Source organism: Abiotrophia defectiva ATCC 49176, from assembly GCF_037041345.1.
In the GTDB taxonomy this organism is placed as follows: domain Bacteria; phylum Bacillota; class Bacilli; order Lactobacillales; family Aerococcaceae; genus Abiotrophia.
Genome location: NZ_CP146287.1, coordinates 1,993,218 through 2,045,142, shown reverse-complemented (window position 1 = coordinate 2,045,142; position 51,925 = coordinate 1,993,218). Strand labels below are relative to the sequence as shown.

Annotated in this window: 50 protein-coding genes, 3 tRNA genes, 1 other RNA gene and 1 other annotated feature (1 of these 55 running past the window's edge); of the genes, 44 read left to right on the top strand and 10 right to left on the bottom strand. The window is 45.3% G+C overall.

The features are described 5' to 3' along the window. Nucleotides 1-489 precede the first annotated feature (489 nt). The 3 genes from rpmH (at nt 490) to V7R82_RS09595 (ending at nt 1,921) form a co-directional block, all read left to right on the top strand. A complete protein-coding gene (gene rpmH, locus V7R82_RS09605) occupies nt 490-624 on the top strand; it encodes a 50S ribosomal protein L34 (protein WP_023392574.1) in 135 nt (44 codons plus the stop codon). Nucleotides 625-709: 85 nt separating this feature from the next. Beyond that, a complete protein-coding gene (locus V7R82_RS09600) occupies nt 710-1,372 on the top strand; it encodes an NAD(P)H-dependent oxidoreductase (protein WP_070756467.1) in 663 nt (220 codons plus the stop codon). A 27-nt stretch (nt 1,373-1,399) separates the two neighbouring features. Continuing rightward, nucleotides 1,400-1,921 carry a methyltransferase family protein gene (locus V7R82_RS09595; RefSeq protein ID WP_291430478.1) on the top strand — a complete coding sequence of 174 codons (522 nt, stop codon included), beginning with the start codon at nt 1,400-1,402 and terminating at the stop codon, nt 1,919-1,921. 154 nt (nt 1,922-2,075) lie between these two features. On the opposite strand, the gene V7R82_RS09590 is transcribed toward V7R82_RS09595, so the two are convergent. Further along, nucleotides 2,076-2,936, bottom strand: coding sequence for a helix-turn-helix domain-containing protein (locus V7R82_RS09590; protein WP_338542714.1), 861 nt, complete (start codon nt 2,934-2,936; stop codon nt 2,076-2,078). A gap of 126 nt (nt 2,937-3,062) precedes the next feature. Here V7R82_RS09590 and V7R82_RS09585 point away from each other — a divergent pair, with 126 nt between their 5' ends. After that, on the top strand, nt 3,063-4,649 hold the full coding sequence (locus tag V7R82_RS09585; RefSeq protein ID WP_338542712.1) for an ABC transporter ATP-binding protein: 1,587 nt from the start codon (nt 3,063-3,065) through the stop codon (nt 4,647-4,649). Nucleotides 4,650-4,890: 241 nt separating this feature from the next. Here the strand turns inward: V7R82_RS09585 and V7R82_RS09580 are convergent, their stop codons facing one another. Then, the gene (locus V7R82_RS09580) at nt 4,891-5,538 is read right to left on the bottom strand and encodes a metal-binding protein ZinT (RefSeq protein WP_338542710.1); all 648 of its coding nucleotides are present in this window, start codon (nt 5,536-5,538) and stop codon (nt 4,891-4,893) included. A gap of 220 nt (nt 5,539-5,758) precedes the next feature. On the opposite strand from V7R82_RS09580, the gene rnpA reads away from it, so the two are divergent. The 7 genes from rnpA to treR all read left to right on the top strand — a co-directional run bounded on the left by rnpA (nt 5,759) and on the right by treR (nt 13,285). Further along, complete coding sequence (gene rnpA, locus V7R82_RS09575; protein WP_023392569.1) at nt 5,759-6,106, top strand: ribonuclease P protein component; 348 nt, start codon at nt 5,759-5,761, stop codon at nt 6,104-6,106. Nucleotides 6,107-6,115: 9 nt separating this feature from the next. Further along, on the top strand, nt 6,116-6,937 hold the full coding sequence (locus tag V7R82_RS09570) for a YidC/Oxa1 family membrane protein insertase (RefSeq protein ID WP_070756461.1): 822 nt from the start codon (nt 6,116-6,118) through the stop codon (nt 6,935-6,937). Between the two features lie 27 nt (nt 6,938-6,964). Next, nucleotides 6,965-7,780, top strand: a complete 816-nt coding sequence (gene jag / locus V7R82_RS09565; protein WP_070756460.1) for an RNA-binding cell elongation regulator Jag/EloR — start codon at nt 6,965-6,967, stop codon at nt 7,778-7,780. Nucleotides 7,781-7,958: 178 nt separating this feature from the next. Next, on the top strand, nt 7,959-9,470 hold the full coding sequence (gene treP, locus V7R82_RS09560; protein WP_311466469.1) for a PTS system trehalose-specific EIIBC component: 1,512 nt from the start codon (nt 7,959-7,961) through the stop codon (nt 9,468-9,470). A 50-nt stretch (nt 9,471-9,520) separates the two neighbouring features. Further along, on the top strand, nt 9,521-11,182 hold the full coding sequence (gene treC, locus V7R82_RS09555) for an alpha,alpha-phosphotrehalase (RefSeq protein ID WP_338542704.1): 1,662 nt from the start codon (nt 9,521-9,523) through the stop codon (nt 11,180-11,182). A 149-nt stretch (nt 11,183-11,331) separates the two neighbouring features. Continuing rightward, a complete protein-coding gene (locus V7R82_RS09550; protein ID WP_311467843.1) occupies nt 11,332-12,489 on the top strand; it encodes a GerMN domain-containing protein in 1,158 nt (385 codons plus the stop codon). 76 nt (nt 12,490-12,565) lie between these two features. Continuing rightward, nucleotides 12,566-13,285 carry a trehalose operon repressor gene (treR, locus tag V7R82_RS09545; protein ID WP_070756456.1) on the top strand — a complete coding sequence of 240 codons (720 nt, stop codon included), beginning with the start codon at nt 12,566-12,568 and terminating at the stop codon, nt 13,283-13,285. Between the two features lie 82 nt (nt 13,286-13,367). Here the strand turns inward: treR and mnmG are convergent, their stop codons facing one another. From mnmG to mnmE, 3 genes are read right to left on the bottom strand one after another with little or no spacing between them, the layout of a single operon-like run. Continuing rightward, complete coding sequence (gene mnmG / locus V7R82_RS09540; RefSeq protein ID WP_338542701.1) at nt 13,368-15,284, bottom strand: tRNA uridine-5-carboxymethylaminomethyl(34) synthesis enzyme MnmG; 1,917 nt, start codon at nt 15,282-15,284, stop codon at nt 13,368-13,370. 20 nt (nt 15,285-15,304) lie between these two features. Then, entirely contained in the window at nt 15,305-15,781 is a 477-nt protein-coding gene (locus V7R82_RS09535) for an 8-oxo-dGTP diphosphatase (RefSeq protein WP_338542699.1), read from the bottom strand. A gap of 12 nt (nt 15,782-15,793) precedes the next feature. Continuing rightward, complete coding sequence (gene mnmE / locus V7R82_RS09530; RefSeq protein ID WP_311467835.1) at nt 15,794-17,176, bottom strand: tRNA uridine-5-carboxymethylaminomethyl(34) synthesis GTPase MnmE; 1,383 nt, start codon at nt 17,174-17,176, stop codon at nt 15,794-15,796. A gap of 239 nt (nt 17,177-17,415) precedes the next feature. Between mnmE and dnaB the strand changes: the two genes are divergently transcribed. After that, complete coding sequence (gene dnaB, locus V7R82_RS09525) at nt 17,416-18,774, top strand: replicative DNA helicase (protein WP_338543780.1); 1,359 nt, start codon at nt 17,416-17,418, stop codon at nt 18,772-18,774. Nucleotides 18,775-18,862: 88 nt separating this feature from the next. Here dnaB and V7R82_RS09520 read toward each other — a convergent pair whose 3' ends face one another. Both V7R82_RS09520 and V7R82_RS09515 read right to left on the bottom strand, forming a co-directional pair. Continuing rightward, nucleotides 18,863-20,320, bottom strand: coding sequence for an alpha-amylase (locus V7R82_RS09520; protein ID WP_311466476.1), 1,458 nt, complete (start codon nt 20,318-20,320; stop codon nt 18,863-18,865). Nucleotides 20,321-20,507: 187 nt separating this feature from the next. Beyond that, complete coding sequence (locus tag V7R82_RS09515; protein ID WP_338542696.1) at nt 20,508-21,620, bottom strand: sn-glycerol-3-phosphate ABC transporter ATP-binding protein UgpC; 1,113 nt, start codon at nt 21,618-21,620, stop codon at nt 20,508-20,510. 234 nt (nt 21,621-21,854) lie between these two features. Between V7R82_RS09515 and V7R82_RS09510 the strand changes: the two genes are divergently transcribed. The 20 genes from V7R82_RS09510 (at nt 21,855) to V7R82_RS09415 (ending at nt 38,774) form a co-directional block, all read left to right on the top strand. Then, nucleotides 21,855-22,421 (top strand): dUTP diphosphatase, encoded by a 567-nt coding sequence (locus tag V7R82_RS09510; protein ID WP_338542694.1) that lies wholly within the window; start codon nt 21,855-21,857, stop codon nt 22,419-22,421. Nucleotides 22,422-22,457: 36 nt separating this feature from the next. Beyond that, nucleotides 22,458-23,846 (top strand): DNA repair protein RadA, encoded by a 1,389-nt coding sequence (gene radA / locus V7R82_RS09505; protein WP_338542693.1) that lies wholly within the window; start codon nt 22,458-22,460, stop codon nt 23,844-23,846. 43 nt (nt 23,847-23,889) lie between these two features. Continuing rightward, entirely contained in the window at nt 23,890-25,008 is a 1,119-nt protein-coding gene (locus tag V7R82_RS09500) for a PIN/TRAM domain-containing protein (RefSeq protein WP_291427630.1), read from the top strand. Nucleotides 25,009-25,024: 16 nt separating this feature from the next. Further along, the gene (gltX, locus tag V7R82_RS09495; protein WP_338542690.1) at nt 25,025-26,497 is read left to right on the top strand and encodes a glutamate--tRNA ligase; all 1,473 of its coding nucleotides are present in this window, start codon (nt 25,025-25,027) and stop codon (nt 26,495-26,497) included. Between the two features lie 84 nt (nt 26,498-26,581). Next, nucleotides 26,582-27,235: a uracil-DNA glycosylase gene (locus tag V7R82_RS09490; protein ID WP_338542689.1), complete on the top strand. Its 654-nt coding sequence runs from the start codon at nt 26,582-26,584 to the stop codon at nt 27,233-27,235. Between the two features lie 36 nt (nt 27,236-27,271). Then, the gene (gene cysS / locus V7R82_RS09485; RefSeq protein ID WP_338542688.1) at nt 27,272-28,696 is read left to right on the top strand and encodes a cysteine--tRNA ligase; all 1,425 of its coding nucleotides are present in this window, start codon (nt 27,272-27,274) and stop codon (nt 28,694-28,696) included. Further along, complete coding sequence (locus V7R82_RS09480; protein ID WP_070756442.1) at nt 28,693-29,088, top strand: Mini-ribonuclease 3; 396 nt, start codon at nt 28,693-28,695, stop codon at nt 29,086-29,088. The genes cysS and V7R82_RS09480 overlap by 4 nt, the downstream gene beginning before the upstream one ends. Nucleotide 29,089: 1 nt before the next feature. Next, complete coding sequence (gene rlmB / locus V7R82_RS09475; RefSeq protein ID WP_083316325.1) at nt 29,090-29,935, top strand: 23S rRNA (guanosine(2251)-2'-O)-methyltransferase RlmB; 846 nt, start codon at nt 29,090-29,092, stop codon at nt 29,933-29,935. An 11-nt stretch (nt 29,936-29,946) separates the two neighbouring features. Then, nucleotides 29,947-30,462 carry an NYN domain-containing protein gene (locus V7R82_RS09470; protein ID WP_070756441.1) on the top strand — a complete coding sequence of 172 codons (516 nt, stop codon included), beginning with the start codon at nt 29,947-29,949 and terminating at the stop codon, nt 30,460-30,462. A 61-nt stretch (nt 30,463-30,523) separates the two neighbouring features. After that, a complete protein-coding gene (locus tag V7R82_RS09465) occupies nt 30,524-31,150 on the top strand; it encodes an RNA polymerase sigma factor (RefSeq protein ID WP_070756440.1) in 627 nt (208 codons plus the stop codon). A 54-nt stretch (nt 31,151-31,204) separates the two neighbouring features. Next, entirely contained in the window at nt 31,205-31,357 is a 153-nt protein-coding gene (gene rpmG / locus V7R82_RS09460) for a 50S ribosomal protein L33 (RefSeq protein WP_070756439.1), read from the top strand. A gap of 14 nt (nt 31,358-31,371) precedes the next feature. Then, a complete protein-coding gene (gene secE / locus V7R82_RS09455) occupies nt 31,372-31,545 on the top strand; it encodes a preprotein translocase subunit SecE (protein ID WP_023392543.1) in 174 nt (57 codons plus the stop codon). Between the two features lie 97 nt (nt 31,546-31,642). Beyond that, complete coding sequence (locus tag V7R82_RS09450) at nt 31,643-32,140, top strand: phosphatidylglycerophosphatase A family protein (RefSeq protein ID WP_291427634.1); 498 nt, start codon at nt 31,643-31,645, stop codon at nt 32,138-32,140. Nucleotides 32,141-32,281: 141 nt separating this feature from the next. After that, nucleotides 32,282-32,821: a transcription termination/antitermination protein NusG gene (nusG, locus tag V7R82_RS09445; protein WP_023392541.1), complete on the top strand. Its 540-nt coding sequence runs from the start codon at nt 32,282-32,284 to the stop codon at nt 32,819-32,821. A 246-nt stretch (nt 32,822-33,067) separates the two neighbouring features. After that, nucleotides 33,068-34,390: a uracil-xanthine permease family protein gene (locus V7R82_RS09440; protein ID WP_338542686.1), complete on the top strand. Its 1,323-nt coding sequence runs from the start codon at nt 33,068-33,070 to the stop codon at nt 34,388-34,390. Between the two features lie 222 nt (nt 34,391-34,612). Further along, the gene (rplK, locus tag V7R82_RS09435) at nt 34,613-35,038 is read left to right on the top strand and encodes a 50S ribosomal protein L11 (protein WP_035364969.1); all 426 of its coding nucleotides are present in this window, start codon (nt 34,613-34,615) and stop codon (nt 35,036-35,038) included. Between the two features lie 80 nt (nt 35,039-35,118). Next, nucleotides 35,119-35,808 carry a 50S ribosomal protein L1 gene (gene rplA / locus V7R82_RS09430; protein ID WP_070756436.1) on the top strand — a complete coding sequence of 230 codons (690 nt, stop codon included), beginning with the start codon at nt 35,119-35,121 and terminating at the stop codon, nt 35,806-35,808. Between the two features lie 58 nt (nt 35,809-35,866). Continuing rightward, nucleotides 35,867-35,988 (top strand) — a sequence feature (ribosomal protein L10 leader region). Nucleotides 35,989-36,024: 36 nt separating this feature from the next. Next, nucleotides 36,025-36,525 carry a 50S ribosomal protein L10 gene (gene rplJ / locus V7R82_RS09425; protein WP_291430439.1) on the top strand — a complete coding sequence of 167 codons (501 nt, stop codon included), beginning with the start codon at nt 36,025-36,027 and terminating at the stop codon, nt 36,523-36,525. 35 nt (nt 36,526-36,560) lie between these two features. After that, entirely contained in the window at nt 36,561-36,926 is a 366-nt protein-coding gene (gene rplL / locus V7R82_RS09420) for a 50S ribosomal protein L7/L12 (RefSeq protein WP_023392535.1), read from the top strand. A gap of 249 nt (nt 36,927-37,175) precedes the next feature. After that, nucleotides 37,176-38,774: an ABC transporter ATP-binding protein gene (locus tag V7R82_RS09415; protein ID WP_338542681.1), complete on the top strand. Its 1,599-nt coding sequence runs from the start codon at nt 37,176-37,178 to the stop codon at nt 38,772-38,774. A gap of 317 nt (nt 38,775-39,091) precedes the next feature. Here V7R82_RS09415 and V7R82_RS09410 read toward each other — a convergent pair whose 3' ends face one another. Together V7R82_RS09410 and V7R82_RS09405 are read right to left on the bottom strand one after the other, a co-directional pair. Beyond that, nucleotides 39,092-40,489: an HD domain-containing protein gene (locus V7R82_RS09410; protein ID WP_314211236.1), complete on the bottom strand. Its 1,398-nt coding sequence runs from the start codon at nt 40,487-40,489 to the stop codon at nt 39,092-39,094. Nucleotides 40,490-40,501: 12 nt separating this feature from the next. Next, nucleotides 40,502-41,365, bottom strand: coding sequence for a lipoate--protein ligase family protein (locus V7R82_RS09405; RefSeq protein WP_338542677.1), 864 nt, complete (start codon nt 41,363-41,365; stop codon nt 40,502-40,504). 161 nt (nt 41,366-41,526) lie between these two features. Between V7R82_RS09405 and V7R82_RS09400 the strand changes: the two genes are divergently transcribed. The 5 genes from V7R82_RS09400 (at nt 41,527) to V7R82_RS09380 (ending at nt 47,640) form a co-directional block, all read left to right on the top strand. After that, on the top strand, nt 41,527-41,961 hold the full coding sequence (locus V7R82_RS09400) for a DUF1934 domain-containing protein (RefSeq protein WP_338542675.1): 435 nt from the start codon (nt 41,527-41,529) through the stop codon (nt 41,959-41,961). A gap of 43 nt (nt 41,962-42,004) precedes the next feature. After that, entirely contained in the window at nt 42,005-42,679 is a 675-nt protein-coding gene (rpoE, locus tag V7R82_RS09395) for a DNA-directed RNA polymerase subunit delta (protein WP_070756431.1), read from the top strand. A gap of 145 nt (nt 42,680-42,824) precedes the next feature. Further along, nucleotides 42,825-44,426, top strand: coding sequence for a CTP synthase (locus V7R82_RS09390; RefSeq protein ID WP_291427640.1), 1,602 nt, complete (start codon nt 42,825-42,827; stop codon nt 44,424-44,426). A 197-nt stretch (nt 44,427-44,623) separates the two neighbouring features. After that, complete coding sequence (gene fba, locus V7R82_RS09385; protein WP_338542673.1) at nt 44,624-45,481, top strand: class II fructose-1,6-bisphosphate aldolase; 858 nt, start codon at nt 44,624-44,626, stop codon at nt 45,479-45,481. Between the two features lie 179 nt (nt 45,482-45,660). After that, nucleotides 45,661-47,640 (top strand): acyltransferase family protein, encoded by a 1,980-nt coding sequence (locus V7R82_RS09380; RefSeq protein WP_338542672.1) that lies wholly within the window; start codon nt 45,661-45,663, stop codon nt 47,638-47,640. Nucleotides 47,641-47,680: 40 nt separating this feature from the next. On the opposite strand, the gene V7R82_RS09375 is transcribed toward V7R82_RS09380, so the two are convergent. After that, entirely contained in the window at nt 47,681-48,397 is a 717-nt protein-coding gene (locus V7R82_RS09375; protein ID WP_338542670.1) for a prepilin peptidase, read from the bottom strand. A 134-nt stretch (nt 48,398-48,531) separates the two neighbouring features. On the opposite strand from V7R82_RS09375, the gene V7R82_RS09370 reads away from it, so the two are divergent. The 7 genes from V7R82_RS09370 to recR all read left to right on the top strand — a co-directional run. Continuing rightward, nucleotides 48,532-48,604, top strand: a tRNA-Lys gene (locus V7R82_RS09370). A gap of 22 nt (nt 48,605-48,626) precedes the next feature. After that, nucleotides 48,627-48,699: transfer RNA gene (locus tag V7R82_RS09365), tRNA-Thr, on the top strand. Between the two features lie 10 nt (nt 48,700-48,709). After that, nucleotides 48,710-48,781 (top strand) — tRNA-Gly (locus tag V7R82_RS09360). Nucleotides 48,782-48,967: 186 nt separating this feature from the next. After that, nucleotides 48,968-49,053: signal recognition particle sRNA small type (ffs, locus tag V7R82_RS09355), an RNA gene on the top strand. Between the two features lie 296 nt (nt 49,054-49,349). Continuing rightward, nucleotides 49,350-51,320, top strand: a complete 1,971-nt coding sequence (gene dnaX / locus V7R82_RS09350; RefSeq protein WP_338542668.1) for a DNA polymerase III subunit gamma/tau — start codon at nt 49,350-49,352, stop codon at nt 51,318-51,320. Nucleotides 51,321-51,345: 25 nt separating this feature from the next. Continuing rightward, entirely contained in the window at nt 51,346-51,669 is a 324-nt protein-coding gene (locus V7R82_RS09345) for a YbaB/EbfC family nucleoid-associated protein (RefSeq protein WP_211234432.1), read from the top strand. Nucleotides 51,670-51,700: 31 nt separating this feature from the next. Continuing rightward, on the top strand, nt 51,701-51,925 hold the beginning of the coding sequence (gene recR, locus V7R82_RS09340) for a recombination mediator RecR (RefSeq protein WP_023391530.1). Its footprint extends 372 nt past the window's final position; 225 of the gene's 597 nt are visible here — the first part of the coding sequence; it begins with the start codon at nt 51,701-51,703; its stop codon lies beyond the right edge, outside the window.

Genomic DNA, 51,925 nt, shown 5'->3' with positions numbered 1-51,925 from the left:
TGACGGGGTCACCTCTTTCATAAGCAGAATCAATCACTTCTATTATAGCATAATCGGCTTGCTATCTCTAGTTTCTGTGGATAAGTCTCTCTATCCACATATGAACGGAAACTTATCCACAGGTGCATGGAAAGTGTGGATAAAGGCCATTTAGAGAGAAAATCACAGTTAGGTGTGCATAAGTGAAAGTCATACAAACCTTATTATATAAGCTTTTAGGGTAATTATCAACTTCTTTCTGTGCATAAGTCGCTAAAATGTGCATAAGTTTAAAATTTGTGGATAAATCCAAAATAGCTTGTGGATATAGTTAAGACTTATGAACAAGTTATGATACTTATCCACATATTTGTGCACAGCGAGTCGGATTCAGTGCCTACTTAAGACAGAGAAAGTTTAGCAAAAGTTACAAAAATCCTTGACTTTCAGCCCTAACTTCATTAAACTAATCTAGTACTCTACACAAGAATGCAGCAGGAGGTGGATCGCATGAAGAGAACTTACCAACCAAAGAAACGTACACGTAAAAAAGTGCATGGTTTCCGTAAACGTATGAGCACTAAAAACGGCCGTAACGTCTTAAAACGTCGCCGCCAAAAAGGACGCAAACGTCTAGCTCAATAATTATGAGACCTTAACAGGCCGCTTCTAAACCAGAAGCGGCCTTTCTTCTTATATATAGTAAACTACCTAAAGAAAGGACCCTATCATGACCCCAGAAGCTATTCGAGATTTACTTAAGCGACGTTATGCCTGCCGTGACTATGATCCCAATCGTAAGATTTCTGACCAGGATTTCCACTTGATTTTAGAAGCTGGCCAATTAGCCCCTAGTTCTTATGGTTTTGAGCCTTGGCACTTTCTAGTCATTGAATCGGAGTCACTCAAGCAAGCCTTGGCTCCCATCGCCTTGGGTGCTCAGAAAGCTTTAGCGTCAGCTAGCCATTTTGTCATCATTTTATCGCGCACGCAAGCTAGTTTACGTTATGATGCGCCTTATATTGGTTACATGATGCGGGAAATTCAAGGACTGCCAGAGGACTTCTGTGAATTTAAGCAACAACGCTTCGAGACCTTCCAGAAGGAAGATTTTGACTTATTGAGCACTGAACGTGCCACTTTCGATTGGGCCAGCAAGCAATCCTATCTGGCACTAGCACAGATGATGCAGGTTGCAGCCTTGCGAGGCATTGATTCTCTAGCTATGGAAGGCTTCAATCGTCAGGCAGTGACTGATTTGTTAACTGAACGTGGTCTAATAGATCCTAGTGAATGGGGAGTCTCTGTCATGGTGTCTTTCGGCTATGGACTTGGCTCAGTTCCTCGAAAGACTCGTCAGTCACTGGATCAATTAGTGACTTGGGTTAAATAAATGATGAACTTTTGAGGAGAGATGATAATGGCTGGGATTTGGCTTTTGTTGCTATTCTTAATAGTAAGATTCGGATTATTAGCAATCATAAAGAGGGAAGCGATACAGCGAGCTGCATATTTTGCTCCACTACAAAAATCAGAAAAAATAGCATATTACATTTATCAGGTGTCCAATATTGGATTGTTCATATGCTTAATAGTCTCGTCAGTAAAAATTGATGATTCACTTTTATTTTATTGCGGAACTGTCTTTTTTATAGTAGGTATCCTATTATGTGCAATTTCTCTTGTATGCTTCGCATTGCCAGATATTAATGGGTTAAATATTAACGGTATTTATAAATTTTCAAGAAATCCGATGTATGTGGCCTATTTTATTTGTTTCTTAGGAATGTCTTTCTTAACACAGTCTGTACCAATGTTGATAATAGTCTTAATATTCCAGATTTCGGCACATTGGATTATTCTCTCTGAAGAAAGATGGTGTCTAGCAAAGTTTGGAAAAAGCTACAAGGACTACATGAAAAGAGTCCGGCGCTATATTTAAATAATTCTGAGTTACTTAACTTAATTTAAAAATCACTTATCTATTCATTGTGATTTCTAGTCTCACCTAATAGATTGGAAGGAGGAAACCACAGTGAAGATTCGAGTGAAGTTAGAATTAGAAATTGGGTAATGAATAAAAGCTGTGAATGCTATCATTCACAGCTTTTATTTTCTTCATAGAATTTCCGAAATTGATGACTAATCTCCTCGAGCCCATATAGACTAAGAGAATCAATGATGCGTTCAATTTTATCTACATGTAAAGAGTGTGGAGTAGCTCGATAGGCTAATAGTTCTTGGTAAAATAGCGCATGTATTTTTTCTGGAAGATTTTCGTATAAAGTAACTTCTTTATTTATGATTGTTAGACAGTAGCGAGCTAATTCATCTTCATTCTCTCTGATACAAGTATAAATAAAATTGTTTAGAATTGCTAATATCATCATTCGTTGTTTACTTGTATAAGCATCAAGATTTTTTCGGAGTATAGAAAAAATCATTTGACGGTTAGCTTCTAGGTCATATAAATCCATAATATTAGTATATAAAGATAATTTATAGCTATCCCAGTTTTCAGCGTTGAAAAGCTTATCTTGCAGAAAATGTTTGGTATTTTCTGCAAGCATGGATATATCATCGTTTAAGTCGGCCAGATAAACATCAACAATTGCCGTAAGTAAATCTTTTTCAAGTTGATTAAGACTATTATCACCTTGAAATTGACTTTTCAACTGAATTAGATTTTGACTTTGATAGCGTGTATAGTATTGAAGAATTTGATGCTGCGCGCGATCAAAACTGAGTGAATCGGTTGAAATATTAACAGATCTTACAAATTTCGTGATATCAATGCCATGTGTATTAAGAATATTAAATAAATCTTCAGCTGAAATACGGTGGATACCTTTTTCTACCTTCGAGTAAAACGAAGGAGTCACGATACCGACGGACATTTCTTCCATTGTTAGGCCTTTTTTTTTACGATAGTAATATAGAGCTTCACCAATTTCCATCTGCAATCTCTCCTTTATGTCGTATACGACATTTTTATCTACGATTATAGTTTAAGCGATAGAATTAATAATGTAAATGTGAAACAAAATTAGAAATTTGGAATAAAGAGAAAGTAGGGAATATAAATGAAGCAGCTCATCAAACATTTTTGGAAGGAAAATCTCCTAATGCTAGTCATCTTGTTAGGTAATGCGCTCGCGCTAACGGCGACTAGCTTGATGCAAATTTTTATTTTAGATGCGCTCATTAGCTTAAATCTTATCAATTTTTTGCAGGCGATGGGCTATTTATTGATGGCCTATTTGATAATGCTAGGAATGACTTACTTAAAAATAAGATATCAGAGCAAATTAATTCAGCAGCAAACAACCTTTCTACGGGTTAAAGTACTGAAAAAAATTAGCCAAATTAGCTATGAAGATTTCAAGTCTAAGGAATCTCAATCATATGTTTCTTGGTTCACCAATGACATGGACATAATCGAAAAACAGTCTTTGCTACCCCTGTATGCCTTGATAGGAGGAATTATTAATGCCATTACATCTGGAATTGCTCTCCTAACCATGCATTGGTCATTAATTGCTTTAACGGCGAGTCTAGTTCTTGTGTTACTTTTTATCCCCAAATTATTTTCCGGAAGGATGGAGCGTACCACTCGTCAAGTGGCTCAAGAAAATGAGGAATTCATACAGAAGATTGGCAACTATTTAATGGCCTATGATACAATTTTTTCTTATCGGAAGTTTTCTTATATTATCAAGAAGACAGAACAGGCATCAGATCATCTAGCTCAAGAAAAAAATAATTATCAGAAAGAGATTGGTTGGGTGACTGTTATAAGCGGTCTAGGAAATATATTGAGTCAGTTCTCTCTTTATGCTTTGACTGGTTATTTAGCAGTTCAACAAATCGTTACAATTGGTTCTTTATCAGCAACTGCTTCTTTAGCGGGTGATATTTTTAATACAGTAAGTAACATTAGCCAGTATCTTGCCATTATCAAGAGTAGCAAGCCTATTTTCGATAAATTTGAGGCATTAGAACCAGCTCATTATATTTCTCAAAATCTAACACCTATAGACGAATTAAGCCTAGAAAATATTAGTTTTGCCTATCAAGAGAATCCATTATTTACTGGTTTATCATATCGGTTTAAGATGGGAGGAAAATACGCCATTATTGGAAATAGTGGTTCAGGTAAATCTACTTTGTTGAACCTATTAGCAGGTAAAAATAGGCACTATCAAGGGACTATACGCTATGGAGAAAATAGTATTTTAGATGTAGATTATGATTCACTTTATGAAAATATGATTTATATTAATCAGCACGATAGTCAAATTGAGGGTACTATTTTAGAAAATTTGACTTTTGGAGAAGAATTATCGGTCGACTACATATATAAAATTTTAGAGGCTCTTGATCTAAAACAAGTAATCAATCAGCTTCCAGATGGATTAAATACAAAGATAGGTGACAAAGGCAGTCTATTATCTGGAGGACAACTCCAACGACTTTCTATTGCCCGTGCACTTTTACATAATAAACCTATTCTTTTATTGGATGAAAGTACATCCGGATTAGACCAAGAAACTATGCTAAAAATAGAAAATTTACTTATCCAGCAAAAACATAAAACGCTTATCATGGTTACACATCACTTACATCCAGAAATCCTTCAACAGCTTGATGGAGTTCTTCAACTAAACTAGAAAAGGAGGCGATAGTTGTGTTAAGAGACGGTCATATTCACACAGAACCTATTTTAGTAAGTTAATTTTTAGGAAAGGTAATTTATAGAAGAGGTGAGAATAATGAAAGAAGCACATAAAAAAACAATTAAGGGCATCATTATAGGTGATCGTCCTTGGTTAAAAGATATTTTACCAACATTTTAGATATTAAAAAGCCAGACTGCGGAAGTTTAATCAAATCCGTAGTCTGGCTTTTTAATTAATGGTGGGCAATCATTTCATCGATGATTTCATAGACATCAAGATCGCTTGGGTAGTAGGTTGGCCAATTTTCCATTTCTTCCAATAATTTTTCGTGGTCTTGGTCACCAGCAAAGATATGGAAGTGTTCGGCTTTGGTAGGCCCAATCTCATGGTCAGAGAATTGAATGTGTTTAGGTGCTCCTTGGTTGTCACCTTCGGCTGTGAAGAGGTAGCGGACACCTTTCTTACCGGATTTATAGGTCAGAATCTTATAGCCATCGTAGCGGTAGGTTGCCGTGCTAGCTTGGTCACCTTTATAGAAGGTAATTTTGCCGCTATCGCCGTCAATCACGATTCGAGTGACATCTGTCTTGTAACCCGCTAGGTAGTATTCCTTATATTCTTCGAAAGTCTTGGTTGCGCCTTCTGCCTTAGACTTGTAGCGCATAACCATATCTAATTCTCCGCTTTCCATATAAGGATAGACAGATTGCCAGTCACCACTATAGTCGCTTAAGGTCCGGTCAGAGACTTGACTGTCTTCAAAAACACCTTTCTGATGCGGTTTTACTTCGTGGTGGGAATGGTTACCGTGGGCAAAAACAGAGACGGGGCTCACTGCTAGTGCAAAGAGGCTCAATAATAAAAATAAAGTACGTTTCATATGCTTCTCCTTTATAAAAGTAATGGTTACTTTTTATATTATAAAGGATAAGGTTGTAAAAAGCAACCATTACGTTTTATAAACTTAAGTAAATAGCCATAAGCTTACGAAAGATGAAAAGAAAAACCGCTCCAAAACACAATTATAGATGTAAAAGCTTGCAAAATACGGTATAATAGTAGGGAAATACTTTGCACCTGAGGCAGAATAAGGAGAGACCATGAAGAAAGCTTATCGAATCAAGAAAGAACGTGAATTTCAACATGTCTATCACCATGCCCAGACTTACGCCAACCGGCAGTTAGTGCTTTATGTCTATCCGAAACCTGAACAAGCACATTTTCGCGTCGGATTATCGGTTGGAAAACGTATCGGGAATGCTGTCATGCGCAATAAGGTCAAACGTTATCTTCGTCAATCCTTGCAGGATTTAGAGCATGAGATCCCCCACGAATATGATTATCTTCTCATCGCTCGACCTGATATTAAAGACAAGGATCAAGCTACGGTGCGTCAATCCTTGCGTCATGTCATGACCGTTGCAAAGTTATTATCATCCCATTCATAGGAGGTTTCAATGAAAAATTTATCGCGATGGATGAAAGCAGCTATGCTTTTGGCCTTGCCAATCTTCTTAGCGGGTTGCGGTGCCACATCAAATGTCGACGCCAACAGTAGTGGTGTCTGGGATGGCTACATCATCTACCCCCTCTCTCAATTCATTATTTGGTTATCCAATTTACTGGGAGGCAGTTACGGCTTAGGTATTATTCTCTTTACCATTATTATTTTGGTTGCGCTAACTCCTCTGACCAAGATGCAGATGGATTCGCAATTCCAAATGGCTGAAATCCAACCTGAAATTGAAGAACTGAAAAAACAATTCCCTAACCGAGATCGTGCGTCCATGGAAGCCCTCCAGCAGGCTCAACAGGATTTGATGAAGGAACGCGGTGTTAACCAATTTGCAGGATGTTTACCGCTTCTAATTCAATTGCCAGTCATGTTCGCCCTCTATCAGGTAATTGCTCGAACTGAAGTTTTACGGGATGGCCACTTCCTCTGGCTAGCCTTGGGTAAGGCAGACCCTTACTTCATCTTACCAATTTTAGCCGCAGTATTAACCTGGTATAGCTCATACCTAACAGTTAAGGCTAATCCTATCCAAAATGGCGCCAGCAAAGCCATGACTTATGTGGCACCTGCCATGATTCTCTTGGTATCCTTCAACTTCCCAGCAGCGGTTACCCTCTACTGGGTGGTATCCAATGCGGTACGGGTTGTCCAAACCTTTATCTTCTATAATCCATACAAGATTATTGCCCAAAGAGAAGCAAAACGCCAAGAAGAAAAAGCCCGTCAGCGTCGTTTACGTAAAGCGCTGAAGAAGGTTAAATAGTTAGTATAAGTAAAGGAGCGTTCTTTTATGTTAGATAACAGTGTTACGATTAAAGCACCTAGCGTGGAACAAGCAGTCAAAATCGGCTTATCAAAACTTAATATCACTGAAGATCAAGCGGTGGTAACTGTCATTAATGAAGGTAAGAAGGGTCTCTTTGGCTTTGGTAAACAAGATGCCATTGTTGAAATTAGTGCCAAAACTAAAATCTCGCTCAACGACTTAGCTGAAGAAACCACAGAAGTTGAAGAAGTGGCAGCAACTGTAGCTCTTGAAAGCCAAACAGTTGCTGAGCCAACTGTGCCAAGCCAAGAAGTGAGTCCACTTATTGAAGAAGCTGCTCTTGTGGAAGAAACAGAAGAAGTGGTTGAGTCCGAAGAAAAAACCGAAGGTTCAGTTAGCCTCGAAGCAGTGGCACGTTACCTTGAAGATGTCATTAAGGCTTTTGGCGCTGAAGCAAAGGTTAGTGTAGAAGCAAGTTCCCGCGAAGTACATTTCAATATTGAAACAGACAAATCTGGTTTGATTATCGGGAAGCACGGTAAAATCATTGATGCCTTGCAATCCTTGGCTCAAGTGATGGTTCACCGTGGTCATCATCGTCGCGTAGCAGTTCTGCTTAATGTGGGTGACTACCGCGATCGTCGCGCAGGCATCTTAGAAAGTATTGCGGATCGTACGGCACGCCAAGTCCTTAAGACTAAGCAAGCGGTGATTTTAGATCCTCTACCAGCTTTCGAGCGTAAGCAAATTCACTCTCATCTTAGCCAAATCGAACATGTTAAGACCCACTCTGAAGGGGTTGAACCTAACCGATATTTAGTGGTTGAGTATGAAAACTAAATGAAAATAATAAAGTAAAATCAGCTGTAATTGACTCATAAGTCAGTTACAGCTGATTTATTATGGAAGTATGTTTTCACAATAAGAAAACTCTTACAAAAAAGGCTTGCATTCACTGTGATAAGTGATACAATGATATTATAAATTTGTACAGACAAGTTTAAAAGGAGGAAAAAGGATGTCAAACTTCAAACAAGATGCGACGCAATTATTGTCCTTAATTGGTGGCAAGGAAAACATCTCAGCAGTGACCCACTGTGCAACACGGATGCGTTTTGCCTTGGTCGACCCTAGTCAGGCAGATGTCAAAGCAATCGAGGCGCTACCATCTGTCAAAGGTAGCTTTACTCAAGCGGGTCAATTTCAGGTCATTATTGGTAATGCGGTCTCTGAATTCTACAAAGAATTCCAAGCGGTTTCTGGAGTAGGTGAGGCTAGTAAAGATGAGGTAAAAGCGGCTGCTAAGAAGAACCAAAGTCTCTTACAACGTGCTATGACCACTATGGCAGAGATTTTTGCTCCAATTATTCCAGCCATTATCGTAGGTGGCTTGATTTTAGGTTTTCGTAACATCCTAGAAGGGGTACCATTTGAGGCTTTAGGACAGAAATTTGTTGAAGGCCAAGCTCAATTTAATCCAGATGGCACCATACTCTATAACTCAATTGTGGATGTTTCTCAGTTCTGGAAAGGGGTTAACGCCTTCTTATGGCTACCAGGTGAAGCTATCTTCCATTTCTTACCGGTAGGGATTGTCTGGTCGGTAACACGTAAGATGGGAACCACCCAAATTCTTGGGATTGTGCTTGGGATTACTCTTGTATCAGGTCAGTTAACGAACGCCTATGGCTTTGCTGAAGCAGTAGAAAAAGGGACACTTAAGTTCTGGGATTTTGGTTATTTCCGCCTCAATGCTATTGGTTATCAAGCTCAAGTAATTCCGGCTATTTTAGCAGGCTTGGCCCTGTCTTATCTTGAAATCTTCTGGCGTAAAGTGGTGCCTGAAGTTCTGTCCATGATTCTAGTACCATTCTTAGCCTTAGTTCCTGCAGTAATCTTGGCTCACACAGTTTTAGGTCCAATTGGATGGACAATTGGTTCATGGATTGCAGCGGTTGTTAAAGCAGGTTTAACCGGTACTTTCTCTTGGCTCTTTGGTGCTGTCTTTGGTGCCTTCTATGCGCCACTGGTTATCACCGGTCTCCATCACATGACCAACGCGATTGACTCTGAACTCATTGCTAATTTCAATGGGACAGGTCTTTGGCCAATGATTGCTCTCTCTAACATTGCACAAGGTTCAGCTGTTTTAGCTGTCTGGTGGTTGACACGTAAGGATGAGGAGCAAAACCAAATTACAGTACCATCTGCTATTTCATGTTACTTAGGGGTTACTGAGCCAGCCCTCTTTGGGGTTAACCTTAAATATATTTACCCATTCCTAGCCGGAATGATTGGCTCTAGCTTGGCGGGTTTGATTGCGACAACTTATAAGGTGACCTCTAACGCCATTGGGGTTGGGGGGCTACCAGGCTTTATCGTCATACAACCAGGTTCAATGGCTATGTTCTTCGTCTGCATGGCAGTCGCTTTAGTGGTGCCATTTGTTGTAACACTTTTCTTCAATCGTCAATTCAAGTTCTTGGATAACAAGGCTGTTGACTTTGATATTCCATTCTTTAACAAGTAAAGGCTATGGGGCTAGGATAATCATCTTAGCCCTTTTGAAAGGAGGTTCTTATGCGCTTATCAAAAAAGGTTGTCTATCAACTCTATCCTAAATCCTTCAAAGATACGACAGGGAATGGGATGGGAGACTTACGCGGTATCATCGAAAAACTAGACTACTTAGCGGGTTTAGGTGTTGATTTAATATGGTTGAACCCTTTTTACCCTTCCCCACAATATGATAATGGCTACGACATTTCGGATTATTGTGCCATTGACCCGGCCTTTGGGACTATGGCAGATTTCGAAGAGTTAGTGGCGGAAGTAGGCAAACGGGGTATTGGACTCATGCTCGACATGGTCTTAAACCATGTTTCGACAGAACATGAATGGTTCAAAAAAGCCTTGGCTGGGGATCCTAAGTATCAAGCTTACTTCTATTTAAGACCTGCTAAGGCTGACGGTAGTTTGCCAACCAACTGGGAGTCTAAGTTTGGCGGACCTGCCTGGGAAAGGTTTGGCAAGACTGACTTATATTATTTACATCTTTATGATGTGACGCAGGCAGATTTAGATTGGCACAATCCTCAGGTTCGGCAAGAACTCCACCAAGTGGTGAATTTTTGGCGTCAAAAAGGGGTAAAGGGTTTCCGATTCGATGTTTTGAATGTTATTGGCAAGTCAGAAGAATTGGTTGATAGCCAAGCTCCTGGTTCTAGTCAGGAGAAGTCCCTCTATACAGATACGCCTATTGTGCATACTTGGATTCGGGAATTGAACCAAGCTACTTTTGGGCAGGATCAAGAAATCGTCACAGTTGGGGAGATGTCTTCTACTACAATTGAAAATGGGATTAGCTATACTAACCCTAAAGATCAAGAACTGTCTATGATTTTCTCCTTCCATCATCTCAAGGTTGACTATGAGAATGGGGAAAAATGGTCCAATCCAGCTTTTGATTTCTTAGAGCTTAAACGCATTTTAGATGAGTGGCAAACAGGCATGTCTGACGGACAGGGATGGAATGCCCTCTTCTTCAATAATCATGACCAACCTCGGTCTAACAACCGCTTTGGGGATGTAGTAAATTATCCTTATCAAACGCAAACCTTGCTTGCGACAGTTACCCATTTATTGCGTGGGACGCCTTATATTTATCAGGGTGAAGAAATTGGCATGACTAACCCAGGCTACCAAGAATTGGCTCAATACAATGATGTGGAGACGCACAATAACTATCAAATCATGCGGGATAAGGGTTATTCCCATGAAAAAGCCATGACCATCATTCAGGCTAAATCCCGCGACAACAGTCGCACACCTATGCAATGGGATGGGACAACCCATGCAGGCTTTACCAAGGCCACGCCATGGCTAGAAGTTGCAGCTAACTATCCTACTATTAATGTTGAGCAGGAATTGGCGGAAGGTAAGATTTATACCTATTATCAAGAGCTCATTCGCTTGCGCAAGGACTATGATGTGATTTCGGATGGGACTTACGGTGGTTTATTCTTGGATCATCCTAGCATCATGGCCTTTGTAAGAGAATATGAAGGGCAACAATTACTGGTTCTAGGACATTTTTATGACGGAAATGTAGAAATTGAATTACCTCAGGCCTTTCGTGGTCGAACAGCGACTAAGTTGATTGGCAATGGACCAGTCCAATATGCTGATAGATTGACTTTAGGAGCTTATGAAGCTGTTGCTTTCTTATTTGAAACAGAATAAGCTAAGTGTTAAAGGACAAATTCCCAGGGATTTGTCCTTTTTATCTGCCAGGTGGTATTAGATAGAAATGAAGAATGGTAAAATCCTTTCTAGCATGGTAAAATAAGACGAATATGCTAGAGAAAAACATAAAAGAAAGGGGCAGCAGCATGAAAAGAGGGATTCTTCTTGTTGGATTTGTATTGCTATTAAGTGCTTGCAAGCAAGAACCTATGATTCACATTAGTCCAGATGTTCAGGCATCAATAGACAAGAAAGCTGCTGACCGCCAAGGGACAGCAACAAACGAATCGTCTGAAACTAGCTCTACTGTTGCAGAGAACACAGGAGAATTCGACACGTCATCATGGCACAAAGCACCGGATGGAACACAATATGAGATAAGTCATTATGCGCCTAATGGTATCAATCAACTTAAAGAGTTTGATACGCGTGATGGTTTACAAATAGTGTACACAGATTATGTAGACACTAACCGTCAACTATGGCAAGTGCGGACCCTCTTACCTAATGGTCGGGCCAACGTGTCAGTTTATCAGCTAACCAAGGAAGGCTGGCAGATATCTTGGCAAGCCCAGGATACTTTGGATACTAGCAACCATCTAGAACAAATTAGTCACACCCACCGTATCCCTTATTTGATGGCTCCCCTTCAAGTGGGAACGATGTGGCAAGATAGCCAAGGAAGTCGTTCCACTATTACTAATCTCTACCAATCAGCCACAATAGGTTCTAGCAATTATGAAGATGTTATTGAGGTAACAACCTTTCAATCTGACCAAGAGTTACATACCTACTATGCCAAGAATCAAGGTTTGATCATGTCTAGTCAGAAAGCCATCAATAGTGGTGGGGAAAATATTACGCTCACACTTAAGTCTAACCAGCATCAGGTTAGCATCACGCAACCTATCAATATAGCCAAGCCAAGTAATCAGATGAATCCAATTTTGACTAAGGGGACGGGGCACTTAACTTGGCAGACTAATCAGAATCCAGGTAAAACTTTTACAGAATTGTTCCGCAAAGAAGGATGGATTAATTCATCTGTTGAAGTCAAAGATATAAAAATTGAATCGCAAACTGCCCTCGTAGACTTCACTCCTGGTATCGTGGCAGCCATGAATCAGCATACAGCACGAGAAACGGCTGTTTTACCGGCTATTGTCCAAACAATCGCTGATTATTATGGGGTCAAACAGGTGAAGCTGACTGTAGGCGGACTTATTTTAACGCCAGATACCTTGCCAATGCCTGATAATGGTATTTGGGAAGTAAATCCGAACTGGTTAGGGACAAATCCTTAAAAAAATGCGAAAAAAAACTGGATAAACTCTTTCACAAAGTAACAGATTATGCTAGAATACGTATCGAGGTGTAAAAATGAATAAATTTGAAAGAGTCTATCTAGACATCAAGCAAAAAATTGAAAATGGGACCTACCCCATTGGTGAACTAATCCCTACAGAACATGAACTAGCAGAAACCTATGATGTATCCCGTGAAACTATCCGTAAAGCGCAAAAACTCCTATTGGAAAATGGCTTTATTCATAAGAAACAAGGCCGTGGTTCTACCGTTTTAGACTTTAACCGTTTTGTCTTTCCATTTTCGGGTTTGGTCAGTTTCAAAGAGTTACAAGCTGATCAAAATATGAAAGCTGAAACACGGGTAATCCGTAATGAAATCGTGAAGGCGCCAGACTTTCTTATTGGTAAAGAAGGCGTGACTGAGAATGAACGCTTTATTTACTTATTGCGTACGCGGATTATCGCTGGCGAAGTCATGATTATTGATGAAGACTGGTTCCGTTGCAGCGTGGTGCCATCTATCCCAAGCCGTGTGGCTAAAAACTCCGTCTATGAGTACCTAGAAGGTCAGTTAGACTTAGATATTAGCTATGCTACCAAGGATATGCGGGCTGAGATTGTGTCTGAGCTAGGCTTGGAACTCATGAAGTTAACACCTATGGACTATGTCATTAAGACAGACAGCTTTGTTTACTTAGAAGATACTACCTTCTTCCAATACAGTATTTCCCACACGCGACTAGAGAAGTTCCACTTCCAAGAATTCGCACGTCGTAGACACTCAATTAAATAATGAAAAAAGAGACAGGATTTATGCCCTGTCTTTTTTACTATATTATATAGAAGAAAAAAAGCCCCTTTCAGGGGCTTTTCTTTTAGTCTTGAGATGGACGATCTTGTAGGCGAGCAATCTTGCCTTGTTGGATGTAGACTGACAAGATGGCAATGTCAGCAGGATTAACGCCGCTGACCCGGCTAGCTTGTGCTAAGGTAGTCGGCTGAATTAATTTCAGGCGGTCACGCGCCTCGTTAGCCAAATTCAAGATAGCGTCGTAGTCAATATCTTCAGGAATGCGTTTTTCTTCCATGGCCTTGACTTTTTCGACTTTTTCGATGGCCTTTTGGATATAGCCTTCATACTTGATTTGAATTTCAACTTGTTCAGCTTCTTGGCGTTCCAATAGGCCCTCTGGCCGAGGAATAAGCGTCACTAAATCTAAGTAGCGAATCTCTGGTCGCTTGAGCAGATTGAAGGCGCTGATTCCGTCTAAGAGGGACGAAGAGCCTACACGCTCAAAGAGTTCCTGAAGGCCGGGCGTCTTAGGTGTCAGGGTGATTTTCTTCAAGCGTTTGATTTCAGCGTCAACCAGGGCTTTCTTAGCTAGATAGGCTTCATAGCGTTGGCCATCGACCAAGCCAATTTGGTGGCCAATTTCAGTCAGTCGCAAATCAGCATTATCGTGGCGTAGCAAGAGACGATACTCTGCCCGAGAAGTTAAGAGACGATAAGGTTCTGTGGTCCCTTTGGTAACTAAGTCATCAATCATAACGCCAATATAGCCGTCACTCCGTTTGATGATAAGTGGATCTTGTCCTTGAACTTGGCGGGCTGCGTTAATGCCAGCAATAAGGCCTTGGCCGGCCGCTTCTTCGTAGCCGCTAGTCCCGTTCATTTGGCCCGCTGTATAGAGGCCACGTACTAATTTGGTTTCTAAGCTAGCACGCAATTGATGCGGGATGACCACGTCGTACTCAATAGCGTATCCTGGTCGCATGAGTTTGGCATTTTCCAGACCCGCTACAGAATGTAGCATCTGAAGTTGTACATCTTCAGGCATAGAGGTGGATAGGCCTTGAATATACATCTCATCAGTCGTTAGACCTTCTGGTTCAACGAAAATTTGATGGCGTGGCTTATCGCTGAAGCGCACAATCTTGTCTTCGATAGAAGGACAATAACGTGCCCCTACCCCTTCCACGATGCCGGTAAACATAGGCGCGCGGTGCAGGTTAGCCTTGATAACTTCATGGGTATCTTGGCTGGTATGGGTCAGCCAACAAGGGACGAAGTCAGGTCGGTAGTCAGCATCTGGCGTTAGGAAGGAAAAATGGTTGGGTTGGCTATCACCAGGTTGAATCTCCATGGCCTCATAGTTAATGCTAGATTTGTGGATACGCATAGGTGTCCCAGTTTTGAAACGGGCTAACTCAAAGCCCAGTTCCAAAAGGTGTTCAGAGAGTTTCTGGGATGGGAGGGTATTGTTGGGACCAGATGAATACTTGAGCTCACCAATAATGATTTGACCGCGTGAAGAGGTACCAGCAGTTAGGACAACGGCATCCGCACTATAGCGGGCGCCAGTCGAAGTGACAACGCCACGAACTTGCCCTTCTTCTACTACTAGGCGGTCAACTAGGCCTTGTTTGAGGTCTAGGTTAGGGCAGGCTTCAATGGTTTGTTTCATAGCGGTCGCATAGGCATGTTTATCCGCTTGGGCACGTAAGGCTTGGACGGCTGGTCCCTTCCCAGTGTTGAGCATGCGCATTTGGATGTAGGTCTTATCAATATTGCGGCCCATTTCGCCACCGAGGGCATCGATTTCGCGAACGACAACACCCTTGGCAGGCCCTCCTACAGAAGGGTTACAGGGCATAAAGGCTACCATTTCTAAGCTAATGGTTAAGAGCAGGGTGCGACAGCCCATACGAGCTGCCGCCAATGCGGCTTCTGAACCTGCGTGTCCAGCACCGACAACAATGACCTCGTAGTGGCCAGCAGAGAATTCTTGCATGGTTTTGACTCCTTTGTAGTTTATGGATGATTATAAAAAATAACATCGTGATTAAGTAGGCGATTATCTTGGGAATAGCTGAATTTGGCTGAAAAGAAGGGTTTCTGCTCTAAAATCCAGCTTAAGAAGATGTGATCCCCTTCCCAACTAGGTCGACTAAGGACTTGGTCGTAGGGTACCCACTCTAGGGTACCTTCATTGCAGTCAATGACTTGGCCCTCAAAATGACGGGCCCGAAAGACATAAGTGTACCAGTCATGGCCAGGCGTAAATTCAGGGAAGACGATAATGCCCACTAATTGTGGCTGATGCAGGGTCAAGCCCGTTTCTTCTTTGGCTTCGCGAATAACGCATTCCTCTGGGCTTTCGCTAGCTTCTAATTTACCGCCGACACCAATCCATTTGCCTTCATGGACATCATTGGGCTTCTTGTTGCGGTGGAGCAATAGCAGAGAGTGGCCATTGTCGATATAACAGATAGTGGCGAGTTTTGGCATGATGTATCCTCCTTATTTACCTAAGCAGAATTGGCTAAAGAGCTTGGTTAAGAGCTCATCTTGAACACTGTCACCAGTGATTTCGCCCAGGGCATCCCAGGCACGGGTATAGTCTATCTGAATGAGATCCACTGGTAGGCTCATGGCACAAGACTGGATGACTTCATCTAAACTGGCTAGGGCTTGGTTGAGCAGATGGGTGTGGCGACTGTTCAAGAGATAGTTGAGGTCGGTAGACTGGAGATTACCGGATAAGAAGCGTGCTGAAATAGCATCTTCAAGGGCGGTTAAGCCGTCCTCAGTCAGGACAGAGGTTTTAATAATGTCCGAATCATCTTGCAGATAACTTGCTAAGTCTTCAATGGTCCATTGGTTAGGTAAATCTTGCTTATTTAAGAGGATGATGCGGGCCTTATTTTGTGTCAGCTCTAAAAGTTCTAAATCCATTGGATCCAGGGCTTGGGCCTGATTCAAAATAAGGAGAATCAGGTCTGCCGATTCGATCATGGCGCGACTCTTTTCTACCCCGATTTGCTCGACTACTTCATCCGTATGGCGAATGCCGGCAGTATCGATAATATGGAGGGGGACACCTTTAATAGAAATATACTCTTCAATGGTGTCACGAGTGGTGCCTGCAATATCGGTGACAATGGCTTTGTCTTCGCCAATTAAGTAATTAAGAAGACTGGATTTACCAACATTAGGGCGTCCAATAATGGCCGTTTTAATCCCTTCACGGAAAAGCTTGCCTTGGGTGGCCTGACGTAAAATCGCGCGGACTTCGCTTTGAACTAGCTCTGCCGTAGAGGCCAGTTGCTGGAGAGAAAGTTCCTCAACATCATCGTATTCTGGATAATCGATGGTGACTTCGACCTGGGCCAAGGTGTTAAGCATGGTGTCGCGTAGCTGACGAATTTTGTGTTTGAGGCTACCTTGAAGCTGGCTCATAGCTGCATCTTTGGCACGACTAGTCTTGGCGCTGATTAAATCCATGATGGCTTCAGCCTGAGATAGGTCAATCCGGCCATTAAGGAAGGCGCGTTGGGTAAATTCCCCGGCTTCAGCCAGGCGAGCTCCTTGGGCTAAGCAAGCATTGAGGATGGATTGGATGGCAACAATCCCGCCGTGGCCGTTGATTTCGACGACATCTTCTGTCGTATAAGAACGTGGGGCTTTCATGACGCTGGTCATGACTTCATCCAAGACTTGGCCTGACTGGGGATCTTGGATATGGCCATAGTGAATGGTGTGACTAGCCACTTGGCTGAGGTCCTTTTCTGGAAAGAGCCGGTTGGCGATGGCGATGGCTTCTGGTCCAGACAGGCGGACTAGGCCGATAGCGCCCTCGCCTAGGGCAGTTGAGATGGCGACAATGGTATCTTGGGTGTACATGGCGGGCTCCTTTCTCTTGTCACAAAAAAAGTGCCTAGACTACCCCCTTGGATATGGCCAGTTGGGGGTAGTAAGCACTTTGACTGCTACTATCAATTCATCTGTATTATATAGAATTTAAAGGGATTTGGCAAGGGTATATCGCCCTACTTGAAAAGGGCTAAGACATTTAGTAAACTACATATGAGTAGAAAGAAGGGAACCTAGTGACAGAATTAAATCTTAATGAGCAACGAATAATGCCTCATAATATTGAAGCTGAACGTGCGGTGCTAGGTGCTTTATTCCTAGATCCACGTAAAATCGGGACCGTCCAAGCCATTATCAGTGAAGATGACTTCTATAAACGATCCCACCAATTGATTTTTAATGCCATTGATGTGGTATTTGACCGCAACGGGGCCTTGGACTTCGTCATGGCGGTCAACCAACTGGAAGCCTATGATGCCCTAGAAAATGCGGGAGGCGCCAGCTATCTGGCAGAATTAATCGAAGCGACACCAACGGCAGAACACGTGGAGTATTATGCCAATATTGTCAAACAAAAATCGACCTTGCGACGTCTGATTGCGGCCACCACAACCATTAGTTCGGAAGCCTATGATGAGTCTGATAGCGTTGAAAATATTGTAGATCGCAGTGAGAAGCTGATTCTCTCAATCGGGGAAGGTAGCCAGGTTAATAAGCCAAAAGAAATGCGCCACCTAGTGGTGGAAGCCTATGACCGTGTGGTTAAGCTTTCGGAAGAAAAACGCGACATTACGGGACTAGCTACGGGCTATCATGATTTGGACAAGATGACTTCAGGTTTCCAAGGCGATCAGTTAATTATTATCGCCGCCCGTCCTTCAGTAGGTAAGACGGCCTTTGCCCTCAATATCGCCCAGAATGTGGCTACCAAATCCAAGGTGCCGGTTGCCATCTTCTCACTAGAAATGGGGGCGATTGACTTAGTCTATCGGATGGTCTGCGCAGAGGGAAATATCTTTGCATCCAACATGAAGACGGGTCAACTAACCGAAGATGAGTGGTCTAGCTTTACCATTGCGACCGATACGCTTAAGAATGCTAAGATCTTTATCGATGATTCAGCGGGGATTAAAGTCTCCGAAATTCGGGCCAAATGTCGCCGACTCAAGCAGGAAAATCCTGACTTGGGCTTGATTGTCATCGACTACCTGCAATTGATTGAAGGGAACGGTCGTGAAAACCGCCAACAAGAAGTTTCTGAGATTTCACGCCAACTCAAAAAATTAGCCAAGGAATTGCATGTGCCAGTTATTGCCTTGTCCCAGCTCTCACGGGGCTTGGAACAGCGGCAAAACAAGCGGCCAATTTTAAGTGATATCCGGGAATCCGGGTCTATCGAGCAGGATGCGGATATCGTGGCCTTCCTCTATCGTCACGATTATCACCGCCATGATGAGCCGGGCGACGAGCCAGACCATGACGATTCCTTGCCAGATAACACGATTGAAGTGATTCTGGCTAAGAACCGGTCAGGAGCCCGGGACACCGTCAACTTACTCTTTAAGAAAGAGTATAACAAGTTTTCTAACTTGTCTTATCGCCCAGAAGATCAAGTAAATTATCAATAAAAAATAAGGCTGAGACTCAAGTCTCAGCCTTTTGCTTTCCCATTATATCATATATGATATAATGGGAAATTTATCTACTATTAATTGCTTAATCAGCTAAAATCCAAGCAGAGACAGAGCCACCATGAACTGGGAAATCAGCCCAACCGTCTTCTTCGATGGTGATGCTGGCTTCATGATGTTCTAAGCCATCGCGGAAAGTGCGGCCAGCCCATTCAGAACCCAAGAAGAGGCGCTTGCTAGCATCGTCTTTGTTGGAGAGAATAACTGCCAATGGCCGGCCATCATTTTCTTCATTACCAGCCCGAGTCCAAGCAATACAGTTAGGATCATCGAGATAGTCAGTTTCTTGACCATAGGCATGGTAAAGCCGTAGGTTGAGCAATTTATCGATGACTTCCTGGAAGGATTCTTGGGCAAAGTCCCCTTGGATACCCATGTAGTCGCCATAGAAGACACAAGGTAAACCGGATTGGCGCAAGAGAATCATGGCATAAGCCAGAGGCTTGAACCATTCTGCTACGGTCGATTCAAGGGCTTGACCCCGTTGGGTATCGTGGTTATCAACGAAGGTAACCGCCGATTCTGGGTAGTTTTGCATGAGAGTTTGGTCGAAAATCTTACTCAAGTCGTAGTCTGCCCCAGCTTGACCGGCATCGAAGAAGTTCTGGTGGAGCTTGACGTCTACTAAGTCATAGTGAAAGTCAGTTTTCTCCAAATATTGGCTATTGGCTTCTTCGTCGCCATTCCAGAATTCACCGAAGACATAGAAATCATCGCCATAGTGTTCGGTTAAGTCCCGGATAAAGTTTTTCATGAAGAAGGAATCGATGTGTTTAACGGCATCTAGGCGGAAGCCGCGAACTCCGGTTGTTTCAATAAACCAATGGGCCCAATCATAGAGATGTTGGACCACTTCCGGATGCTTGAAGTCGATGTCATCATACATAAGATAGTCATAGTTACCGTTCTCGTCGTCAACGAGCGTGTCGTCAGCCCAACCCTTATTATCCCCTTGAATCAGATAAATACCGGATCGGTTACGGCCAGCGTCATAGTCGGTCCCTGTAAAGTGATACCAGTGCCAGGTGAAATCATTGTAGGCTTTCTGGCGACCATCAAAGGTGAAGCAAGTCCAACCTTCAATTTCGAAGGGTTCAGAAATGGCTTCTTGACGATTGTTAGGATTCATCTCAATGACCGTAAAGCGTTCCTTGTGGTCGGCGCCGGCCTTGTGGTTGAGGACGATATCAGCGATGGGGTCAATCCCGTTAGCTTTCAAGGTTTCAATCAGATTGAGATAGTCGTCTTTTGTTCCGTATTTAGTAGGGATGGTCCCCTTCTGGTCGAATTCTCCCAAGTCAAACAAGTCATAGACGCCATAGCCGACGTCGTCTTTGTTGGTGCCTTTGAAAGCAGGCGGGAGCCAGATTTTGCGAATGCCCTTGGCAGCCAATTCTGGAGTTAGTTGGGCAAGTCGATTCCAGTGCTGGTGGTCACTCGGCAGATACCATTCAAAAGCTTGCATTAAAGTCTGGTTTTGCATGGTGCGAGCCTCCTTTTACAATTTGTATGGCTCTATTCTAGGACGATGGCAGGCAAAAATCAACTGATACCGGTCCCTAAATGACGGATGTTAGGGACTTGTCACAGATTTGAGGTGCAATTGTCGTCAGATAGACGCCAAAAACCCTCCTCAGATGAGGAGGGCCGGAGCGGTAGACGAGTTAAGCTTAAGCTTCTTCGCGAATTACTAATTCGGTTTCTGAATCGAAGAAGTGAGCCTTGTTCATGTTGAAACCGAGTTCTACGGTTTCACCTGGGTTGTGGTAGTCACGTGCATCCACACGAGCGATGAATTCAGTGTCCCCAACTTTAGAGTAAAGCATAGTTTCTGCCCCTAATAATTCAGATACGACAACTTCTGAACGAACTACTGATTTTGGATAGGAGTCTAAGAAGATTTGTTCAGATTGAATGTCTTCTGGACGAATACCAAAGATGACTTCCTTGCCTTCGTAGCCACGTTCTACTAAGTAGCGACGTTGTGGATCTGTTACTTCTAGAGTTAAGTCGTGGCCATTGCTGATAGTGCCGTTTTCGAATTTAACTTTGAAGAAGTTCATGGCAGGAGAGCCAATAAAGCCAGCAACGAAGACATTGTTTGGTGTATCGTAAACTTCTTGCGGGCTACCGATTTGTTGGATAATCCCATCTTTCATGATGACAATCCGGCTAGCCATGGTCATAGCTTCGGTTTGGTCGTGGGTTACGTAGATGGTAGTAGTGTTCAAGCGTTGGTGTAATTTTGCAATTTCAGCACGCATTTGTACACGGAGTTTAGCATCCAAGTTAGAGAGCGGTTCGTCCATGAGGAAGACTTTAGCGTCGCGGACAATGGCACGACCCAAGGCAACACGTTGACGTTGACCACCAGACAAAGCAGCTGGTTTACGGTCTAAGTATTGAGTTAAGCCTAAAATTTCAGCTGCGTTCTCTACACGTTGTTTGATTTCTTCTTTTGGATATTTACGAAGTTTCAAACCGAAGGCCATGTTGTCGAAGACAGTCATGTGTGGGTAGAGGGCGTAGTTTTGGAATACCATGGCGATGTCGCGGTCTTTAGGTGCCACGTCGTTCATAAGGCGGTCGCCAATCCATAATTCCCCTTCAGAAATATCTTCCAAACCGGCAATCATACGTAATGTAGTGGACTTACCACAACCAGAAGGGCCAACGAAGACAATAAATTCGCGGTCTGCGATGTCTAAGTTAAAGTCAGTAACGGAATAGAAGTCGGCATTATCGTATTTCTTGTGGATACCTTTTAATTTCATTTCTACCATAGGAAAATTCGCTCCTTATTGATTGATTTTATTGACATCTACAGTGTAATTGAAAACGGTTTACAATTCCATTGACAAACTGCACAAATTTCTTCGGCAGATTGTACAAAAAGTAAAAGGTTTTCTAAAAAGAGCAAGAAAGTGTGATTTTTCAAGCACTTTTATTGCTTTTATTACCCTATTGGTCGGGAAATTTGGTAAAATAGAGATGATTCAGTAGAAAAGGGGTGTCTTATGACCCAGGAAAGAAAACGTGGCTTTGAAGTCATCACTAGCTACCAAGATAAAGCCATCCAACTGCCACAGCGAGCGACCCATCATGCCGCTGGTTATGATTTGGAAGCGGCAGAAACCATTGTGGTTCCGTCTTACTGGCGACAAGTTTTCCGCTATTTAGCCATGGAAATGAAACAATGGATTCATGCCAAACCAACCCAAAAGGAGCCAACAGAGGATCCACAGCGCTTGTTGAAACCAACCCTTGTGCCTACTGGGCTTAAGGTTTATATGCAGGAAGACGAATACTTACAAATTATTAACCGCTCTAGTAACCCGCTCAAGCGTTTCTTGCAGGTTCCTAACGGAGTGGGCGTCATTGATGCAGACTACTATAATAATCCTAGCAATGAAGGGCATGTCTATGTTCAACTTAGCAACTTTGGGCTCTTTGACCAAACCATCCAAAAAGGTGAGCGCATTGCCCAAGCCATCTTCTTACCTTTCTTGAAGGCAGATGGCGACCATGGTGGGCAGGCTGCCCGCGAAGGAGGCTTCGGCTCCTCTGGTCATCACCAACAATAGGCTCTAAGGACTAGAGCCAAAGAAAGAAGGAAAGCTATGGCCAAGAAAAAAGTAAGCTACGAATGTATGGCCTGCGGCTATGAATCGGCTAAGTATCTGGGTAAGTGTCCTAATTGTGGCGCTTGGAATCAGATGGAAGAACAAATTGTCCAATCGACCATTAAGACTGAGAAAAGCCAGTTCAAGGTTTTGACCCAGCGCGGTGAAGGTGCCAACCGGGCTCAACGCCTAGAAGAAATCACCTACAAGGCTGAAACGCGGACCCATACCAATTTCCAAGAGTTCGACCGGGTCTTGGGGGGCGGGGTGGTAGCCGGCAGTTTGGTTCTGATTGGGGGCGATCCTGGGATTGGTAAGTCTACCCTCTTGCTCCAGGTCTCGATTCAACTGGCTAATCTAGGTCAGACCGTCCTCTATGTTTCTGGGGAAGAGAGTCTCTCCCAAATTAAAATGCGGGCGGAACGCCTATCACTCAAGGACAGTCATTTCTATCTCTTATCGGAGACGGACTTAGCAGTTATTGCTGGCGAAGTTCAGCGTATTGCTCCAGACATTTTGATTATCGACTCTATCCAGACCATGCAACTGGCAGATCATACTGGGGTGGCGGGAAGTGTTTCCCAATTGCGGGAAGCTACCGCTATCTTAATGCGGATTGCCAAGGATAATAATATTGCGACCTTTATTGTCGGTCACGTGACCAAGGAGGGCAATATTGCAGGGCCTCGGATGTTGGAACACATGGTGGATACCGTTCTCTACTTTGAGGGCGAGCGCCATAATCGTTTCCGGGTCTTGCGAGCCGTGAAAAATCGCTTTGGCTCCACACATGAGTTAGGGGTCTTTGAAATGCTGGAAGCAGGTTTGGAAGAAGTAACCAACCCTTCAGAACTCTTCCTGGAAGAACGTTTGGCTGGCGCGACGGGTTCGACTGTTGTGGCTTCGATTGAAGGGACGCGGCCGATTTTGGCGGAAATCCAGTCTCTGATGACTCCAACTGTCTATGGGACTGCCAAACGCACCTCCTCGGGGATTGACTATCAACGCGTGTCACTGCTCTTGGCAGTTATGGAAAAGCACTGCGGTCTGCTGGTGCAAAATCAGGATGCCTTCTTCAAGATTACAGGCGGCGTTAAATTAGACGAGCCGGCAATTGATTTGGCCATTGCAGTCAGCATCGCGTCTAGTTATTGGAATCAGGCCACTAAGATCGAAGATTGCTTCATCGGCGAAATTGGTCTGACGGGGGAAATCCGACGGGTTAGCCAAATCAAGGAGCGCCTCAAGGAAGCTGCCAAACTGGGCTTTAAGCGAGCCTATATTCCCAAAAATAATCTAGCAGGCCTGGATCAGACAATAGCAATCGAAATTGTGCCAGTGGCCACTATCCAGGAAGCCATTCATAAGGTCTTCCCCCGCCAATAGGGGGAGGCCATCATTATAAAAAAACAGGAAAGGAGGAAGGTTTATGTTTAAACGTATTGTCTTAATGGTTTCAGCCATTATCGGACTGAGTTTTGGCGTCTCCTTTGGGGCTTCTATCTGGCCGTGGTTACATTTAACGCAAGTTTTCTTGCAGAACACCTACTTTAACGGTTTATTATTCGCAATTATTTTCGCCCTCTTGGGAAATCTCGCCTCACCTTTGTTAGCTCGTTGGATTCGCAAGACACAAGAAATCTTAAACAAACAAACCACCTCAACCATCTTCTTCGGGACTATTGGTGGGGTTGTCGGTCTGATTATCGGCTATCTCATCTCACTCCCCTTCTCTAATTTGCAAATTCCCTTTATCTCTAACGCCCTGCCCTTGGTTTTGTCGGTCATCCTATCCATTGTTGGCTACCAAACTGCAACCAGTCGGCAGGATGAATGGCGAACGATTTTTAGTCGCTCTGCTAGCAAGCGGGAAAAACAGGAAAGCCGTATCTTGGAGCGCAAGGCTGGCGAGAATTTCCACCGCTACAAACTCTTAGATACTAGCGTTATCATTGATGGGCGGATTGCCGACATTGCCAAGACCCACTTCTTAGAAGGGGTACTCGTGATTCCTAACTTTGTGCTTAAGGAATTGCAGTTCATCGCGGACTCAGCAGATTCGCTCAAACGTGCTCGTGGTCGCCGAGGGCTGGATATTCTCAACAGCTTGCAAAAAGAATCGCTCATTCCAATCGAATTTTATGATGGGGATTTTGACGATGTGCCAGAGGTTGACAGCAAGCTGATTCGTTTGGCAAAATTAATTGATGCAGCCGTCGTCACAAACGATTATAATTTAAATAAGGTCTGTGAATTTCAGAATGTCACCGTCTTTAACATCAATGCCTTGGCCTTAGCAGTCAAACCCGTCGTGATTCCTGGCGAAATCATGGAAGTCACGGTGGTTAAGTCCGGGACCGAGCGCAAACAAGGGGTTGCCTATTTGGATGACGGGACCATGATTGTGGTCGAAGACGGGCAACATTACATGAATGAGCGACTGAAAGTCATTGTTACTAGCGCCCTTCAAACTAGCGCTGGGCGTATGATTTTCGCTAAGCCCGCTCACTCGCAAGATAAAATCGAAACCAAGCAGTCACATTACTAAGGAAAGAGGAAACTACATGACTTCAAAAGTACGTGTGCGTTATGCACCAAGCCCAACAGGAGAATTACACATCGGGAATGCGCGGACTGCGCTCTTCAACTATCTTTTCGCGCGCCACTATGGCGGGGACTTCGTCATTCGGATTGAAGATACCGACTTAAAACGTAATCTTGAGCATGGCGAGAAGAGCCAGCTAGATAACTTAACCTGGTTGGGGATGGACTGGGATGAAGCGCCTAATAAGCCAGGCCAAGTGGGTCCTTACCGTCAGTCAGAGCGTCTGCATATTTACAACCCACTGATTGACCAACTCTTGGCAGAAGGCAAGGCCTACAAGTGCTACATGACGGAAGAAGAATTAGAAGCAGAACGTGAAGCCCAACAAGTCCGTGGCGAAATGCCACACTATGGTGGCCAACATGCCCATCTAACGCCTGAAGAAGAAGCTGCCTTTGAAGCGGAAGGCCGTGTACCGGTTATTCGTTTCCGCGTGCCAGAAGATGTGACCTATGAATTTGAAGATCTGGTTAAGGGTCCGATTACCTTCGAATCACGCAGTGTCTCTGGTGACTGGGTGATCCGTAAGCGCGACGGCATGCCAACTTATAACTTTGCGGTAACGGTCGATGACCACCTTATGGGTATTACCCATGTATTGCGGGGGGATGACCATATCGCTAATACACCTAAGCAAATGATGATTTATGATGCTTTCGGTTGGGACTACCCACGTTTTGGTCACATGACCTTAATCGTTAATGCTGAGACTCATAAGAAACTCAGCAAACGTGACGGTGCTATCTTGCAATTTATCGAACAATACCGTAACCTGGGCTATTTACCAGAAGCTATCTTCAACTTTATCGCCCTCTTGGGCTGGTCTCCAGTCGGGGAAGAGGAAATTTTTGGTCGTGACCAGTTAATTGAGCTCTTTGACTATGAACGTTTATCTACCTCACCAGCTTCCTTCGACACCAAGAAATTGGAATGGATTAACAATACCTACATGAAGCAAGCGAGTCTTGATGAAGTGACGGCACTGGCCTTGCCACACCTGATTGAGGCAGGTCGTGTATCGGCTAATCCATCAGAAGAAGAGTTAGCTTGGGTGACTAAGGTCGTCTCCCTCTTCCACGAACAAATGTCTTATGGGGCAGAAATCGTATCTCTGTCTAGCCTCTTCTTCAACGATAGCTTAACAATCGATGAAGAAAGTCGCGAGGTTTTAGCAGGCGAACAAGTGCCGGCTGTCTTGGCGGCGGTTCGCGAGAAGTTAGCGAACTTAGAAGACTTTGAAGCAGCGAATATTAAAGCTTGCATCAAGGAAGTGCAGAAGGAAACAGGCGCCAAAGGGCGTGGCCTCTTCATGCCAATCCGGATTGCTGTGAGTGGCCAAATGCATGGGCCAGAATTACCGGCATTAATCGAAGTCTTAGGCAAAGAAAAAGTCCTATCCCACATTGACCAAGTAGCAGCGCTCTTGGCATAAAATTCAAGATGACTATAAGAGGCTGGGGCACTTGCCTCAACCTCTTTTGTTTTAAGGCATCTGCTATCTAAGGAGGCTCCCTATATGTCACACTCTGCCTGGCATCAAGCCATTAAGGAAGAACTACCCGTAGGTTATTTTAGCCAAATTAATCATTTCATGGACCAAGTTTACGGCCAAGGAAGGATCTACCCGCCACGTGACCGAGTCTTTAATGCTATCCAAACGACCGCCTTAGAGGATGTCAAGGTGGTTATTCTGGGGCAAGATCCCTACCACGGGCCAGGTCAGGCACAAGGATTAAGCTTTTCTGTACCTAATGATTTGCCTGCCCCCCCTTCTCTTCAGAATATTCTCAAAGAATTAGCGGATGACATTGGCGTCAAGCCCAACCATGACTTAACGACTTGGGCCCAGCAAGGAGTTTTACTACTCAATGCCTGTTTGACCGTTCCAGCCGGTATGGCTAATGGCCATGCAGGTCAGATTTGGGAGCCATTTACCGACGCCATCATTCGGGTCGTCAATCAACAGGCGCAGCCGGCTGTCTTCATCCTGTGGGGAGCCTATGCCCGCAAGAAGAAGGCCTTGATTACCGCTAGCCAGCACTTGGTGATTGAATCAGCGCACCCTAGTCCCCTATCTGCTTATCGCGGTTTCTTTGGCAGTCGACCTTTTTCACGAGCCAATGCCTTTTTAGAGGCACAGGGTCAGACACCAATTAATTGGCTTAGCTAGGGCCTTTTTACTATTTTAACGCAAAGGAGCAATACTATGGCAATACAAGTCTATAATACCTTGACACGGCAGAAGGAAGTCTTCCGTCCCATTAAAGAAGGGCAAGTGGCTTTCTATGTCTGCGGTCCGACCGTCTATAACTATATCCATATCGGCAACGCCCGTAGCGCGGTAGCCTTTGACACTATTCGGCGTTACTTCCAGTATCGAGGTTATCAAGTCAATTATGTCAGCAACTTCACCGACGTTGACGATAAAATTATCAAGGCAGCGATTGCTGAAGGTTCAACTCCTGAAGCCATTGCTGACAAGTATATTGCGGCCTTCAAGGAAGATACTGGCCAGCTCAATATTCAACCGGCGACCGTCCACCCACGGGTTATGGAAAATATTGAGGAGATTATTGCCTTCGTCCAGACCTTAATCGAAAAGGGCCATGCCTATGAATCAGAAGGCGATGTTTACTTCAAGACGGATTCCTTCAAGGACTATGGCCATTTATCTGACCAATCGCTAGAAGATCTATTGGTTGGCGCTAGCGAACGTTTGGATCAGGTAGTTGCAGAACGCAAGGCTAATCCTCTGGACTTTGCCCTCTGGAAGACTGCCAAGCCTGGGGAGATTGCCTGGGATTCGCCGTGGGGGCCGGGCCGTCCTGGTTGGCATATTGAATGTTCAGTTATGGCCACTAAGTACCTAGGTGATACGATTGATATTCACGGGGGCGGGCAAGACCTCACCTTCCCTCACCATGAGAATGAGATTGCCCAGTCTGAAGCTTGCACCGGCCATACTTTTGCCCATTACTGGCTCCACAATGGCTTTGTGACCATTGGGAAGCAAGATGAGAAAATGAGTAAATCCCTGGGGAACTTTGTCCTTTTGCGCGACTTGTTAGGAGCCTACGACCCTATGGTCATTCGCTACATGTTGGCGACAACCTACTACCGTCGTCCTTTGCGCTATGATGAGGCAGTGATTACCGAAGCACAAGCCAATGTCAGCAAATTACGGGAGGCAATTCGTCGACTCAAGCACCGTCAGGAGCAAGCTAGTGCAGACCTTGAAGGTCATGAGGCTTGGTTAACTGAGATTAGTGGCATTCAAGAGCAATTTGTGACCGCTATGGATGATGACTTTAATGCTTCTAATGGGATTACAGCTCTCTTTGATTTGGTCAAGTCCCTGAACCGCTACCTGGAGCTAGAAGTAACTAGCCAGGGTGTTCTGTCACTTTATGACAAAGTCCTACATGATTTATTAGCAGTATTTGGCTTGGATTTAGAAGATAAAAGCAATAGTATTGATCAGGAAATTGAGGCGCTGATTGAGGAACGCCGTCAAGCCCGGGCCAACAAGGATTTCGCCCGTAGCGATGCGATTCGTGATCAACTCAAAGAGCAAGGCATTCTCTTAGATGATACGCCTCAAGGTACGGTTTGGAAGCGAGTGAATCGATGAATCAAGTGGATCAATTAAATGGGGCTGCCCTAGCCTATATTGGGGATGCTATCTATGAGGTTTATGTCAGACAGCATGTCATTGCCTCTGGCTTGACCCAGCCCAATCGTCTGCATCGGGCAGCGACCCGCTATGTAGAGGCCAAGGGCCAGGCCTATGCCATGCAGTGTCTGCGGGACCAAGAGACCTTAAATGAAGAGGAATTAACTATCTATAAGCGGGGGCGCAATCATAAGGCTAATACCAAGGCTAAGAATGCCAGCATTGGCGATTACCGCCAAGCAACAGGCTTTGAAGCCCTACTTGGCTGGCTTCATCTCTCCGGGCAAAGTCAGCGTTTGGAGGAGTTGATTGCCCAGTCTCTAGCCCTGATCGATCAGAGAGGACAATAGAATGAAATATGATACAAGTCGGTCGCGCAAATCAACTAGTAAGCGACAAACGCATAAAAAGAAATATGATGAAACAACAGACAAGAAAATAGAAAATAATCAAGAAGTATCTTCCCAAGAGGAAATTATCTTTGGCAAACACGCGGTAATGGAAACCCTTAAAAAAAATAAGGGGATAAATAAACTTTTTTATCAAAAAGGGCTGGCAGATTCTAAAATAAGTAGTATAATAGAATTAGTAAAAAACCACGGCGGAATTTTTCAAGAAGTTCCGAAAAGTAAACTGGATGAATTGACCCAAGGTGCTAATCACCAAGGGTTGGTTCTCACCGTGCCTCCTTTTGATTATCAGACCATAGAAGACTGCCTTGCCTTGGCCGAAAGTAAAGGTCAGCCTCCTTTCCTACTGATTCTTGATGGGATTGAAGATCCTCATAATTTGGGGTCCATTCTTCGCACGGCGGATGCTTTTGGTGTCCACGGAATCATCATTCCTAAGCGTCGCGCAGTCGGTTTAACAGGCATTGTTGCCAAGACATCCACAGGGGCTATCGAACATGTGCCCGTTGTTCGTGTTGCAAATATCGCTCAGACCATTGAACTGCTACAAAATCAAGGGATCTGGGTCTTCGCCACGGATATGGCGGGAGAAGATGTGCGCCAGTGGAATAGTCAAGGGCCTTTAGCGATTGTCATTGGGAATGAAGGTCAAGGGGTCTCTCCTCTTGTGAAGCAAAAAGCAGATGGCATAGTCACCATCCCAATGGTGGGACATGTCCAAAGTCTTAATGCTAGCGTGGCAGCAGGCGTATTGGTTTATGAAGTTGCCCGGCATCGGATGAATTAGGGGAATCACTGATGAAAAGACAGGCCTACCTTTTGGTGGATGGCTACAATATGATTGGTGCGTGGCCACACCTGTCGCGTCTTCAAGTGGTTAATATCCAAGAAGCGCGGGATCGACTAATAGCTGAACTGGCCAGTTATGCCAGGGTGAGACAGGTCCAAGTGATTGTGGTCTTTGATGCCCAATTAGTACCTGGACGAGCGACAAGGCTTGAGCAGTCTGGAGTGCAAGTGGTTTTTACCGAGGAGAACGAAACGGCAGACTCGTATATTGAGAGGGGAGTAGGAGCCTATATCCATCCGTTGAACCGCGTAACGGTGGCGACGAGTGATATGGCTGAGCAATGGACTATTTTTCAACAGGGAGCCCTTCGTATGTCGGCTCAAGAATTATGGCTTGATTTGAAGTTAGCCAAGGAAGAAATGACTGCAGATGTCGAACGTTACTATAGTAGACGGCTCCGCCGGCACAGCCCGTGGAGCGCAAAACAATTGGCGAAACTCGATCAATTGCGCAAAACACTTTAAACATATGGGATAAACCTTTTCCTTCTCCCCTATAATAACCTTTATAGAGGAGGAAACACCCATGGATTTTCATCAGTACGAAGACACAGAGTTGCCAGCACTAGATCAAGCAGTTGCAGCACTCAAGGCAGATTTTGATGGCCAACAATTTGAACAATTGTTGCGCCAGTTCAGTCCTTTGATTAGAAGTTGTTATTTGATGAGTAAGTCTGCCTATCTTGATTATGCAGACTTCCAACAAGAAGCTAGAGTTACTTTGTGGAAGGCCATCTTCACTTATAATGGTGGAATTCCCTTCAAGAGTTACTTTAAAATTGTCCTTATCCGACATTTTAGCCATTTATATCGTTATGAATCGGCTCATAAACGTGTTCAAGCATCCGATTGTGTTTCTCTGGATGTGGATGACTATGTGAGAGAACAACTAGAGGCACATTTCGATCCTTTGAGTCCCCTAGCCCAAGGTCATGATGTGGCACCAGAAGATTGGTGTCTGGCACGTGAAGCCTCCGATGGTTATTTTTCAAGTTTGTCTGATTGGGAAAAAGAGGTTCTCTTAGCTTGCCTAGATGGCATGAGTGTCGAGGAGATGTCTCAGGTCAAGGGCAAGTCCCAACGTTCTTGTCAAAGTGCTCTAAGCCGCTGTCGTAAAAAACTAGAAGATTTCTGCAAGAGGCTTGACAAATAGCCGGGAACTGCCTATCATTAAAAGATGATACAGCATCAAAAGGAGGTAGTTGCCTTGGCTCAAAAGAAAGGTGCCTTAGCCTGTAGTGAATGTGGTCAACGTAATTACCACATGACACCCACGCAGATGGGACAGTCGCAACGCTTAGAAATCAAGAAATTCTGCAAGTATTGCAACAAGCATACCTTGCATAAAGAAACTAAATAGAAGGGTATTAGAGCATGGGATACATTAAGAACGTCGGAAAAGAAATGAAACGTGTGACTTGGCCAAGCTTAGGTGAAGTCAACAAATATACATGGACAGTCATTATTATGGTCGTTTTATTAGGCCTCTACTTCGGTGGCATCGACTTTGGCTTGTCCAACTTACTCAACTACTTCTACGCCCTCTAAGCGAGCGAGAGGTAGGCACTTAGATAGAAAACCTCAATCCGCTTGGAGAATCTCTCTAGGCGGATTGATTTACTTTAGAGAAAAGGATGGTGGCTTCATGACACACGATGAACACTTAGAACAGCATATGTATGATCTCTTAAGCCAACGAGGCGTGACCATTAAGGATATCGCCCACATTGTCTACGACTTACAAGTGGATTATGTGCCCCATATTACGATTGAGCAGTGTCAGTCTCACGTTCAAGAAGTCCTCAAGAAACGCGAGGTTCAGCACGCAGTAGTCACTGGTATTGAGTTAGATATGGCGGTAGAAGCGGGCCACTTCTCGCCTATTTTGCGGGACATTATTGCGCGCGATGCGGGTCTTTATGGGATTGATGAGATTCTGGCCCTGTCCATTGTCAATGTCTACGGGTCGATTGGCCTGACCAACTTTGGCTATGTAGACAAAATGAAGACCGGCATCGTCAAAGAACTAGATTCCAAGACGCCTGGCCGGGTCAACACTTTCATTGATGACTTGGTAGGCGCCATTGCAGCCGCTGCTGCAGCTCGAATTGCTCACGCAGGTTTAGAGAGAAATCAAGACTAGCCACTAGGCCAAGTGCCCGAGGAAATTCCTTGGGCCGGGTCTTGTCTCAGTGGCCGCCCTTATGTTATACTAAGGCTAACGATAGCGACCTACCCAATGTAGGTTTTTTATTTTGCCGGTTCAAATAAAAGGAGTAGACAGATGAGTAAAGAATGGTATGTATTACACACGTACTCAGGGTACGAAAACAAGGTCAAAGAAAATATCGAGATGCGGACGGAAAGCATGAACATGCAAGACCACATCTTCCGTATTGCGGTGCCTGAAGAAGAAGTTGTTGAGAAGACCGATGGCGTAGAGAAGAAAAAAGTCGAAAAGACCTTCCCTGGCTATGTCCTAGTAGAGATGGAAATGTCTGATGAGGCTTGGTTTATTGTTCGTAATACACCAGGTGTAACTGGTTTTGTTGGCTCTCATGGTGCCGGCTCAAAACCATCCCCACTCTTGCCAGAAGAAATTGCGGCTATCTTGGGTGACGCGCCAATGCCAAGTCAACGTGTAGAACTCAATGTAGAAGAAGGAGACTATGTGTCCATTATCGATGGGGCTTTCTCTGGCCTATCTGGTCAAATCGAGGAAATCGACCGTGATCATGACAAACTCAAAGTAGTGATTGAAATGTTTGGTCGTGAGACAGTGGCGGAATTAGACTTCGTGCAAGTTAAAAAAGAAGATATTTAATCAAGGTAGAGACTAGGAAATAAGCTTCCTAGTCTCTTTTTGTGGGGCGAGTGATGAAGTCTTAACAAAATTTGATAAATGTCCAGCTGAGACTCGTCAAAGAGCCTCACGTATGCTATACTATCTCCCAATAAGGGCTTTTAATTCCATTCCGTGAGGTGGAGAAGGCTAAATCACTTTACCGAGCCCTTGGAATAAATTCAGAGGGCTCTTTGTCATGTCTTGGAGCCCGGAAAAGAGGTTATGATGGAACTACAAACGTCCAAAGTCCGCATGCTGCTTGATGTCGAGCAGAAGCCGCCTTTCCTACAAGGGCTCTTGTTGAGCGCCCAACACGTCTTTGCCATGTTTGGGGCGACCATTCTGGTGCCCCTGATTCTGGGGATGCCGGTTTCGGTGGCGCTCTTTGCCTCAGGGATAGGGACCCTCATCTACATGGTCTCGACCCAGTTCAAGGTGCCGGTCTACCTAGGGTCGTCCTTCGCCTTTATCCAGGCCATGGCCTTCGCTAATAGTCAGATGAATGGCGATGTCTCTGCTGCCCAAACCGGGGTGGTGCTAGTTGGGCTAGTCTATGTTGGGATGGCCCTCTTGATTCGGGCAATTGGAACCACCTGGATTGATCGCTTATTGCCACCTATTGTGATTGGGCCCATGATTATGGTAATCGGTTTGGGCTTAGCCAACTCAGCGGTTAAGAATGCTGGTTTTGTGGAGGGGGGCGACATCAAACATATCCTGGTCGCCCTTGTTACCTTCTTAATCACGGCCTTCATCAATACCAAAGCCAAGGGTTTTCTCAAAATCATCCCCTTCCTCTTTGGGATTATTGGGGGCTACTTGCTAGCTGTTATTCTTGGTTTAGTAGACTTCACGCCAGTCCTAGAGGCAGCTTGGTTTGAAGTGCCGCATCTCTATCTACCATTTGAAACTGGGGGCTTCTTCAGTCACTATCACCTCTACTTTGGGCCAGAGACTTGGGCGATTTTGCCGGTAGCAGTCGTGACCATTGCAGAACATATTGGGGACCATACAGTGTTGGGGCAAATCTGTGGCCGTAAGTTCTTGGAAAAACCAGGCCTCCATCGGACCTTGATTGGGGATGGGGTGGCGACCGCTGTGTCAGCCTTTATCGGGGGGCCGGCCAATACCACTTATGGCGAGAACACCGGGGTGGTAGGGATGACCCGTATCGCTTCCGTCTCTGTCATTCGCAATGCCGCCCTCTTTGCTATCGGGCTTAGCTTTATGGGCAAATTCACGGCCATCATCTCCACTATTCCTAAACCCGTATTAGGTGGTATGGCCATCCTACTCTATGGGGTTATTGCTTCTAACGGTTTGAAAGTGCTGATTGAGAAGCAAGTTGACTTCCACCAAGTCCGCAACTTGATTATCGCCAGTTCTATGCTAGTGCTAGGCTTGGGCGGCGCGGTTCTCAAATTAGGACCGGTGACCTTATCCGGTACTGCCCTCTGCGCCTTGGCTGGCGTCCTGCTCAACTTAATCTTGCCACACGAAGAAAAATTCCAAGACCAGAAGGTTGAAGAATTACTTGGTGAAGCGTAAATAAGGAGCTCCCTTTCCAGGGGGCTTTTCTTGTAAGGAAAAAGCCAAGCATGAGCAGAATCTTGCAGAGCAAAAAAATCTCTCAAAATCAGGCCTTAAGGCATTGCATATTTGCTGGAGTATGCTATAATAGTACGGTGCGCAAAGTACGCACACTGAGTGGGAGGAGGCTTAGGCTTCCATGAACCACATCACGAACCAAAAATTAAGGAGGAATGTTTCGTGGCTAAAAAAGTCGTAAAACAAGTTAAATTACAAATCCCAGCCGGCAAAGCAAGCCCTGCTCCACCAGTAGGTCCAGCGCTCGGTCAAGCACAAGTAAACATCATGGGGTTCTGTAAAGAGTTCAACGCTCGTACACAAGATCAAGCAGGCTTGATTATTCCTGTTGTTATCTCTGTATACGAAGACCGTTCATTTACTTTCATCACCAAAACTCCACCAGCTCCAGTATTGTTACTGAAAGCTGCTAAAGTTGACAAAGGTTCAGGTGTACCTAACAAAACTAAGGTTGCCACTGTAACCAAAGATCAAGTACGAGAAATCGCAGAAACTAAAATGCCAGACTTAAATGCAGCCAATGTTGAAGCTGCAATGCGCATGGTTGAAGGTACTGCTCGCTCAATGGGGATTACAGTCCAAGACTAAGCACAATGTAGCTTCTCAACCCGAATTCTATCGGGTGTGGGAGGTCAAACCGTTATAACCACAACATAGGAGGAAGAAAAATGGCTAAAAAGAGCAAAAACTTACAAGCGGCTCTTGCAAAAGTAGACCGCAACAAAAAATATGAAGCTAACGAAGCTGTTACCTTAGCAAAAGAAATCGACTTCGCTAAGTTCGACGCTACCGTTGAAGTTTCTTACAACTTAAACATCGACGTTAAGAAAGCTGACCAACAAATCCGTGGCGCAATGGTATTGCCACACGGGACTGGTAAAACCAGCCGTGTAGTTGTAATCGCGCGTGGCGAAAAAGCTAAAGAAGCGGAAGCAGCAGGTGCTGACTTTGTTGGTGAAGCAGACTTAATCCAAAAGATTTCTGACGGTTGGTTAGAATTCGACGTGATGGTCGCTACCCCTGACATGATGGGTCAAGTGGGTCGCCTTGGTCGTGTCTTAGGGCCAAAAGGCTTGATGCCAAACCCTAAAACCGGGACTGTTACCATGGACGTAACCAAAGCAGTTAACGACATCAAAGCTGGTCAAGTCACTTACCGTGCTGACAAAGCTGGTATCGTGAACGTGCCAATCGGTAAAGTATCTTTTGAAGACAACAAATTGGTTGAAAACCTCAAGGCGCTTCACGAGCAAATCTTGCGTGTGAAACCAGCCGCTGCTAAAGGTACTTACATCAACAACTTGACTTTGAGCACTACTTTTGGTCCTGGGATCAAGTTGGATGTTACTTCTCTCTAATTTTTAGCGAGAAATCCGCGAAGAGGCTTGACATGATGGCCCTTCTTCGCTACAATAACATACGTTAATATAACGACCGAAGACAGTAAGTGGCGCAGGCCTTAATTTCTTACCGAGGAAGTTCCACGAATGGAAGCTATCTCTATGTCTAAGGTGACATAGAGATTTTTTATGACAACATAAAAATCTCTATATCAAACTAGCGGAGGTGAAATTATGACAAAAGCAATTCTCTTGAAAAAGCAAGAAGAAGTTTCAAAAGTTGCTGAAGAACTCAAATCTGCAGCATCTGTAGTCGTTGTTGACTACTTAGGCTTAACCGTTGAAGAAGTGACTAACTTACGTAAAGAGTTACGTGATAACGGCGTGCAAATGAAGGTTGTGAAAAACACCATCTTACGTCGTGCTGCTGCTCAAGCTGAAATCGAAGGCTTGGATGCCCACTTTGTAGGCCCAACTGCTATCGTGTTCAGCGAATCAGAAGTTGTAGCGCCAGCGAAAGTTATCGCAGAATTCGCGAAGAAAGCTGAAAAGCTTGAAATCAAAGGTGGCTTAATCGAAGGGAAAGCAGCTTCAGCAGAAGACGTGAAGGCTCTTGCAGCTCTTCCAGACCGCGATGGCATGCTCTCTATGCTCCTTTCTGTACTGCAAGCCCCAGTACGCAACACTGCATTGGCTATTAAAGCTGTTGCAGAAGCAAAAGAAAGTGCAGCTTAATTACACAATACTAAACTTAATGGAGGAAATTAATCATGGCATTAAACATTGAAAACATTATTGCTGAAATCAAAGAAGCAACAATCATCGAATTAAACGATTTAGTAAAAGCAATCGAAGAAGAATTTGGCGTAACTGCAGCAGCTCCTGTAGCAGTAGCAGCAGGTCCAGCAGCAGCAGCTGAAGAGAAAACTGAATTTGACGTTGAATTAACTAACGCAGGTGCAGGTAAGATCAAAGTTATCAAGGTTGTCCGTGAAGCAACTGGCTTAGGCTTGAAAGAAGCTAAAGAATTAGTTGACGGCGCACCATCTGTAGTCAAGGAAGGCGCTTCTAAAGAAGACGCAGAAGCTTTGAAAGCTGCCTTGGAAGAAGTTGGCGCAACTGTAACCTTGAAGTAATTTTCAAGCTAAGAAATAAAGCTAGAAACTCCGTTTTATCGGAGTCTCTAGCTTTTTTGTTTTGTCCGTGAATACGTTAATGAATAGCTTGCCCCTGGTTACATACGATTAAGAGAGTTTATGAATTCAAAATGCCCCCTTTACTATCCTTTTATGGATATTGACAAACGGGAGTTTTAAGGATAAAATGCAAAACAAGATATCGCACTGAATATATATGGGCCTTATTAGGAAAGGGCGGGGTGACAGATGAGGAAAATAAGTAAATTATTTGTTGGAAAGTTTAATTTAGTTCTGGCTTGCATCCTATTTTCTATTTTACTTTCCTTCGATGGTATCGGGGGACCATACTTTTTAGGGCGTTTTACCGACTTTCTGACAGTGGGAGATTATATTTCCGGGACTTGGACAACAGTGCAGTGGCTTGCTTTTCTCATGCTAATTGCCCTTTCGCAGGCCTTACAGCGTTACTTCCTAGCTAAAATTCGGACCCAAGTTAGGATTGAGTTAAAAGCCCAAGAATTGACTAAGGCCAGTGCTAGACCGCGATTGGGCGCTGCTAGTGGCTATCTGGCTAGTATTACGACCGAGGTGACGCAGATTGATGAGCGGATAGTTGCTAGCCTCTTGACATTTGTCTACTGTCTTTTGCAGACGGCGGTTACTTTTAGCTTCTTAATGATGCTTGATGTACCAGTAGGGCTGATTTTTGTTGGGCTAGGATTTATACCTGTCTTGGTACCGCGCCTCAGCGCCAAGTGGCTCAAAGAGGCCACTCTAAACTGGCAAGGAGAAAACCAGCGTTTCGTCAATCAATTGGATGATTTTCTTAAAGGGCGTAAACTCCTAAGTCGTTTTCAGGCACTGCTACCGGGACAAACGCGTGTTATGTCCCAATTGAATTATTCAGAGTCAGCCTATCTCCAAATGGAGCTCAAGCAACAAATAGCCAACACCTTGGTTAGTTTACTCTATGTTGGTGCCCTCTTGGTGGGTTTGCTACTTGGCATTCAATCTGTCATGGCAGGCCGTCTAACGGTGGGGGCGTTGATTACCATTTACATGGCGGCAGATCGGGTGATTTCTCCCCTAATGACCTGTATTCAACTTTATAATAATATGTCCGCAACACAGCCACTCCTAGACAAGATAATGCAACCAGTTCAAGCTGAAAAGTCGCACCTAGAGTTAGTGCGTGGTGAAAAGCAAGCATTGATTCAGGTGCAGGATGGGACAGTTGGTTATCCAAATCGTCCTTTGATTAAAGGCTTGAATCTCCAGTTGAACTTGGGAGAAAAAATCCTCCTGCAGGCGCCATCAGGTTCGGGTAAGTCAACCCTTATCCAGACTCTGATGGGCGAAATCCCACTGCTGGAAGGCAAAGTGAGTCTGAATCGAGATGCATTACCATCGGATGAAGGATCTTGGTTTGGTATGGTGGAACAAGCACCTTTTGTTTTTAATCTGACTTTAGGAGAAAATTTAAGTTTAGGACTAGATTACAGGTCAGAGGAAATGGAGATGGCCTTACAAGCTGTAGGATTGGCGAAGTTTGCTGATCCAGAATCTTTGGCTAGAGTTTTGGGTGGTGACCAACAAATTTTGTCAGGCGGTGAACTCAAGCGATTAGAGGTTGCACGTGCGCTTCTCTTCAAAAAGCCTATTTTGCTAGTGGATGAGGCTCTTTCAGGACTTGACGCTCAGGCTGCAAAAGCCTTAAACCAAGTATTACGTCAATATCCCGGCTTGGTTATTGACATTGAGCACCATATTACGTCAGACCTCATTTCCCAATACGACCGCGTCCTTACCATACGCGATGGATATTTAGAAGAAATTAGAGCATAGAAAAAAACCATTATATCATATATGATATAATGGTTTTTTTGTGTGTGGATTATTTTTTTGTACTGTGAGAGGATAGCTTTTAGCCTTGAAGCTAGGTGAATAACTGTAGTCGCGTCAAAATTCATGCCATTGGAAGGTTGAAGATGGCAGGCGTATGAGAAGCGCTTGGAGCATCGCGACTTAGCGATTCCATAGCCTGACAAGGCGGAAGAGTGGCGGATAGCCAGGCTAAAGCCGGTCCCCTTCCATGGGCATGATGTTTGCTTGAGCGACTACAGTTATTCACCGTTTGAAAAGCTAGTATCTATTTCTAATCCTTAGAACAGTCGTTGTTGAATATTCTGGGTAACGTCGTTGCGCTCATTGTAATAAGCCGCCAGCAAGGTGGTCTGGTTCTCATTGACCTGGTCGGCCGCCGTATCCTCGGCTGTGGTCAAAATTTCTTTAGGGAAGTAGAGACGCAAATCGCCACGCTGCTTGCCGGCTAGGGAATTGACTAGGGGACTAACTTGAGATAGCTCAACAATCTGCCCCATCTTGGTAATGAGCTCAATCTGGGTGCGTTTGCTAATCTGACCTACACGATAATAGTCATAAGGCAGGTCAAAACTAGAATTCTCCGCGAAATAATAGTAAGGGTCATAGCCCAGACGGACTAGTTCTTGGTCGATGGCAATGGTCAGCTCAGTCTTCTCTTCGGGACTGGTCAGAACGGATTTGAAAGGTTTGCGGGTCAGGAAGCGATTAGCCAAATCTGCCAGCAAGATATCCTCTTCGTCTAGCCAGTGGTTGAAGTAGCTGCTGAGGATGTGGTCGTCCAGTCGCAAGTAATCAGATAGGAGCCAGTCCCCTCGTAGGAAGGGCTCTAGGAAGCTGATTTGGGTCTTCATCTGGTCCGCTTTTTCCAGATAACAGGTCTTAGCGCGGGTCAGTAGGCTGTGGAGGACCATTTCCATGCCGCGGGAGACGGAGTGGAAGTAGACCTGCATATACATTTGATAGCGACTGACGATATAGTCTTCAATGGCGTGCATACCCGAGAAGTCGAAGACAATGCCGTTTTTGAAGGGGCGAATCACCCGCAAAATCCGCGTCAAATCGAAAGTGCCGTAGGAGACGCCAGCATAGTAGGCATCGCGAAGCAGATAGTCCATGCGGTCGGCATCAATCTGGCTACTAATCAGCTGGACTACCTGTTGGTTAGGGTAGGTCTTATTGATGACACTGGCGACCTTAGCCGGGAATTCTGGGCCAAGTTGTAGCAAGACCTGATGAATTTCAGTTTCAGGCGAGGTGATAATACGTTGAGTAATCTCCTCATGGTTGGTATGGAAGATCCCTTCGAAGGCATGGGAGAAGGGACCGTGGCCAATATCATGGAGTAAGGCAGCGCAGAGGGCGACCAAGCGCTCAGAGGCCTGCCATAGGCCGTCACCCGGCGTTTGGGACAGGTATTGGCGTTCGAATTTGTCGACAATGAGACGTGTGATTTCATAGACGCCTAGAGAATGACCGAAGCGCGAATGTTCGGCCCCGTGGAAGGTGTAGACGGAACCGCCCAATTGCTTAATGCGGCGCAGGCGTTGAAATTCTCGCGTGTTAATCAGATCTAAGATAATCTGGTCTTGGATATGGATATAGCCATGTACCGGGTCGCGGAAGACCTTCTCACGGCTGAGTTTTTGGGCCGCAACGGCCCCATCAAAGTTAAACATGGCATAACCTCCTTAGCTATCTTGCTTGCTATTGACTTCTGATTTTAGTGATTGGGTGCGGGCCAAGGACACTTGGCGCATTTTGGTAAAGATAGGCACTAGGTCAGGATCTTGATAGTCGCCTGGGACTAGTTTTTGATAGCGGCTAATCAGCTGGATCAACTCTTCTTGGTAGGTCTGGCGGTCAAGTGGTTGGCCACAAGCTTGAGCCAGTGTCGTCATGACCGCTGGGTCTACTTGGGGATAGCTGTCGTCCGCTCCAGCTGCCTGGTAAAAGCCCGCCATGAGTTGGGCGCGAGCAGCTTGGTCACCCGCTACACTGATATAAGCCGCAGTCGTCAGACCGGTCTTAAAGCGACGTTGGGCAATGCCCCCGATTTTCTGGCCCCCCGCGACCAAGTCATAGGTACCAGGGCAGTAGGATTGGGCGATTTCATAGGCTTCAAGCTCAAGGCCATAAGGTATCAGGGACAGTCCAATCAGGGCCACCATCTGTTCGTAGGCGGCATCAATGGATAGGGGGAAGTGGGTCAGGTCGCTTGCCAAGCCAATATTCAGGATGCCTGGATCACAGACAACGCCCAAGCCACCATGGGGCCGGAGGGCATAGTCGAAGCCTCGCTCTTCTAGGTAGGCCAAACCAGCCAATAAGTTAGGCAGACGGCTATCTTTGGCGCCCAAGAGGACAGTGGGACGATCAATGGAATAAAAGTGAACGAGGCCCTGAGCTTGGTCTCCTTGTAAATGAGGGAGCCAACGAATGAAGCTGTCCTGATAGGCCAAACTATCGCTTGCCGGCAGCGCCGGAACATGGTTAGCATCGTCGAAGTAACGCCATTCATGTTGTGATAAATACGGAAATTGTGGCAATGCCATTCTGTCCTCCCCCTTTCTTATCAAAGTTGCCCTCCTAAATGCCGATGAGAGCGATTGCTATGGTGTTATTATAGCACGATTTGCGGTATAATGACTATATAGAACCATTCGAGAGGCCCATCTTGTGACAGAAAGTGAACAAGTGGCCAGAAAGGACCTTCATGAGACGTGTAAGCATTGACCTTCAGGTCGAACAACAAATTATTTATCCAGATAGTCAGCAGGTAGAACGTTATGACCACAAGACCCAGGCGGTCCTCTTAGAGCTAGAATCTTTTACCAAGCTGACCTATCAAAATCTCAATCAAGAACCTGTTGAAGTCAAATGGCTACCCCAAGCTGATGGGAGCACCCAGATTCAAGTCAGTCAGGCCCAGGGGGTGTTGCTCTTCGTGCCAGAACAAGAAACCATGACCAACTACCAGACTCCTCAGGGCAGCTGGCCTTTGAGTGTCCATACCCAGCACTTGCACTGGCATTTTGAGCCGGCGGATCAAGCAGGAAAAATCCGCTATGCCTTGACCGTCGACTATCAATTAAAAAATGACCAAGAATTGCTAGGAAACTATCGTTTTCGATTGATTTATGTCGCTTAAATAGGTAATATATAAGAGTATACTAGGGAGGGTGTGTCAAACCATGATTTTGAAACAATTTGAAGGACAAGACCGCAAAGATTTATCCATGATTGAAGTTGCTCACGCAATTTTAGAACAAAAAGGTGATGTGGTAGACTTTACGGAATTACTGATTGAAATCCAAAACTACTTGGAATTATCAGAGTTAGAGCTAGAAAGCCGTATGGTCCGCTTCTATACCGACTTGAATATCGACGGTCGTTTTATCTCCTTAGGGGAGAATCGTTGGGGCTTGCGTGGCTGGTACCCAATCGATGCAATCGATGAAGAAATTATCTCTAGCGCTGAAGCTGAAGATGATCGTCCAGTTAGCCGTCGTAAGAAACGTAAATACAATGCCTTCTCTGAAGGAGACGACATGATCGACTACAACGATGATGATCCAGAAGATGCAGATGATATCTACGATACTGATTTAGACGATTACGGCGATGTAGATGAGGAAGATGAGGATGACGACGATACTCGTGGTCTAACCCTCATTGAAGACGATGCCGTTGACTTAGACGACGAAAGTCAAGAGTTGGGCGAATACGCTTCTGACCTCTCTGATTTCGGCGACGATGACTTAGATTTAGACGGTGATGCTTCCTTCGAGGCTGAAGATGATGAAGCCGATGACTTCGAATCAGAAGACGAAGAATACGAAGAAGAGTTACAAGACGAAGAAGAATAAACTTGACGCGGTCAGAGCTTTAGCGTAATATTTTATGTGGGCCCCCTAAAGCTTTTTAGGGGCAACTGACCGAGTGAGCGCTCCCTGTTCCTAGAACGGGGAGCGATTTTCATTTATTAAATAAGTAAGGAAAAGGAGTAGTGACATGACAAAGTATATTTTTGTAACGGGTGGGGTAGTTTCCTCAATTGGTAAAGGGATTGTAGCGGCTTCCTTAGGCCGTCTGCTCAAGAATCGTGGCCTCAAAGTAGCCATCCAAAAATTCGATCCTTATATCAATGTGGACCCCGGCACCATGAGTCCTTACCAACACGGGGAAGTCTTTGTCACCGATGACGGGACCGAGACAGACTTGGACTTAGGTCACTATGAGCGTTTCATCGACATTAACTTGAACCAATACTCCAATGTCACTACCGGTAAGGTCTATTCAGAAGTACTCAAGAAAGAACGTCGGGGCGACTACCTCGGGGCGACGGTTCAGGTGATTCCGCACATCACTAATGAGATCAAAGATAAAATCCGTCGTGCAGGTGAATTAACCGATGCCGATATTGTGATTACCGAAGTAGGGGGGACAGTAGGGGATATTGAGTCCCTACCATTCCTTGAAGCCTTACGTCAAATGAAGGCCGACATGGGTGCCAACAATGTGCTCTATATTCACACTACCCTCATCCCTTACCTCAAAGCGGCAGGTGAGCTCAAGACCAAGCCAACTCAACACAGCGTCAAGGAACTGCGGAGCTTGGGGATTCAGCCTAATATCTTGGTAGTCCGTACCGAAGAAGAGTTACCAAGTGGTATTAAGGACAAGTTAGCCCTCTTCTGTGACGTTAAACCTAATGCTGTGATTGAGTCTCGCGACGTCGAGACCCTCTATACGATTCCGCTTAATCTTCAAGCGCAAGGCATGGATGATTTGGTACTGGACCACTTTGGTATCCAATGTCCAGAAGCAGATATGACCGATTGGCGTGCGCTAGAAAATAAGGTGCTCAATCTTAAGGGTAAGGTCACGGTCGGTCTAGTCGGTAAATACGTGTCCTTGCCAGATGCTTACCTATCCATTGTGGAAGCACTCAAGCATGCAGGTTATGCACACGATACTGAGATTGACATTCGTTGGATTGATGCCGAAGAAGTGGATGATCAGAATGTCGCGGACTACTTGGCTGATGTCGATGGCGTCTTAGTACCAGGTGGCTTCGGTAGCCGAGGCCTAATCGGAAAAATCGCAGCCATTCGCTATGCTCGCGAACACAAATTACCATTCTTCGGGATTTGCTTGGGTATGCAATTGGCCTGCATCGAGTTTGCCCGTAATGTGGTAGGCATCCATGATGCGGATACAGGTGAAGAAAATCCAGCTTGCCCACACAAAATTATCGATCTCCTGCCTGACCAAGAGGCAGAAGGCGACTTGGGCGGCACGCTGCGTTTGGGTCTCTACCCTTGCCGCTTAGTAGAAGGGACCTTGGCTCATCAACTTTATGGCCAAGAGGTGGTTCAAGAACGCCACCGTCACCGTTATGAGTTTAATAATGCCTACCGTGAGCGTTTAGCAGCAGCAGGCTTGACTTTCTCAGGCCTGAGCCCAGATGGTCGCTTGGTGGAAATTGTCGAAATTAAAGACCACCCATTCTTTATTGCGGCGCAATTCCATCCGGAATTTATTTCTCGCCCTAACCGGCCACAAGCTATTTTTGATGGTTTCGTGGCAGCCTGCCAAGCGCAACAAGCATAGTCAAGGACCGCACAAGTTTTCAGAGCTTGTGCGGTTTTTGTCTGAAGATGCGCGGTGCCTGACTAGACAAGAGGCGAACTTGTGAATAAAACGCTATGGCGCAGTTTCTGGCCAGGGCTAGGGGGAAAGACTAGCCAAGGCAGTGAAAATGGAGTATAATAAAAACATAAAATAATCCAATTCAAGGAGGCATAAACATGAGTCGTTTAGTAAGTATGACGGAAATGTTGAAGAAAGCAAAAGAAGATCATTACGCTGTTGGTCAATTCAACATCAACAACTTAGAATGGACCCAAGCGGTATTACAAGCTGCTGTAGAAAACAATTCACCAATTATCTTAGGGGTTTCTGAAGGTGCTGGTAAGTACATGGGTGGCCCTGTTGCTGTTGTCGGCATGGTAAATGGTTTGTTGGAAGCAATGGATGTAAAAGTACCAGTTGCTTTGCACTTAGACCACGGTTCATCTGTTGATGTATGTAAACAATACATCGATGCAGGTTTCTCTTCCGTAATGTTCGACCACTCTCACTACCCAATCGATGAAAACATCGCTTTAACCAAAGAAGTAGTGGCTTATGCTCATCCTAAGAACGTTTCTGTAGAAGCAGAAGTTGGTACAGTTGGTGGTACTGAAGATGGCGTAACCGGCGGCATCAAATACGCTGACTTAGAAGAATGCAAACGCATGGTTTCTGAAGGTCAAATCGACGCTTTAGCTGCTGCTTTAGGTTCAGTTCACGGGACTTACGCTGGCGAACCTGTATTAGGTTTTGACGAAATGCTTGCTATCTCTGAAGCAACTGGTGCTCCACTTGTACTCCACGGTGGTTCAGGGATTCCAGAATTCCAAATCAAGAAAGCAATCGAACGTGGTCACGCTAAAATCAACGTAAACACTGAATTGCAACAACAATGGACAGCAGCTGTTCGTGCTAAATTAGCAGCTGACTCAGAAGTCTATGATCCACGTAAAGTCATCGCACCTGGTAAAGAAGCCATTGTGAAGACAACTAAAGAAATCATGGACATGTTTGGTTCAACAGGCAAAGCCTAAGACCAGTAAGTATCATGTAGGGACTGGGATTTCGATTCCAGTCTCTTTTTTGCTGATAGGGCAAGGAGACACGAGTTCGTTTGTTGCCGGAAAGCCCTGAGAACGTAATCTGATTGTTACGGTATAGGGCTAAGATTTCCCTTATAATAATAAAATAACAAGTACAAGTAGGTGGCAAGATGAAAGGACAACATATACGAGGCCTGAATGGCATAAAGGGTTTGGCTATTCTGATGGTCATTAGCTATCACCTCTTTCCGAGCGTGACCAGCGGTGGCTTTCTCTGGGTCAATAGTTTCTTTGTCCTAGGGGGCTTCTTCCTTGCGCGAAGCATGGAGAAAATCCAAGAAGGTAATCGGCCACATGCCCTGAGAAACTATGTCTTAAAAACAGTCCAACGGCTTTGGTGGCCACTCTTGGTCTTTATTTTAATCCTATTGGCCTATCTGCTAGCCTTTGATCGACGGGAGCTGAGTTATGACCGAAGCGACATTCTATCTAGTCTCTTCTTCTTCAATAATTACTTCCAGATTAGCGCCGGCCGGTCCTACTTTACTCAGATGGCTGGGACCTCGCCATTTACCCACCTCTGGTATAATTCGCTTTATGTCCAGTCTTTCCTAGTCGGAGTGGCTGGTATCTGGGTGACCCAGAAAGCCTACTTTTCGGCCTACTATAAGGCAGCCTTTTGGCTGGCTCTGATGAGTCTCAGTCACACATTGACCTTCTACCTCTACCAACCATCAGGGGATCCCTCTCTGGTTTATTATGGTTTGGTGACCCGCTTTGCTAGTGTAGCGGGTGGGATTGCCCTGGCTTACTTATTGCCAATTTTCCTTAACGCTTGCTATCGCTATCAGCACAAGCAAGTCATGCTCAATATTCTGGCCTTAGTGTCAGTCGCGCTCATGCTAGTCCTAAGTTTTACTGCATCAGACCAGGCAGGTATTACCTACTATCTCTGGTTGCCAGCCTTCAACATCCTGACCATGTTACTAGTACTGGCCTTAGTCGGGGGCGCAACCCTAGGGCGTTTAGTCTTTGATTGGGGCTTTTTGACCCATTTTGGCCGTCGTTCCTATTCTTTCTACCTCTGGTACTATCCGCTCTTGACCGGCCTGCTCAAGGCACTGCCTCATACGGCTTGGACAGCCGTCTTAGTGCTAGTGGTTATCCTACTAGCTAGCGAAATCTTCTACTGGCTAGTTGAAGGCCGTGCCCCTCAGCCTGTCTGGACTTGGGGTCGTCGTTTTAAGACCGCCTGGGCGCGTTTGAGACAAGGCGCGTGGCGCTGGCCAGACTGGCGTAAGGCTAGCCTAGGGCTAGTGGGAGTCATTGTTTTAGTAGTCGGCCTCTTGCTAGCAGCTGACTATCAACGCTTTGCCTTGTTTGAATTGGAGTACTTGGCCTTTACTAACAAGACCCATGTTCAAAAAGCCATTTATCCTGGGACTGAAGCTATGGATGCCCTACAGACCGATCTCAAGGCAGTGGACACGACCTTTAAGACCGACTATGTGACGCCACAGTCTCACCAAACCATCCTTGATAAGGCCATTAAAGCCAGTCAGGTCAATGCCGAAATGCAAGCCTTTTTTGAGGAGAACAAGGAAGTTTTAGAGCAAGCCGCTGCCCTTAATCCAGAGCTTGTGGCCATGCTGTCACCAGTTGAAATCATTTATGCGACCACTCAAGAAGTATCGCTCTTTGGTGACTCGGTGGCCTTGCTTAACTCATCGACTTTCTCTGATATCTTCTGGCAAGGCAATACCTACGGTAAGGTCAGCCTGTCCGTCTATAACGGAGCGCAAGAAATTCTACAGGACCGTGTCTGGTCGGGTCTAGTTAAACCTAAAGTTGTCATCCAACTGGGTGTCAATGGTGGCTTAGATACTGATTCCATGGATCAGCTTATGGCAATTTTACAAGGTAGAGAAGTCTATTTTGTAACCGTCCATAATGCGGATGGTGAAGACACGGAAGTGAATAGCTACATTAAAGACACTGCCCGTCGTTATCCAAATGCCCATGTAATTGATTGGCAAGCCTATCAAGTGGGACATCCGGAATGGTATGTGTCAGATGGCGTCCACCACAATGAAGTCGGCACCCTGCACTATGTGGCCTTTATCGCTCGTAGTCTCTATCAACAACGTTAAGACTCATCTAACCAAGCTGTCTTCTGTACAGCTTGGTTTTTTATGTGAGCCATGGCAAGAGGGCTAAGACTAGATAGTAGGCGAGGGCAATGGCTGGGACAAAGGGAATAGGTTGGTGCCAGCGCCTAGGCCGACTGCCAACCATCAAAAGACCAAGCCCGGCTGCCAGTCCCAAGAGCCAAGCTAGCGCCATGAGTGGAAGAGATAGCCAGAGCAGGCCCAGTAATTTGATATCAGCTCCGCCAAGCCAATGGGGATGCAAAATTTGGAGTAAGATGAGAAAGGCCAAGGCAAGGACAATCACCAGCATCTTCCAGCCATCCCAAGTTTGATAAAAGGCAAGAAAGAAACTAAAAGGTAGGCAAGCAAGCTGTAAGATATCCGGCACCCAGTAAGCCCAGAGGTCGCAAGCAGCCATCACAGCAAGCAAGGCGAGTAAGATACTATATAAGCAGATTCGAGTAGGAGACCAGGCCTGATAAGCAGCCATCAAGACCACGCCGATAGCTAAGCTGCCTCCCACCAACTCGCTTTGCCAGTAAATCGATGAGATTACTTGGTGGCAGTAAGGGCAACGGGAATGGAGGAGGGCTTGGGAAATCAGGGGGATGAGCTCTTTCCAGGAGAGAGGATGATGGCAATAATCGCAAGAGGAACGAGCCCGCCAATTAAAATGGTCAAAAACCAGTTGGTGGGCCAAACAAGGCACAAAAGAACCTAGGCAAGCCCCCAAACAAAAGGCTAAGATAAATCGCATATAGAGCACCTCCTTATATACTATATAGACTGAAAATGGAATGAAACACTAAAACTCAGCAAAAATTCTGAAAAAATTTAGGCTATGACTTGACTAAAATGTAAATCTAAGCTATGATATATGAGTCGTTACAAGAGTCATTAGCTCAGTTGGTAGAGCATCTGACTTTTAATCAGAGGGTCACAGGTTCGAGCCCTGTATGACTCATTCTTGCTTTTAGCAAGCTGTAGCCGGCTTAGCTCAGTTGGTAGAGCATCTGAATCGTAATCAGAGGGTCGAGGGTTCAAATCCTTTAGCCGGCATCGCCAACTTGCGGAAATAGTTCAGAGGTAGAACATCACCTTGCCAAGGTGGGGGTCGCGGGTTCGAATCCCGTTTTCCGCTTATGATAAGGCTAGAATCTTCTAGCAAAGCCCAGAGTACCGTCTTGAATGGTGCTCTGTTTTTTGTTTGTTGGATTAGGGGGGAAAGGAGCCAAGGGACTGCCAGGCCAGCGCTCGCGCCAGTCAAGAAGTCGCGATTGAGCTTTGGTTCGTCCATCTTGCTTTTTGAGTCAGCTTTTGCTAGAATAAGAGTAGGCAATGGCGGCGTCATGAATCGAGTCAGGACCGGAAGGTAGCAGCTATAAGTGACAAAGCCATGTGCTTATTTTTTTACCCATCAAATACTATCAAAATCGCCCATTATATCATATATGATATAATGGGTTTTCTTTTAACCTGCCAGTAGTTATATTTAAGGCACAAATCATGAATTTAGTGTCCAAAATATCACGTATTTTGACCAACTTCTACCCTATTTATCTATAGAATAGATAAATAGGGAAAGGAGTTTTAGTGCTAGGCAGATTTAAGCAAGTTGCCTTGATTTTCTAGGGCCATGCCTAGCGAATCAAGGGCTACTTATGCTATAATAGATAGGAAATATCTGTGCCCAAAAAGGAGGGTGGACAATGAGTTATCAAGCCTTATATCGGGTCTGGCGGCCCCAAAGTTTTGACGAGTTAGTGGGGCAACCCCTAATTGCCGAAACCCTAAAAAATGCGGTCAAGAACCAGCAATTAAGCCACGCCTATTTGTTCACCGGGCCACGGGGAACAGGGAAGACCTCTGCAGCCAAAATTCTGGCCAAGGCAGTCAATTGCCCACATCAGACAGATGGCAATCCCTGCAACCAGTGTGAACTTTGCCAAGCCATTACAGCTGGCCAATTGAGCGACGTTATTGAGATTGACGCGGCCTCCAACAACGGGGTCGAGGAAATCCGCGACCTAAGGGACAAGGTGCGCTATGCGCCCAGTCAAGCGACCTACAAGGTCTATATCATCGACGAGGTCCATATGCTGACCACCGGAGCCTTTAATGCCTTGCTCAAAACCCTGGAAGAGCCACCGGCTCAGGTTCTCTTCATCCTAGCCACGACAGAACCGCATAAGATTCCCGCCACTATTATCTCGCGGACTCAACGCTTCGACTTTGGGCGGATTAGTCAGGCTGATTTAGTCGGCCGCATGCAGTATATTTTGGAACAAGACGGGATTGACTTTGAAGCCGAAGCCCTGGCAGTGATTGCGCGGGCAGCCAATGGTGGGATGCGGGATAGCCTGAGTTTGCTGGACCAAGCCCTATCCTATAACCGTTCAGCGGTGACCGTTCAATCAGCCTTGGAAGTGACGGGGTCCTTGTCTCAGCTGGTCTATATCGATTATCTGACTGCCCTCCAAGCCCATGATGGGCCTAAGGCCTTGAGTATTTTGCAGGCCAGTCTTCAAGAAGGCAAACAGGCCAACCGCTTTGTGGAAGAGCTGATTCTCTTCTGTCGAGACCTCTTGTTGACCTTGAATTCCAAAGATAACTTCACACTCCTGACCCAAGCAGAACTCAAGCCTCTGCGTCAGGCTGGGAACAATCGCTTCTATTACAATCTAATTGAAAGACTGAATCAGGCCTTAAACCAAATGCGTTTTGCTACGCAAGCCGACCTCTTCGTAGAAGTAGCCACCATTGAATTGGCCCAAGAGGTCGCCAATCAGCCGGTAGCTGCTGGCCCTGAGTCAGGCGTCCTGGCCGACCTTGTGCGTCAGGTGCAAGCCCTAGAGGCCAAGGTCAGCCAACTGGAAGCCCAGTTACGGGCAGGCGCACCTGCTCAAGTAGCAGCTCCTAGCCCTCAAGCGCCAGTAGTGGATGACCAGCCGCGGGTGCCGCGCGAGCGCCCTGCAGGTCAGCGCCAAGCCTATCAGTTAGACACGGATGCCGTCTATGCCGTCCTCAATGAAGCCACACGTCAAGACGTCAGCCAGCTTAAAAGTGGCTGGGCTGCTTGGCTAGAATCCCTGCCACCACAAGACCGTGTGCGCTTGACGGGCGCAGAGGTGCAGGCAGCAGGTCCTGAACGTATTCTCTTGGCCTTCAAGAGCCAGGACTTCTGTGGCCGGGTCCAACAAGATGCTGACTTCGTCCAAGAGCTTAGTCGCCAACTGGCCCGCCACTTTGACCGGCCGGTCGCCCTAGCCTTTGTCTTACAGAGTGAGTGGAGTCAGGTGCGCCAGACCTATAAGGTCCTCTATGATCAAGCGGGCGGCCCTATCAAAATTGGCGCCGTGGCAGAACCTATTAGGCTAGCCCTAGAGGCGGAGCCTCTAGAAGCTGAACAAACCAGCCCACCATCAGACGACTTCCAAAGCCTGGAACAAGTCATGATGGACCTACCAGAGGCGCCAGAAGCAAGTGAGCCAGGCACTGATTTGTTTGGTCTGCCAATGGAAAGGCCAGAACCCGCTCAGCCAGTAGCGGACCAGGAGGACTTGCCGACGGTTGACCCTGTCTTCGCACAGGCACCAGATCAGGACAGCGTCCCACCTGTTGTCAGCCAAGCCTTGGCCCTCTTTGGTCAAGATGTGGTCGACATCGATTACGAAAAATAAAGCAAGCATTAAAGGAGATATAAAGATGCGTGGAATGGGAAATATGGGCAACATGCAAGGCATGATGCAAAAAATCCAAAAAATGCAAAAGGAAATGACCAAGGAGCAAGCGGCCATTGAAGCCACTATCTTCCAAGCTCAAGATGTTAACCAGTTAGTGACCGTCAAAGTCAACGGTAAGAAGGAATTGGTAGAGTTGGACCTAGCGCCAGACTTGGTAGATCCAGATGATATCGAGATGTTACAAGATCTAGTGATTGCAACGGTTAACGATGCTTTGAAACAAGTGGACCAAGCGACGGAATCCCGCCTGGGTAAATACACCCAAGGCATGAACCTACCCTTCTAGCCTATAAACCATCAAAGGAGGTGGCCACCCAGTGCAATACCCTGCACCCATCGCGAAGTTAATCAATAGTTTTACCAAATTACCGGGTATTGGGGCCAAGACAGCGGCTCGGTTGGCCTTCTATGTCCTTGACATGAAAGAATCCGACGTGACCGAGTTCGCCCAAGCCCTGATTCAAGTCAAACGCGACTTGCGCTTCTGCCCAACCTGTGGCAATATCACGGACAGCGAGCTCTGCGTCATCTGTTCCGATCCA

Excerpts from the sequence above, each read along its gene's own strand:
- rpmH (WP_023392574.1), top strand. The coding sequence starts at position 490 with ATGAAGAGAACTTACCAACCAAAGAAACGTACACGTAAAAAAGTGCAT.
- V7R82_RS09600 (WP_070756467.1), top strand. The coding sequence starts at position 710 with ATGACCCCAGAAGCTATTCGAGATTTACTTAAGCGACGTTATGCCTGC.
- V7R82_RS09595 (WP_291430478.1), top strand. The coding sequence starts at position 1,400 with ATGGCTGGGATTTGGCTTTTGTTGCTATTCTTAATAGTAAGATTCGGA.
- V7R82_RS09590 (WP_338542714.1), bottom strand. The coding sequence starts at position 2,936 with ATGGAAATTGGTGAAGCTCTATATTACTATCGTAAAAAAAAAGGCCTA.
- V7R82_RS09585 (WP_338542712.1), top strand. The coding sequence starts at position 3,063 with ATGAAGCAGCTCATCAAACATTTTTGGAAGGAAAATCTCCTAATGCTA.
- V7R82_RS09580 (WP_338542710.1), bottom strand. The coding sequence starts at position 5,538 with ATGAAACGTACTTTATTTTTATTATTGAGCCTCTTTGCACTAGCAGTG.
- rnpA (WP_023392569.1), top strand. The coding sequence starts at position 5,759 with ATGAAGAAAGCTTATCGAATCAAGAAAGAACGTGAATTTCAACATGTC.
- V7R82_RS09570 (WP_070756461.1), top strand. The coding sequence starts at position 6,116 with ATGAAAAATTTATCGCGATGGATGAAAGCAGCTATGCTTTTGGCCTTG.
- jag (WP_070756460.1), top strand. The coding sequence starts at position 6,965 with ATGTTAGATAACAGTGTTACGATTAAAGCACCTAGCGTGGAACAAGCA.
- treP (WP_311466469.1), top strand. The coding sequence starts at position 7,959 with ATGTCAAACTTCAAACAAGATGCGACGCAATTATTGTCCTTAATTGGT.
- treC (WP_338542704.1), top strand. The coding sequence starts at position 9,521 with ATGCGCTTATCAAAAAAGGTTGTCTATCAACTCTATCCTAAATCCTTC.
- V7R82_RS09550 (WP_311467843.1), top strand. The coding sequence starts at position 11,332 with ATGAAAAGAGGGATTCTTCTTGTTGGATTTGTATTGCTATTAAGTGCT.
- treR (WP_070756456.1), top strand. The coding sequence starts at position 12,566 with ATGAATAAATTTGAAAGAGTCTATCTAGACATCAAGCAAAAAATTGAA.
- mnmG (WP_338542701.1), bottom strand. The coding sequence starts at position 15,284 with ATGCAAGAATTCTCTGCTGGCCACTACGAGGTCATTGTTGTCGGTGCT.
- V7R82_RS09535 (WP_338542699.1), bottom strand. The coding sequence starts at position 15,781 with ATGCCAAAACTCGCCACTATCTGTTATATCGACAATGGCCACTCTCTG.
- mnmE (WP_311467835.1), bottom strand. The coding sequence starts at position 17,176 with ATGTACACCCAAGATACCATTGTCGCCATCTCAACTGCCCTAGGCGAG.
- dnaB (WP_338543780.1), top strand. The coding sequence starts at position 17,416 with ATGCCTCATAATATTGAAGCTGAACGTGCGGTGCTAGGTGCTTTATTC.
- V7R82_RS09520 (WP_311466476.1), bottom strand. The coding sequence starts at position 20,320 with ATGCAAAACCAGACTTTAATGCAAGCTTTTGAATGGTATCTGCCGAGT.
- V7R82_RS09515 (WP_338542696.1), bottom strand. The coding sequence starts at position 21,620 with ATGGTAGAAATGAAATTAAAAGGTATCCACAAGAAATACGATAATGCC.
- V7R82_RS09510 (WP_338542694.1), top strand. The coding sequence starts at position 21,855 with ATGACCCAGGAAAGAAAACGTGGCTTTGAAGTCATCACTAGCTACCAA.
- radA (WP_338542693.1), top strand. The coding sequence starts at position 22,458 with ATGGCCAAGAAAAAAGTAAGCTACGAATGTATGGCCTGCGGCTATGAA.
- V7R82_RS09500 (WP_291427630.1), top strand. The coding sequence starts at position 23,890 with ATGTTTAAACGTATTGTCTTAATGGTTTCAGCCATTATCGGACTGAGT.
- gltX (WP_338542690.1), top strand. The coding sequence starts at position 25,025 with ATGACTTCAAAAGTACGTGTGCGTTATGCACCAAGCCCAACAGGAGAA.
- V7R82_RS09490 (WP_338542689.1), top strand. The coding sequence starts at position 26,582 with ATGTCACACTCTGCCTGGCATCAAGCCATTAAGGAAGAACTACCCGTA.
- cysS (WP_338542688.1), top strand. The coding sequence starts at position 27,272 with ATGGCAATACAAGTCTATAATACCTTGACACGGCAGAAGGAAGTCTTC.
- V7R82_RS09480 (WP_070756442.1), top strand. The coding sequence starts at position 28,693 with ATGAATCAAGTGGATCAATTAAATGGGGCTGCCCTAGCCTATATTGGG.
- rlmB (WP_083316325.1), top strand. The coding sequence starts at position 29,090 with ATGAAATATGATACAAGTCGGTCGCGCAAATCAACTAGTAAGCGACAA.
- V7R82_RS09470 (WP_070756441.1), top strand. The coding sequence starts at position 29,947 with ATGAAAAGACAGGCCTACCTTTTGGTGGATGGCTACAATATGATTGGT.
- V7R82_RS09465 (WP_070756440.1), top strand. The coding sequence starts at position 30,524 with ATGGATTTTCATCAGTACGAAGACACAGAGTTGCCAGCACTAGATCAA.
- secE (WP_023392543.1), top strand. The coding sequence starts at position 31,372 with ATGGGATACATTAAGAACGTCGGAAAAGAAATGAAACGTGTGACTTGG.
- V7R82_RS09450 (WP_291427634.1), top strand. The coding sequence starts at position 31,643 with ATGACACACGATGAACACTTAGAACAGCATATGTATGATCTCTTAAGC.
- nusG (WP_023392541.1), top strand. The coding sequence starts at position 32,282 with ATGAGTAAAGAATGGTATGTATTACACACGTACTCAGGGTACGAAAAC.
- V7R82_RS09440 (WP_338542686.1), top strand. The coding sequence starts at position 33,068 with ATGGAACTACAAACGTCCAAAGTCCGCATGCTGCTTGATGTCGAGCAG.
- rplA (WP_070756436.1), top strand. The coding sequence starts at position 35,119 with ATGGCTAAAAAGAGCAAAAACTTACAAGCGGCTCTTGCAAAAGTAGAC.
- rplJ (WP_291430439.1), top strand. The coding sequence starts at position 36,025 with ATGACAAAAGCAATTCTCTTGAAAAAGCAAGAAGAAGTTTCAAAAGTT.
- rplL (WP_023392535.1), top strand. The coding sequence starts at position 36,561 with ATGGCATTAAACATTGAAAACATTATTGCTGAAATCAAAGAAGCAACA.
- V7R82_RS09415 (WP_338542681.1), top strand. The coding sequence starts at position 37,176 with ATGAGGAAAATAAGTAAATTATTTGTTGGAAAGTTTAATTTAGTTCTG.
- V7R82_RS09410 (WP_314211236.1), bottom strand. The coding sequence starts at position 40,489 with ATGTTTAACTTTGATGGGGCCGTTGCGGCCCAAAAACTCAGCCGTGAG.
- V7R82_RS09405 (WP_338542677.1), bottom strand. The coding sequence starts at position 41,365 with ATGGCATTGCCACAATTTCCGTATTTATCACAACATGAATGGCGTTAC.
- V7R82_RS09400 (WP_338542675.1), top strand. The coding sequence starts at position 41,527 with ATGAGACGTGTAAGCATTGACCTTCAGGTCGAACAACAAATTATTTAT.
- rpoE (WP_070756431.1), top strand. The coding sequence starts at position 42,005 with ATGATTTTGAAACAATTTGAAGGACAAGACCGCAAAGATTTATCCATG.
- V7R82_RS09390 (WP_291427640.1), top strand. The coding sequence starts at position 42,825 with ATGACAAAGTATATTTTTGTAACGGGTGGGGTAGTTTCCTCAATTGGT.
- fba (WP_338542673.1), top strand. The coding sequence starts at position 44,624 with ATGAGTCGTTTAGTAAGTATGACGGAAATGTTGAAGAAAGCAAAAGAA.
- V7R82_RS09380 (WP_338542672.1), top strand. The coding sequence starts at position 45,661 with ATGAAAGGACAACATATACGAGGCCTGAATGGCATAAAGGGTTTGGCT.
- V7R82_RS09375 (WP_338542670.1), bottom strand. The coding sequence starts at position 48,397 with ATGCGATTTATCTTAGCCTTTTGTTTGGGGGCTTGCCTAGGTTCTTTT.
- dnaX (WP_338542668.1), top strand. The coding sequence starts at position 49,350 with ATGAGTTATCAAGCCTTATATCGGGTCTGGCGGCCCCAAAGTTTTGAC.
- V7R82_RS09345 (WP_211234432.1), top strand. The coding sequence starts at position 51,346 with ATGCGTGGAATGGGAAATATGGGCAACATGCAAGGCATGATGCAAAAA.